Raw genomic sequence first — 57,671 nt, 5'->3', positions numbered from 1 at the left:
GGGCCCAGCAAGCGTCGCGCAAAGAAGATTCCAAGGCCCGCGCCATACTGGAGTGGCTCGCCAGGCATCTCCAGGTCGATGGCCAGTGGACGGACGAGCGGGTCATACTCTTCACGGAATACCGGACGACGCAGCAGTGGATGCAACAGATCCTCGCGGCTCACGGCTTCGGCGGCGACCGGCTGGCGTTGATCTACGGCGGGATGGATCACGACGAGCGCGAAGCCGTGAAGGCGGCGTTCCAGGCCAGCCCGAACGAATCTCCCGTCAGAATCCTCCTGGCGACCGATGCCGCCTCGGAAGGCATCGACCTTCAGAACCACTGCCACCTGATGGTCCATCTGGAGATCCCCTACAATCCCAATGTGATGGAGCAGCGGAACGGACGCATCGACCGGCACGGCCAGCGCTCCAGAGAGGTGGTCATCTGGCATCCGGTCGACGACGAGGGAAGCCATGGCGAAGATATCCTGCGTGCCCTCCGGAAGCTCGACGCCATGCGGGCCGACATGGGCAGCGTCAACCCGGTCATCGCCCCCCAGTTACCGGACCTGATCGAGGGACGTCGGCGCGATCTGGATACCCGGCTGGCCGAAGCTCGCCTGGAAAAGTCCCGCCGCTTCGTCAGAGCGGAGCGCGATCTCCGGGAACGCATCACAAAGCTGCACGAACGCCTCGCCGAGACCAAGCGAGAGCAGAATCTCGCTCCCGACCACATCGAAAGGGCGGTGAGGACGGCTCTGCGCCTTTCGGACAAACCGGACCTTGAGCCCGTTTCCCTCCCGGGAGCTCCCGATGGGACCGTCTTCAGAATGCCGGCGCTATCGGGTTCATGGACGCGATGCCTCGAAGGTCTCGAGCATCCCTATACGAAGAAGGTCCGCCCGATCACCTTCGACCACGACGTGGCGAAGGGGCGCGACGACGTCGTCCTGGTGCATCTCAATCACCGCCTCGTTCAGATGAGTCTGCGCCTGCTTCGAGCCGAAATCTGGGCGCGGGACGACGTGAAGAAGATCCATCGTGTCACCGCCCGATCGCTTCCCGACGACCGCCTGCAAGCTCCGACGGTCGCCGTCGTTTCTCGCTTGGTGATCACGGGCGGAAGCCACCATCGCCTGCACGAGGAGCTCACCGAGGCTGGCGGTTATCTGCGCGATGCCGGGTTTCGTCGCGAGGAACGGGTCACCGACGTACGTCGATGGCTACAGGACTCCAAGCCAGCCGTGCTGCCAGACACGACCTTCGCGGCGCTGCGGACCCGCTTCGAGAAACAGCGCGATTCCGTACTGGCGGCGGTAGAGGCGCGCTCCAAGGATCGCCTGCGCTTTCTGTCGAACTCGATCGACACCCGCCGGGAAAGTGAGAGCGACGACATCCGACAGGTCCTTGATGATCTCGACAGGGCGTTGCGGGCCGAACTCGCCGCCGAACGTGAGCCGCAACAGCTCTCGCTCTTCTCCGAAGACGAGCGCACCCAGCTCCGACGTGACCGAGCGGCTCTGGAGGCGCGTCTCGCCCGCATCCCGCTCGAACGGGAACAAGAGGTGCGCGCGATCGAGAACAGATATTCCAACATCCGCGATCACACGTTTCCCGTGGCCGTGATACTGCTCGTGCCCGACTCCCTAACGAGGGAGCGGAAGCGATGAGCGCCAACCACGATTGGCTCGACCTCATCGAGGTGTCGGGTCCGTTCCTCGCGGTGCCCGTGCTGAGAGAGGTGCTTCCACAGGGTCTGGAGGCCCTTACGTCGGGTCGCCCTCGACGGCTCCGCGCTGCCTACGACGAGTGGCGTGACGCCGTTGATGCGGACGATCCCGATCTGCCCGCGATCCACTCGGCGTGGATCGACGAGGTCCTGCAGAGTGCCTTGGATGTGGACGACCAGGTTCTGCGCAGGGCAGCCTCTTTGCCAGAGCGGCTGAAGGCCTCACTGCCCGAGCACGGCGTAACGATCGCGCCCGACCTGGCCATCGTCAATCCGACCCAGGGCGATGCCCCGCTGTTGCTCATCCAAATCTACGACCCCGATGCCGATCTCGATGCCACCCGAAACTATGACGGGCTGGCCACAACCTCGGGTGACTGGATGGTGTCGCTGCTTCGAGCGACCGGATGCCCGCTCGGTCTCGTGACGAATGGCGAGCGCTGGATGCTCGTTCATGCCCCGGCGGGAGCGGTCGCGAGCTTCGCCAATTGGTACGCCCGTCTCTGGGGGCAGGAGGCCGAGACACTTCGTGCGTTCGTCAGCCTGCTCGGGATCCGTCGCTTCTTCGGCCCGGAAGCCGAAAGGCTGCCGGCACTGTTCGAGCGATCGCTGAAGCACCAGGACGATGTAACCGACGCGCTCGGTGAACAGGTCCGCCGTGCGGTGGAGGTGCTGGTCCAATCCCTCGACCGCGCCGACCAGGACCGCAACCGGGATCTGTTGCACGACGTCGACCCGAAGGAACTCTACGAAGCCGGCCTCACGGTAATGATGAGGCTCGTCTTCCTCCTCGCGGCGGAAGAGCGCGGCCTGCTCCTTCTCGGCGACCCTCGGTACGACGCGTTCTACGCGCTCTCCAGCCTGCGCATGCAGTTGCGCGCCGACAACGAGGAGATACTCGAACGCCGGCGCTCGGCGTGGTCCCGGTTGCTCGCGCTGTTCCGCGGCGTCTACGGCGGCATCGATCATCCATTGCTTCGGCTTCCGGCGATGGGCGGATCGCTCTTCGACCCGGACCGCTACCCCTTCCTCGAAGGGCGCAAGAAGGGAACGAGTTGGCGGAGCGACCCGGCGGAGCCCCTGCCGATCGACGACCGCACGGTCCTCCTCCTGCTGGAAGCGATCCAGACCTTCGAAGGGCGCACGCTGTCCTATCGCGCGCTCGACGTGGAACAGATCGGCCACGTCTATGAAGGCCTTCTTGAGCGCACGGTCCAGCGCATTGATGATGTGACGCTCGAACTCGAAGGATCGGCCAAGGCAAAGAATGCGCGCGTGGCGCTCGGTGAAATCGAGTCGGCACGTCTCGACGGCACCGCGAGGGTCGTCGAGCTCCTGAAAGAACGGAGCGAGCGCTCCGAGCCCGCCATTCGTAACGCCATCGGGCAAGCGCCAGACGAACGCCTAGCGGCGCGGCTGCTCACCGTGTGCCGCGGCGACGTCGCCCTACGTGACTGCATCCTGCCCTACGCTGAACTCTTGCGGACGGACCCCTGGGGATACCCTCTGGTCCATCACTCCGGCGCTTTCGTCGTCGTCCTCGGCGCCGATCGGCGTGAGAGCGGAACGCACTACACACCCAAGAGCCTGACCGAAAAGATCGTCAAGGAAACGCTAACCCCGGTCGTCTATCGCGGCCCAGCCGAGGGCAAGGCGCCCGAGGATTGGGAACTCAAGAGCGCCGACGAACTCCTCGACCTCAAAATCTGCGACCCAGCGATGGGATCGGGCGCGTTCCTCGTGCAGGCCTGCCGCTGGCTCGCCGACCGGCTGGTGGAGGCTTGGTCCACCGAGGAGGCAGCAGGACGCCGAATAGACGACGAAGGCCGCATCCACGCTGCCGATGACGGCATGGCATTCGAGCTGCTGTCGCGCCATACCGAGGAACGGGCGATCCTGGCGCGTCGCCTGATCGCAGAGCGCTGCCTCTACGGCGTCGACAAGAATCCGCTCGCGGTAGAACTCGCCAAGCTGTCGCTCTGGCTGACCACCCTCGCCAAGGGCCGCCCCTTCGGTTTTCTCGACCACAACTTCCGGAGTGGCGACAGTCTTCTGGGCATTCACAATCTCGATCAGCTCATTGAATTGGATCTGAACCCAACGGGTAACGCTCAGCTTCGTCTGTTCGGCAGGACCATCCGATCGGCTGTCGACAAGGCGCTCGAACTTCGCAGCCAACTCCGCTCCATCCCCATTCGCGACATGGGCGATGTCGAAGCGATGGCCGCCCTCGACGCCAAATCACGCAATGAACTCGCGCTGCCGGAGCTGATCGCGGATGCCCTCGTCGGAATCGCCCTCACCGAGGACCGCGCCAGTGAGCGAACCGCGAGAATTAACACGCTGGCCGCCATCGCCGATGGAGCCGCCAGGGGCAACGCGGATGCTCGGGGTCGACTGGTGCGGGATGCGGCGTCCGATCTCACGAGCGATGCTCCCGACGGTGCTGCCCGACGGCCGCTTCATTGGCCACTTGAGTTTCCTGAAGTCTTTTTGCGAAACAATGGAGGCTTCGATGCCTTCGTCGGCAATCCTCCATTCTTGGGAGGGCAGCGGATCACCGGTGTGACTGGTACTCTCTATCGGAACTGGCTGGTCGACCAAATTGCCGAAGGTCGCCGTGGATCCGCCGACCTCGTGGCTTACTTCTTCTTGCGTGCCTATTCGTTATTGCGAAACGGCGGTGGCTTTGGACTACTAGCAGTCAACACCATCGCAGAAGGCGACACGCGGCAGGTCGGCTTAGAGGCCATGGTCGGCAAGGGTGCCGTCATCCACGCTGCCTACCCGAACGAGCCTTGGCCCGGAAAGGCGGCGGTCGTCACCAGTCGAGTGCATGTCCACAAGGGCAAGTGGCAGGGCGCCCGATCGTTGCTCGGGCGGTCGGCTTCGTTCATATCGGCTTTTTTGTCCGATCATGAGGAATGGAGTCCGAAGCGGCTCAAAGCCAACGAGGGCATTACCTATCAAGGCTCAATCGTGCTTGGCATGGGCTTCGTGCTTTCTCCTGACGAAGCGCGTCGAATGCTGGATGCCGACCCGAAGAATGCCGAGGTGATCTTTCCTTACCTTGACGGAGACGACCTGAAATCAATTCCAGAGCAACGGGCAACTCGATGGGTGATCAGTTTCTGGGACTGGTCCGACGACCGCGCACAGGAATACGAACTGCCCTGGCAGCGCATCAAAGATCGAGTCAGACCGGAACGTCAGCGTCTCAACGAGCGAGGTGAGTTCGTTCTTCGGAAGCCGTTGCCCCAGCGGTGGTGGCAGTTCGCTGAAAAGCGTCCGGGCCTCTATCATGCGATAGGGCGTGGCCACCATTTCGAACAGCACCCTGACGGCTGGAATCCGCAATCCCGTCCGCTCGAACACATCCTCGTGGCGGGGCGCGTCGGGAAATATTTCAATCCGTCGGTAGTAACAAACGACGTCATCTTCCACGAGAAGTGTGTCGTTTTCGCTGTGACAGAGGCCTACGCTTACGCGGCAATCTTCAATTCATCCCCGGTCGACGCTTGGGTTTGGAAACAGTCTTCCCGGATGAAGCTCGACCTGAATTTCTCGCCGTCCGACGCAGTCGAGACTTTTCCCTTTTTGGAATCCGCCGACATTCTTCGCTTCGACCAGCTTGGTCGTGAATACCTGCAATCGCGCCACGGGGTGATGACCGATCCCGCCAACCCGATCGGCCTCACGAAGCTCTACAACCGTTTCCATAATGCGAGTGACAGCGATCGGCGCATTGAGCGCCTTCGCGAACAGCACTGCGAGATTGATGCGGCAGTCATGTCTGCCTACGGATGGGACGACATAGACCTCGGGCATGGCTATCACGAGCTGTCGAACCTGGCTGAGAATGACCGCGTCAGGTTCACTATCTCCAATGCCGCGCGTGCGGAGGTGCTACGTCGATTTACCGAGTTGAACCGACGGCGCTACCAAGAAGAAATTGACCGAGGTCTGCACAAAGCTCCAAAGAATTCTGTGTCTGGCAGAAAGCGTGCTAAGGCCTCCGCGGCCAACCTCTTCGATGTCGGGATGTCCGAGCCGGAGAGCGTCGATGTCTGACACCTACAAGATGACGGTCGACCTCAACGTCCTCGACCACCTTGGGATCAACCTCTACAGCAACATCGCAGCGGTCCTGACCGAAGCCGTCGCCAACGCCTGGGATGCGGACGCCGAGAAGGTAGATATCCGGATCGACCCGGACGGCAAGTGGATCGAGATCACCGACGATGGCGTCGGCATGTCGGTCGCCGACATGAACGATAAGTACCTGCGCGTCGGCTATCGGCGCCGCGAAGAGGCCGACGGTCGCGTGACGCCCAAGGGCCGGCCGGTGATGGGCAGGAAGGGGCTGGGCAAGCTCTCGCTCTTCTCGATCGCCGACACCATTGAAGTGCATTCGGCGAAGGACGGCGGAGCTCACGGCCTGCGGATGACGGTCGCGGGCATCCACGAATCTGTCCGGGAGCAGAAGCCCTTCTACAGCCCCGAACCGCTCGCCCAAGAAGAGATCACCGTCTCGAAGGGGACGAAGATCATCCTTAAGGACGTCAAGCGCCAGCGTCTCGGGCCGGGAGCAGTGGCGCTCCGCAAGCGTCTGGCGAGGCGGTTCTCGGTAGTGGGGGAAGCCCATGGTTTCAGGGTCGAGATCGACGGCCAGCCGATCACGGCCGCCGACCGCGGCGATCTCGCCATGGTTCAGTTCCTTTGGACGTTCGGGAGCGAAGAACCCGATCTGACGGCCTCCTCCCAGCTCAAGGAAAAGGAAGCCCTTTCCGACCGCTTCGACGCTTGGGATGCGACATGGCGCGTGAAAGGCTGGATCGGCACGGCCAGAAAGCCGAAGGACCTGGAGAGCACCGAAGCTGGCAACATGAACGGCATCGTCGTGTTCGCTCGCGGGCGACTATTCCACGAGAACATCCTCGACAAGCTGAACGATGCCAGGATCTACACGAAATATCTCACGGGCCAGATCGAAGCTGATTTCCTCGACGTAGATGACAAGCCCGATATCGCCACAAGCGACCGTCAGCGCGTGCAGGAGGATGACGAGCGATATCAGCAGCTCATCTCGTTCCTGCGATCGCGGCTCAATCAGGTCGAGAGCCGCTGGAACGAGTGGCGGCGGAAGCATGAGATCGAAAAGGCGAAGGAGTCCTCGCCTGCCCTTGCGGAATGGCTCAATGGACTGCCGAAAGGCTTTCGCAAGAGCGCCGAAGAGTTGATCGCGAAGCTCAGCGCCCTGCCGATCGACGAGGAAGATGATCGCAGGGTTCTATACCGCCACGGCATACTCGCGTTCGAGCGCATGAAGCTCCGCGGATCGACGGAGGATTTCATCGCGAGCATCGCCAGCGTGGACAAGCTGCTCACCCTACTCGCGGATCGTGATTCCCTCGAAGCCTCTCTGTACCGCGACATCGTCCGATCACGCCTCGCCGCGATTCAAGAGTTCCAGAAGATCGTCGATGAGGACGCAAAAGAGAAGGTCCTCCAGAAATACCTCTTCGATCATCTCTGGTTGCTGGATCCCGCCTGGGAGCGTGCCTCCGGAAGTGAACTCATGGAAAAGCGCCTGGTCTCGGAAGGCGTCATCATCGAGGACTTCAGCGAGAAAGAGAGGCTAGGCCGGATCGACATCGCTTATCGCACCTACGCCGGAAAGCACATCATTGTCGAGCTCAAGAAAGCCGGCCGGCAGATGAAGCTCCTTGAGTTGCAGGAACAAGGGCAGCTCTATGTGGATACCCTGCGGCGGATATTGCAACAGCAAGGTACCCCATTACCGAACATCGAGGTCGTGTTCGTTCTCGGCAAGTCGATTGAGGAAGAGAAGACGAATCCGGATCGGCTCAAATCATCCATGACGGCGATCTCGCCCGGTAGCCGCATCGTCCACTACGATGCCCTCATCCAAGGGGCACAAGAAGCCTACGAGCAGTATCTCAGGGCCAGCAGAGAGCTGGATCGCCTCGAAAAATTGGTGAACCAGATATGATCGATTCCAGTCAGCCGGAGACTGGTGCGACAGCACAGAGCCCGGCCCAGACGGCATGGATGGCCATCGACGCGAACGTTCGCGACGCGCAGCACGATTTCGGCTTCTCGTGTGCGGGAGGACCGCATCTATTCGCGGGCATCGCGGAGGGTGACTGGCTGCTTCTCGTCGCTCCTTCGCAGTTGGTCACGCGGATCGGACGGCTCCTGCGCATCCGATCGACGGGGTCCGAGACGTCGTTCTATTTCGACAAGCTCCATGCCGTCGCCTCGCCGGTACCATTGAGCGGATTGGCTCTCACCGCCCCCGCCGGGCCGATCGGCCGTCTCTCCTGGGATGATTTCCTGCGTGCAGCGACGGCGGCCGGGATTTCCGACATCAATGCCGTGCCGCTCATCGAGAACGCCGCCTATGTGCGCGATCTGCTCGAGTTGGCCGTCCGCGACGATCTTCTCGGCCCTGCCGGCGGACCGCACGAGCTGATCAAGGACATGAGCGTTCGCGACCGTTACCTTGTCGGGAAACTCGCACCTCGGCGACCGGACGAAAGAGAGACGGCCCTCGTCGAGCCAGCGGCCGGGGTGGATGAGGTCGGCGACATCGAGGATGAGCGGGCGGCGCCCATCCACGAACCAGGCGCCGAGTTCGCGAGCGCATCCGGCCGGGTGGAGCCCGAGGACGACGCCCTCGACGAGATCGACACCACGAACAATCAATCGCTCGTCCCGTCCAGCATGGGCCTCACCTTCTGTGTCGCGTCGGGCTTGGATTCGCTCGCCCTCGACGTTCGATGGGGACGCTACGAGCGTGTCCCAAACGACGAGCACGACATCGTCAAAACCCGCAAGAACCGAGCGACCGGAAAGGAGGAAGAGACCAAGGTCAAGGTGTGGCAGCGCATCCCGTGCGGCGGGGTCGTCCCCCTGCCACTGAAGGATGGGCCGATGAAGCCCTCGACCCCCGATCGCGACCAGCCCGACGTCAGGCTGCAAGGAACCGTCCGGACCAACGACCAGGGGGAGCGCCTCGTCACCTTGTTCCTGGTGAACGGCCAACTGGAACCTGATGACAACAAAGACCGCGCTTGGCTGTTCCAGCCCGAGATCTCCGTGACCGCGCCGGAAGGCACTGCGGAGAAGTCGATCTTCAGGCGACGCCCTTCCAATGAAATCGTGGTCGACGATCCGGAACGGGATCGCCTCGCCCTGATCTACCGCAATCGACTGGAATTCGCCGTCGGCCACGGCGTGTCGGTCCACGCCGACACGATACCGGGGGACTCTTCGAAGGCTTGGCGCGTCCGAACGGAAATCATCCCTCGCTACGAAGTCGCCGTGACCGAGACTCCGGGTCTCGACCCCCGCGACCGCCCAGCCATGCGCCGGATGGTCGATCAGGGTTGGCTCGACATGGGCCGCCTCGCTGAAATGGAACTGCCGGAGTTGCGGGATGCCTTGTCGTGCTTGGTCGACGACTACGCCGTTTGGATCAAGGAGCAGCAAGCGCGGCTGGAGAGCGAAATCACGGGCTTCGACGATCCGGGACGGGACGTGATCGCCCGCTGCGAAGAAACCCTGCGCCGTCTTCGCGAGGGGATGGACACGCTCTTTTCCGATGGCGCGGCTCTGACGGCCTTTCGCTTCGCCAACAGGTCCATGGCGCTGCAACGCGTGCGGAGCCTCTATGCCCTCAAGCGTAGACGGGGTGAGGCCGCCGATGTAGCGCAGCTCGACATCTCCAGGAACAGATCCTGGCGCCCCTTCCAGTTGGCCTTCCTCTTGCTGTCGGTGCCGTCGCTCGCCGACCCAGCGCATCCCGACCGAACGAAGCCCGTGGAGGCCTTCGCCGACCTGCTGTGGTTCCCGACGGGCGGCGGTAAGACCGAGGCGTATCTCGGCGTGGCCGCCTTCGCCATGGCGATGCGTCGGCTGAAGAACGGCCTCGGCGGGCTCGATGCCTCGCGCGGCCTCGCCGTGATCATGCGATACACGCTGCGCCTGCTCACGTTACAACAGTTCCAGCGAGCGACCGCCCTGTTGTGCGCGATGGAAGTGATCCGTCGCGCGGACGAGAAGACGTGGGGCAGGGAACCCTTCTCACTGGGATTGTGGGTCGGCAACCGGGTGACTCCGGGCCGAACCGAAGACGCTCACCAGGCGATCGAAGCATTGCGCAACGGCGATCGGAACCGGGCAGGTATCGCGTCGCCAGCGCAATTGACGAGCTGTCCCTGGTGCGGCTCAGAGATCTCCGCGGGTCGCGACATCGAGGTCGACAGGATTCTCGGCCGGACCCTCATCCATTGCGGGGATAAGCTGGGCAGTTGCGAATTCTCGCGTGCCGGCTCCAGCGGCCGTGCTCATCCCGGATTGCCGGTGAAGGTGGTCGACGAGGAGATCTATCATCGCCCCCCGACTATGATGATCGCCACCGTCGACAAGTTCGCCATGATGGCTTGGCGGCCGGAAGTGCGAACCCTCTTCGGTCGGGTCGATGAGGAATGCGAACGCCACGGGCTGCTCTGGCCCGGGCACGACTGCGGCACGGGGCACCGGGTGCGCGGTGCTCATCCCGCAGCCAAAGTGAAGCCGGTGCGCACTGTGCGGCCACCCGATCTCATCATCCAGGATGAATTCCACCTCATCAGCGGACCGCTCGGCACCATGGTCGGCCTTTACGAGAGTGCCGTCGACGAGCTGAGCACCTGGTCCCTTGGTGACGCGAAGGTCCGGCCGAAAGTGGTAGCGTCCACCGCGACCGTGCGGCGCGCCGAGGACCAGGTGCGTAACGTGTTCATGCGGCGTATCTCCGTCTTTCCGCCATCCGGCCTCGACGTAGAGGACAACTTCTTTTCGGTTCAACGGTCCATCGAAGAGAAGCCGGGCCGCCGCTACATGGGCATATGCGCGCCCGGCAGCTCTCGCCCGGCCGTGCTGATCCGGACGTACACGGCCTTCCTCACCGCAGCGCAAGCGCTCTTCGATCGCTTCGGCCCGGTCGCTGACCCCTACATGACGCTGGTCGGCTATTTCAATTCGCTGCGCGAGTTGGGCGGAATGAAGCGCCTCGCCGAGGACGACGTACAGACGCGATCCTTCCGCGTGAACATGAGTCTCGTCGATCGACCGGGATTGTCGCAACGCCGCGTCGACGACGTTCGCGAACTCACCTCCCGCGTTTCCAGCCACGACATCCCACGCTATCTCGATCAGCTCGAAATCCCCTTTAACGGGACGTTCGATCCCGCGACGGGTAAATGGGCAGAGAAGCGGGCTCCGGGTGATCCGCGCCCGATCGACATCGTCCTGGCCACCAACATGCTTTCGGTCGGCGTCGACGTGAACCGCCTCGGCGTGATGGTCGTCAACGGCCAACCGAAAGGAACGGCCGAATACATCCAGGCGACCAGCCGCGTCGGCCGCACGCCGCCAGGCTTGGTCGCCACCGTGCTTACCTGGGCGCGTCCGCGCGACCTCTCACACTACGAGGCGTTCGAGCATTATCACGCGACCTTCTATCAGCACGTCGAAGCCCAGTCGGTGACGCCGTTCTCGCCGCGCGCGTTGGACCGTGGTCTGACGGGAGCGATGCTGTCGATCATGCGCAACACCTATGATCCCTTCGCGCCGAATACGGGCGCGGGTGCGATGAACAGTCCGAGCAGACCGGAGATGACATCGACGATCCGCGCCGTGGCTGAACGGGCTTGGGAGGTCACGGAGGACTCGGCCAAGAAGGCGTTGATCGAACGGGAACTGAAGCATCGAGCGGACGACTGGGCCAAGGAGGCTGGCATGGGAGGCCGCACGCTCGTCTATCAGAAATATGGGGCAGGCCCCACGGCGTATCCGCTCCTGGAAGCCCCGGGTGTGAAGCCCTGGACGGATTGGACCGTCCCGATGTCGATGCGTGAGGTCGAACCCGGCGTAAGGCTGGTGATGGAGGATTCTCGCTCGACGAACGATCCCCCTTGGCGAGCCAGAGTCACCCCGTCGAATGGGGCCGACGCATGAGCAAGACACCCGTAGGGGAAGTCCGCCCAAGCCAACTTCTGTGGACTTACGGTCCCGGCGCGCTGATCGATCTGCCCAATCTCTCGGTCGTCACCATGGGTATCGACCGATGGGAAAAGGATCGATGCCAGCCCATTCAGGAGGCGCGTCTGCTGGCGAACGTCCGAAGCGTTCTCGGACCTCAGGTGGAATCGCTGCGCATGCCGCCGATCGGCGAGCGCGACGTCGTCGATCCATTCTCCCCCGCAGCCCTGGTCGGCGTTCCGGTGAAGCCGTTCCCCAGATGGCTGCGCTGCGTGAAATGTGGGCTGCTATCGCCGTTCGATGCCGGCTTGTTCAAGCTGAAGGAAAACCGGTACCGCCCGGAGTCGACGCGCTTCGTCCATGAAGGCTGCCGCGGTTCGAACAATGATCAGCGGGCCCGTGACGCCGACGCGGTGCCCGCCCGCTTCCTGATGGCCTGCCGTGCCGGACACCTGGATGACTTCCCGTGGCACTGGTTCGTTCATGGAGGTCCCTACGACTGCCGCGGGACGTTGCGGTTCTTCGAAAGCGGCGCCTCGCTTCAAACCGAAAACCTCTGGGTCAAATGCGACGCCTGCGGGGCATCGAAGAACATGGCCCAAGCTTTCGGCCAGGCCGGCAGAGACAATTTGCCCGGGTGTCGCGGGAGGCATCCGCACGTTGACCGTTTCGATGACGATTGCCCGGAAGACCCGCGGGCAATCCTGCTCGGCGCGACCAATGGCTGGTTCCCGGTCACCCTCTCGGTCCTCGCCATCCCCCAAACGGGCACCCCTCTCGCACAGATCGTCGGTGACGGCTGGACCTTCTTCGAGGACGTCTCGTCTGCCGACGAGGTTGGCTTCGTCGTCAAGACGCTCAAGAAAACGGCGCAACTCCCCGGTATCGAGCGGTTCTCCAACGATCAGATTTGGTCGGCCATCGAAGCCCACCGGAGCGGAGGGGCGGATGTCGGCCAAAGCGACCTAAAAGAGCCGGAATGGCAGGTTCTAACGGCGGACGATCCGCCGACCGATTACCCGCATTTCATGAGCAAGAAGGTCGGAGTTCCGAAAGGCTTCGAAACGACGATCACGCGCGTCCTGCTCTTGGAGAGGCTGCGTGAAGTGAACGCATTGCTCGGCTTCACCCGCGTCGAATCCCCGGACGAGGGATCGGGTGACGATGCGGCGCCTCGGGCTCCGCTCGGGCGCTCAGCGCCCGATTGGGTACCGGCGACACAGGTCCACGGCGAGGGCATCTTCATTCGCTTCGATACCGATGCCTTGAACTCATGGGCCGAAGAGGACGCCGTCAAAGACGTCGACGCGCGCTTGCGCACGGGGCATCGCGGATGGCGCCAAAAACGGAATCTCGATCCAAGGGAAGGCTATCCTGGGGTGCGGTACGTACTGCTCCACACCTTGGCGCATATGCTGATCAGAGAGCTGGCCCTCGAATGCGGGTACAACGCCGCCAGCATTCGGGAGCGGATCTACGCAGAAGTCGACGGGGGGAAAGACCAGGCCGGGTTTCTCATCTACACGGCTGCAGCCGATTCGGACGGAACACTCGGGGGTTTGGTCGAATTGGGCAAACCCGAAAATCTCGGGCGGTTGCTTCGCCAGGCCCTGGATCGTGCGCACGTCTGCGCCTCCGATCCGCTGTGCTCGGAGCATGACCCCAGCAAGGACCAATCGCTGCATGGAGCAGCCTGTCATGCTTGCTCCTTCGTGTCCGAAACGTCTTGCGAACGAGGCAATCGGCATCTGGACCGTGCGCTGGTGGTTCCGACACTCGAAAATCCAGATGCCGCATTCTTCCGAGGCTCGTGATGGGGCCACTCCTGGATGCAGCTACGGAACTGGCGGCTTTGCTGCCGCCCTCGAAGGTCGAAGCGATTGCATCGCGGTTGCGGGGCGCTTCGCCGCCGAGGCGGGAACAAGATCTCCAGCAAGTCGTCGGAACACCGGCCGCCCGGGCGGCCCTCGAATCGCTCATCACGGCTTGGCAGAAAACCACGATGTCCGGGGACATCGTCGCCGGAATGCTGATGGGTGCGGCTCATACTCGGCAGCGAATGCAGCGAGACTGCAGCGTCGAGCTCGTCTGGACCGGACCGATGACGCCATTCGTCGCGCCCCGTCGAACTGAACAAGTCCTCTTGGACGTCATCCGGAAGGCGAAGAGGGAACTCTTCATCGTGAGCTTCGTTGCCTATGACGTTCCCTCGGTCATAGCCGCGATCAATTCGGCCACCGATCTAGGAGTCGACACTCGAATTCTCGTCGAAGCCTCCTTGACCCAAGGAGGTAGTTTGCTCGTCGATCCTGTATCGACGATGAGAAACGCCGTTCCTTCAGCTAAATTGTATGTCTGGACCCATCGTCCGCATCCGTTCACCAACGGCCGGGTTCATGCGAAGATGGTTGTCGCCGACGGCGCTATTGCATTTTTGACGAGTGCGAACCTTACCGGACACGCGATCGAAAAGAATATGGAGGCAGGAGTCCTGCTTACCGGCGGCCATATTCCTTCCAGTTTACGCGATCATCTATACGCATTGATTAAGACCAATGTCATTCGTCCAATCTGAAGCGCCGATCGAACGAGCACTCCCATTTCGCCCGCCTAGTTCCACGGCAGAAGCTTGTGCAGCTTGGTCTGGAGGGACGTCCGTCACTTGGTTTATACACCGCGGTTGGCCCGGATTGCGCGGACGCACGTCGCCGAGGCATCCTCGAACGCCACCGTCGGCTCCGCGAGCGGCTTCACCTGCATGAGCTTTGGGATGGCGCCGATGTACGGGTTGCCCTCCATGACGGCTAGCCAGCCTGCAAGGCCTTGCGCGCGGAGTGCATCTTCCGCGTGCCGCACTTCTTCCTCTGACGGGTCGGAATCGCGGCCGAGCGTGACGTAGCGGCCATCAGTGGCAAGCACGATCCAACGTCGCTCCCTCGACCGTTCCCTCGCCGCTGGCATTGCCGGCTCTTCTCCCTCGACAGTGGGCCGATTCTGCCACGGATGGCCCTTTTGCGCCAGTTCACGACCTTCCAAACGGTCCTTTCAAATTGTGAAGCGGGTGGGGCAGGGTGCGAGCCAGCCTGGTTCGAATGGAACGCAGGCTGCGGTCGATAATGAGCTTGAGGCTGCCGACGCCGCAGAGTGAGGTTGTGCTACCCGGTGATGATAGACCGTTGGACGGCGTGGGCGCCTCACAGGAACTTCTCCCCAGCGTGGTCGCGGAACGCCTGCTCCTCGCGGACGTAGCCGGCGAGGACCTGCAGCGACTTGTGCCGTGACACGTCCTGGATGCGGAAGACTGTCGCCCCCGCCCGCGCCGCGGCGGTGATGAAGCCGGCGCGCAAGGAGTGTCCGGCGAAGCCCTTCGGGTCGTAGCCCGCCGCCGCGGCGGTGCGGGCGACGAGGCGCGCCACCTCGCGGTCGCAGGGCGCGCGGTCCAGGACACGGCCGGCACGCGTGACGGTGCGGAACAGCGGGCCCTCGGTGATCCCCGCGGCCTCCAGCCAGGCATCGAGGTGGGCCACCGGACGCAGCCGCTCGCCCTCGGGCACCGCCACCAGGGCGCCCTGGCCCTCCTGGTCAGTCTTCGACCGCCAGATCCGCAGCATCACGCCCTCGGGGCGGCGCTCGACGTCCTCGACGCGGAGCGCGACGAGTTCCGACCGGCGCAGCGCCGCCGCCATGCCGATCGCCAGCATGGCGCGGTCGCGCCGGGCGCGGAGATCGTCGCCCGGGATGGCGCGCAGCAGGTCGCGCAGCACGTCGCCGTCGGCGGCCTTCGCCTTCCGCGGCGGCGCGACGCGGGAGCGGCGGATGCCGGCCATCACCTCGAGGATCGGCGCCGCCCCCTCCGAGCGCTGCGGCGCCGGGTGGCCGGCCTGGCGGTGGGCATGGCCGATCGCGGCGAGGCGGCGGTTGACCGTGGGCGGCAGGATGCCGGCCGCGGCCTCAGCGGCGAGGAAGGTGGCGACGGCGCGCGGGTCGGCCGGCAGCGGGGCGACGCCGCGGGCGGCGCACCAAGCCTGGAAGCGCCGCCAGTCGGCGGCGTAGGCGCGCCGGGTGCCGGCCGCCCGGGCGGCGTCGGCGAAGTCGCGGGCGGCCTGGACCTCGGCCTCCACGACGGCCACCGGCACGGCCATGACACCCGCGGTCGTCGTCGTGACAGGGAGTGGCGGGTCGGTCGGGGCGGGGCGGCGGCTCATTCCCGGAAGGGAACCACCCCTCCCCCGCCCCGGTCAAGGAGTCCGGGAAGCGCGATTCTCGGACAAGAATGGCCAAAGACGCCGGTCGGTTTGTGCGGGGGGCACCGGCCCACGCGGTGTGGCCGGCACACCATCGCCGCCCGGGTGCCCGCCCCGACACCACTCGACCTGTCCGCAGCGAATCCAGAAGTGGCAGCCGCAGCCCTCCTTCCGGTGCACCGACGGGGTGACGCTCGGGCGGCCGAACCAGTCTTGCGTCACGGTCCAGCGCGGCCGGCGCACCGGGTTCAGTGAGAGCTTGATCTCGGCCCCGCAGCCGCCCGGGCAGCGCATGCAGGCCCACTTGAGGTGCTCGCCGTCACGCACGACAACGAGCTCGCCGGCGGGGAGAGATGCCGGGTCGGGGTGCGTGGGCTGCTCGCGCGCAAGCATGTCGTAGCGGAGCAGGCCGAGGCCCCGGAGGAGTCGGGCGACAGTCCGGCGCATCAGGCGATCATCCCGAGAAAGGGTTCCACGTCCCCGCGACCCCATGCCTCCCCGGTATCGCACACGGGGCAGCCGGGCCGGGAGGTGGCCGCGAGGAAACGGTCGTCGCGCAGGTGGAAGCGCCGGTAGCGCGTGGCGATCATGCCATCCTCGCCGTGAAAGCCGGTCAGCATCGCTACCATCTCGTTCACCGCGACGCAGGCCATCTCCGTCGTGAAGGTGACGACGGCAGGCGCCGGATCGCCGGAGCCAAGCACGTAGGCCTCTGCCTTGCGTCGTGCGAATTCGGCGGGGTTGGCACGCTCCAGCGCCTCCTCAGCGGCGCGCCGCGGGTCGATGAAGCTGCCGCAGAGCAGGCAGGGGTGGCCGGGGACAAGGGTGGTCACCCGCCCGTTTACGTCATGGCCCCCGCTGGGGCGCCGGACCATGCGCAGGCCGACGTCAATGACGGGGATGCCGTAGTGGTAGGCGAGGCGGTTGAGCAGGGCGCGCCCAGCGTGGTCGTCCGTGCAACTGAACACGACGTCGCAGGCCCGCAGTGAGTCCCGCACCCCAGGCTCATTCACCCAGGCGCGCCGGGTGCGGACCTGGACGCCAAGGCCAGCGAGGTCAATCTCGCGCTCCAGGATGTCCACCTTCGGCAACCTGGCTTCGGCGTCGGACCGGCGCGAGCCGTGGACTCGGTTGAGGTTCGTGACCTCCACCACGTCCCGGTCCACTAGCAACAGCCGGCCGACGCCGAGGCGCGCCAGCAGCATCGCCACGGGGCTCCCGGTGCCGCCAGCACCGACGACCGCGACCCGCAGGGAGCCCACCGTCGTGTTGAAGGCCGGCCCGAACAGGCGCGCCTGACGATCGAGGTGCTCGGCGCCGCCGTCCTGCGGCTGGACCGAGCCCCAGCGCGAAAGCCGATGGCCGACGACCTGAACCCAGGCCGCGTCCCGCGTCGACCCATCCGGCATCCAGAAGCGGGCCACGACGGAGCCGTCGCCGCCAAGCACGACACTGGCGAGGCCGCGCAGCCGTTTGTTCCGGGCAGTGCGCGCAAGCTCCGCCTCGTTCGCGTCGTCCTGCTCCGAGAAGAACGCCCTTCCGTTCGGGTGGGTGTGAACGACCGCGGGGACGAGGTCGCGCGCTGCAGCGTCGGACAGCAGGCGCATGTAGCCCGACGTGCTCCAGGTGACGTGCCGCGGCGAGGCGCTCACCCGGTCCGCCTCGGGGATGTCGCGGTGCTCGTGCGACACCAGCCGCAGTCGCGGTTCCCCGCTCCAGGGGTCCACACCGATGTCGGCGTGCCCGAGCAGCAGGTAGGCGGCCGCCTCGTTCCCGCCGTGGTCTAGAAGAGCCCGGAGCCGCGCCCAGTGCGGCTCCAGGATCGAGACGTCCAGGGTGGCGGTGGTCACTTGGACACCTCGAGCGCGTGCCGGATGCGCGCGACCATGGTCCGAAGCCCGTCGATGCCGGGTCTCCATTCCTGGGAGTGGCGCGACCAGCGTTGCCAGGTGCGGCCCGCGAAGACCTCCTGCACGTCAGTGTTCAGCGGGGTGCGGCCGTCCGGGAAGCGCACCCAGGGATCGGCGAAGAACATGTCGGGACACGCATCCGGGTAGCCGGCCGGGAGTTGCACGAGGATGTCCGCGCGTTCGCGGTCGTAGCGCCCCGGCGGGAGCGGGAAGTCGCGCAGCACGACCCCCGCCTGGCCCCCGTGGGCCACCACCTCGTAGGCGATGCCGTTGTTCCGGAGGAACTCGGTATCGGCCGGGGGGAGGGCCGAGAGGCCCTCCGTCGTGTCCTTGATGACGGTCACGAAGCGCTCGATGCCCGGACCGTCCAACCGGATGACGTCGCCGTCGAGCACCTTCACGTCCTGGCCGCCCCGGACCTCCAGGTAGAGGTCGTAGCCCGGCTGGATGTCGGCGAGGCGGCGGAGGACCGTCCCGGAGATGACCGGCTTGCCCCACATGAGGTGCTTGCCGTCAATCTCGAACTTGAAGTCCCGGTCGGTCCGGAAGAGCACGAAGCGCTCGGCGCCACGCCCCCGGAGGTCAAACGTCTCGTCCAGCCGAACGTCCTCGAAGTCCCCGTCCGGCAAGATGGCAAAAAGGCTGTATTCCTCGACGGGGCGCACCCCGGCGGCGGCGAGGACCTGACGCCCGAGCGGCTTGGGGTCCTCCACGTGGAAGTCACGGAACTCCAGCTTCTCGTCCGCGACCTTGATGCGATAGCTCTCCGCGCGCTGCGCGCGCTCGTCAAATCCGTCCATCTTGCTTCTTTCCCGATCCCGCGGCCCGATGCCCTTGGGGTCTGCTCACCCAATCGCCGCCACCGGGCGCTGCCGGTAACGGCGGACCCAACTTTTTTCAGGCGTCCGGGGAAGGCAGGGGGCCGCAGTAGAAGAAGGACGGGCAGCTGGGGCATGCGGGGCTCGGCTTCCGCCCGAACTTGCCGGCACGGATTGCGGCGACGGCCTTGCTGACCGCGCCCCGTCCCTTGGCGAGGCCCTGCTCGTCGGTCGGGAGCGCCACCACGGTCGGGTCGGAGAGGTAGAGCAGCTCGACGGTGCAGCCCGGATGGGCGGCAGCTGCGGCAATACTGAACGCGGCGGCGGACAACCTCTCGGCGTCGGATGGCCGGTGGTGCCCCGTGCGAACGCGCCGGAACGCCCTGCCCCCTGCCCCCGCCTCGGACACCTCATCGGGCCGGACGACGATCTCGGCGCCCTCGACCTCGAACCTCAGCTCGGTCGCAGGCAGCCGGGTCCGGCCGCGCCGGGCGTTCATCAGATGGCCGAGCAGCCCCCTGGCGACCGCCAGGTAGTCGGCGGAGTACCCGTGGTCGTGCGGGCCGTACTCTGCCCAGGCCTGCTCCAGCTTGGCCTGCACCGCCGCCGGGTCAGGGGCCAGCAGGTGGTCGGAGGCGAGCCAGGAGACGACCTCCTGGACGGCGGCGTGCATCTGCTTGAACGCGGCCTCCGCCTGGCGGCCGCCCGCGCCGAAGACGATGGCGTACAGGAATCGCCTGGGGCACCGCCCGTAGAGGTCGAGGTCGGACGGCCGCAGGCTGGCCGGCACCACCACAGCTTCCGGCAACGCGGCATCGGGTGGCGCGGCTGGCGGCGACAGGGACGGGCGCACCTCCCTGCGGTCGACGGCGTCGCCGAGCCGGTCGAGGAAGGGCGACCTCAGCCGCCTGACGCCGTTCGACTTGGCGAGGGGAGAATAGAGCAGGAGGCGGTCCTGCGCGCGGGACAGCGCGACGAAGAAGATGCACTCCTGCTCCTCCTCGTGCCCGCCGCGCATGGCCTGCTCGCCGGTCGCGTCCGTGCCCTCGATCATCCCGTCCGGCGGCAGGCATCCCGCTGGCTTGAACCGCTTCGGGATTGTGTCCGCGCTCAGGCCCGGCACGTGCACGGCGGGGAACTCGAGTCCCTTGCTGCCGTGGATGGTCATGATGCGCACCGCATCGATGCCCGACGCCGCCGTAGGCAGACGCCGCAGCTCCCGGTCCTCGGAGAGGAGGAGGAGCCTGCGGATGCGCTCCAGGAACTGGTGGATCGGGAGGCCGCGCCCGGCTGGCTGAGAGCGGGCGAAGTGCAGCAGCTGCCAGAGGGCCACGCCGCGAACCCTGTCAACCGTATTTCCCGAGTTCGCAAGCTCCGCCGCAATCCTCGTGTGGTCGAGCAGCAGGCCCGCGAGTACGTCCCAGGGGTCGGCGTTGGGCCCGAGCCCGTCGAAGGCGGCTGCCAGCCGCCCGAGTGCCTCGCGTCCGCCGGGCGACAGGTCCAGCAGGCCGGCGGTAACACTCCGCCACGCCAGGGCCGGAGCCTCGGTCTCCGCCAAGCGGGAAATGACCGCGGCGACGTCCGCGAGCGGCATGCGGAACGGCGGCATCGTCGCGACACGCAGGAGCCCGGCGGCGCGTCGGTCCGTGACGAGGGACAGCAGGGACAACAGGTCCTTCACCTCCGGCCTCTCGAAGAGGTTCCCGAGATGAAGGACGGGGATGCCGAGGGTCTCCAGGGCGGCCCCGATCTCGGCCATCCGGTCGTTGCTCGTGCATAGAACCGCCTGCTCGCCGTAGCGCAGGCCTGCAGCGCGCATCTCCTCAATGGCCTCGGCGACTGCCAGTGCCTCACCGACCTTGTCGGGCGCCCCGCGGTACTCCACCCGAGAGCCCGAGGGACCACGAAACGCGTCGAAGGAAACCTCCCCGGCGGGCGCCGCCAACATGCCGGCGGATGCGAACCGGGAGAAGGTGTCCACGATTTCCTTGCATGAGCGATAGTTCACCCGGAGCCGCTTGCGCTCCCCGCCCGTGAAGTCGGCAGCCCCGAACCGGGCAACATTGAACGATGACGCGCCCCGGAAGCGATAGATGGACTGCCGCACGTCGCCGACGGCCCATAGGTTGGCGCCGCCGCCGGTCAGCAACCCCAGCAGCCGAACGCTCGCGCGGTTCACGTCTTGGAACTCGTCCACGAGAACGTGGCGGTAGGTGCCGCGCAGGCTGGCAAGCACGTCCGCGTCGCGCTCCAGGAGAAGGACTGGCCTTGCAACGAGGTCTCCGAAATCGAGGCAGCCCCTCTCGCGCTTCAGCTCCTCGTAGGCCCGGAACACGATGGCGACCTCACCGCACCTGCGGGCGGCCTCTCGTCGCTCCTCGGTCGCCGCCGACGCCAGCATGGCAGCCACGAGCTCGGTGTACCGTTCGGCATCCACGACCTCGTCATTCGCCCGTGAGATGGCGTCGAGGATCGTGTCGATGTGCCCTGACGGGTCGTACAGGTCCCGGTAGATTTCCAGTGCCAGACGGGGGAACTGGTCCTCCAGCAGCTCGATGGCCTCGATGCGGTCCAGCAGCCTCGGGTCGGGCGGCAGTCCCTCGCGATCGTGGAAGCGGCGCAGGAGGTCGAGGCCGAACGAGTGGAACGTGCCGACCCAGACCCTCGGTGCCGCCTCGGGGCAGCGTGCTGCAATGCGCTCTGCAAGCTCCGCCGCCGCCGCGTTCGAGAAGGTAAGGACGAGGATGCCCGCGGGGTCCGCGCCGCCCTCGATCAGGGCGGCCACCCTGGCCACCAGGGTGCGGGTCTTGCCAGTGCCGGGCCCTGCTTCCAGGAGCAGGGGCGACCCGGAGTGATTGGCCGCATCTCGCTGCTCCGGGTTCAGCGGCGGCTCAGGCCTTGTAGGGACTGGCTCACTCACCGATGGCAGAAGCAGCGCGTCCAGGAGCTGCAGGATGACCACCCGCCACGGGAGACCGAGTCGCTCTGCGATCACCCTGGCCGGCAATCCCTCCGCGAGGTGAAGCCTGCGGACGACGCCGCGTGGGAGCAGGAGCTCCCGTGCGAACAGGTCCATCATGATCTCGCGGCGCTGCCGTCGCCCGTAGTCCGACACCGCGTCGGCCCCAGACGTGAGGGGCTCCGAGGCCCGCATCGGGTCAACCTCGGATGCTACATGGGGACCGGCGCCGCCCTCGAGCACGACGTGACCGAGTTCATGGGCGACCAGGAAAGCCTCCGCGAAGGCGTTGTCGGAGCGCTGGTGGACGATCAGGCGCGCCTCGGGGTCGAACACCGCTTGGCCGCCGTGGAGCAGCGGGTTGCCGGGCCTCACCCGCCTGATGCTGACCCCCTCGGACTTGGCGGCCGCCACAGCCAAGCCATAGGGGCCGGAGCCCGCAGGCGCCGCCGTCACGGCGGCGCCGTGTCTGTCGGCGGCGGCCCGCCTCGCGAGCTCCAGCCCGTCCACGTCAGTCGGTGTCGGACAGGAGGTCGGCTCGCTCCTCGGGCGTCAGGTCGAGGTCGTCCAGGAACTCCGCGAAGGACATCTTAGGCTGGACGGCAGGCTTGCCCTTCGAGGAATGGGCGGCCTGCGCCGGGAGGGTGGCCTCGAGCGCGAGGTAGGCGAGAGCGTCGGCGACGCGCACCGACGCGGCCTCGGCGAGTCGGCGCAGGACGCGGCGGGGTACCGACTCCGGCACGAGATACCTGTCGCGGACGGCCACGAGCAGTTCCAGCGGCAGGCCGGAGACGCGCGAGAGCGTTGCCGCTCCCCTCTCCTGGAGAACCGCCGCAAATGCTTCCGCGGAAGCCCCGCGCATGGCTTCTGGCGTGCAGTCGAGCAGCTTCCCGAGAGCGCGATCGAGCACCCCGCCGCCAAGGCTCTCGTCCTCCCCTGGGCCGAACTCCTCGTCCAGGTCGACCTCGTGGAGGATGTCGAGGAACTCGTCGCGCAGGTGGGGGTACCGCGCGAGGTAGCGCGTGAGCGTTTCCCGGTCGTGCCGCTCCTCAGCGGCAAAGGCGAGGAGGACATCCTCGTCGGAGGGCGCGCTCATCCAACCGGCTCCATCCTGAGGGCACGCCGCAGGTCGCGGTAGATCCTGTCACGCCGGTTCCTGACCGTCTGCTCCCCGCACCCCAGCAGCCGGGAAACCGTGATCACGGCCGGGTCCTTCGAGTCGATCGGGATGTCCCTTGCAAGCAGCATGACCAGCCTCCTGTCTTCCTGTGGCAGGAGGTGAATCGCCGCCAGGAGCTTACGACGGTAGTCCCGGCGCTCGAATTTCTCCTCAGTGCCGGGAACGTGGCGCAGGAGCGCCTCCTCGACGTCGGGGGAGGGCTCGGTCGCCTCCGGATCCTCCGACAGTGGCCGAAGCGGGTTACCATGCCGACCCACCGAGCGTCGTGCCGTAGCGCGCAGCGTCCTGAGAGCTGCGTCGAAGGTCGCCTCGTAGATGTCCAGGCGCTCGTCGTAGCCCTGCCGGTCGAGGCACAGCATCTCGGTCAGTCGGTCGACCGCGAAGTCGCGCACGGCAAGCTCGGTCGCGGACAATCCCCTAGAGTTCGAACCAGGGAGATGGCGCTCCGGGATGGGAAAGGCCCGCGCGACCCGCTTCATAAAAAGGCTGAAAAGGCGCGTGAGGTAGGCCTGGTCGTTGTCGCGGCCGGCCAGCCGAAGCAGGTGCACGATGCATTCCGTCGGCACATAGTCATTCCGCCGCCTGTCTGTCACCGCGCAGGTCGCAATGACCTCCTCCCGGCCCGTTTCCAGCAGGCGGCCGATCGCCGCCTCGATCTCGGGGGGCCTGATGTACGGGGTACCGTCCCCCTTCACCTTGCGGAGTGGTGCCACCACGAATCGAACCTCCAACATCTCTCGATTACGTGATGGCCGGCGCGGGCGGTAGCGAATTCTGTTCAGGTGCGGGGCACTTGCCATCGCCGCGGCGGAAGCCGCCTCCATGCAACGGAGCGCGCAGCGCGGCACCCTTGGCCCAAAGTTGTGCGTGGGGTGGTCCTACGGGCGCCAGTCCTTGGTGTTCAGGGTGCCCCGGGTCCGGGAGACGGACGAGCATGGCCGGGCGAGTCGCACCGCTCGGAGACCCGTGTTGAAGCGACGGCGCGGGGCACCTGCTGCTAAGGCTGCCCATCTGAAGATATGATATCGCCAAGTCGTTTCAGCGTTGGTCTGCCAGGTGATCCTCTCCCTTCTTTCCTATCCCTGCTTCAGGAGCTTGCGGACCGGCGGCGGCGAGGGGTGTAGTAGCAGCCCCGTGTCTGTCACCTCGACCTTGGCGTCGCGGTAGACCGCCTGCGCAAGGGCAAGATTCTCCAGGAAGGCTGGCTTGAAGTGCTTGCGCAGCTTGATGCCGGCGCCGAACTGCCCGGCCAGTGCCGCCCAGGTGATCGGCTTCGACGCCGAGAGGGAGTGCAGCCGGTAGGCGAGCCAGCAGTACACGTCGAGCGCCATCGAGGAGTTGCGGATGTGCCGGATGGCGGCCTCGTCGAGCGGTACGGCGTGCTTCTTGAGCTGCTGGAAGAAGGTCTCGCTCAGCCGGGCGGTTTCGACGAACAGCGTGCCCTGGCCGGTGTCGCCCGGGTCGTCTACGAACATCGCCACGTCCACGATGTTCTGGTTCACCAGCAGGCTGCCGCCCTGCCGCTTGGCGTGGAAAGTCAGGCGGCACCGGCTGATGCGCTCGGCCTGCTCGCGCACCAGCTTGGTCGTCTTGCCGCCCACCGGCAGTTCCAGGCGGCCGAGGAAAGCCCGCAGGCTTCCCCCGAGCTCGATGTCGCGGCTGCCGGTGCGCAGCGCCTCGGACTGCAGATAGATCAGGATCAGCCGGGCGATGGCGCCGAAGGGCACGCCGACATGGGCCGGGTCGCCGCCCGGCGCCACCCGCACGCCGGGCTCGACCAGCAGCGTCATGCTGTCCGTCTCGAGCTTCCAGATCGCGGCGTTGTCGGCGGGACGCTTGTGCGGCAGGGCCGTCTGGCACCAGCCGGAGTACATGTAGCCGGTGCCGATGTCCTCGTCGCACGCCCAGTTCGCCGCGGCCTCCACGACCCGGGGGCCGCGGCGACCCTCGATCAGCTCGCGCGCGGCCTGCTTGCCCTTCGCCTCCAGCAGGTCGTGCACCGTCCCCATCGCATCCTTCCCGAGCGAACTGATCCCCAAGCTGCCCTGCATGTGGCCGGCGTGTCGATGTGGACTTTGCCGACCGAGAGCTATTTGGAGATATTTGGATTCTCTTCTATTTGCTTGGCCGGCAGGGTCCACGGGATAACCGGCCTAAGCCATTGATGAGTGGTCGGTGCCGGTCGGCAGAGTCCACGCCCCGGTCGGTAGGGTCCACGGGCACCCGTGTGGGAAAGTTTGCTCCGCGGACGCCGTCCTCAGAGCCTTCCAGCCCCCGAATCGGGGCCGTGCCGGGCCCGATCGGCGGGCCTTGGCAGGGCACCTGGTCGGCAGAGTCCACACCCCTGGCCATGCCACCCCGCTCCGGCCCATCGTCGCGGTCGCCAGAGTCCACACCCTTCCGGGCACCATTGCCCCCTGGCGAATGGCCGCTGCCATTCTCCTACCGTCACCCGAAGCAGCCTCGTGCCCCCTGCCGTGCCCTCCCTTCCAACTCGGAGCAGGGCGCGGCATCCTCGCCATGAGTGCCCGCTCGGCACGGCACAGCTTGCGCCGAGCACCACCAGGATAGTCAAGAGGGATATTTGTTTATCTCTCGTGACCCTGAAAAGTCTCACTTTGCTCACATCGCCTCATGCTCAGCACAGAACGTAACCTCACGCGCGAGTGAAGTGAGATAATCTATTATCTCACGGTGATCCGTGTTGATTTCGGTTGTCGCGAGGCGATAGCCTCCCGGCCCTGGAAGGGGAGGGAACAGTGTTGCGACAAATTGTTTTCTCTCACTTTCCATGCCGGAGTGCGGCGGCCAACGTACCGGCAGAAGCGGCAGCGGCGGGTGTGCCCCGCCCGCGCTACCATTGCGAATTCTGCACGAGGCGCGTCTGCGCGCTTGCGACTCCCTGGCAAATCGCCTCCCCTTCGCGCCGACCCGCCGCGTGGTCGGAGTCGGGGATCGGGGTGCCGCGCGCCATCCGGGCCAGCAGGGATCGCTGCCTGCCCGGCGGCCTGCCCATGCGCGCATCGTCCGTGCCCGCCGGCTTCCTGTCTACGCGGCCGGTCGTGCGCGCGGGCGGGGCGGGAACGAGTTGGGCGGCAAGGGATTGCAGGAAGCCGATCTGCGAGAGGGTCTCCGCGAAGGCGGCAAGGTCCTGGGTTGGCTCGTCGTCGCGCGAGGCGACGGCCCGGACGTCGAATACGCGATCTACATCCGCCCCAGCTGGACCCGCGGCTACCGCATCCTGCGCACCTGGCGCGACAAGGAGGACCGGACCTTCCGCAGCCTCGACAAGCTGTTCAAGCTGCCAAGCGCCTTCAACTACCACGCCCCGATCACCGTCTATCCGCAGGGTTGCCCCGAGCTGCACAAGTTCCGCGGCGTCCTGGCCCGGGACGGCGGCGTGCCCGCGTCCGACGGCCCCGACGGCACTGACGGCGAAGCCGACACGCCCGAGCACCCGCCCCAGCCGGCCGACTGACCGCCCGCGGCGCCTCCGCAAGGGGAGCGCCGCGTGATTCTCGAACTCGCCGCCGCGGCGCAGCTTGCCGCCGCCTGCGCGCCGGGGGTCGCTTTCGAGACGCTCGCCGCGGTGATGCGGGCGGAGAGCGGCTTCGACACGCTGGCGGTCAACGTGAACGGCGAGGGCGGCGGGCGCCGGCACCCCGCCACCCGCGCGGCGGCGGTGGCACTCGCCGCCGCGCTGATCGCCAAGGGCCGCTCCGTGGATCTCGGGCTGATGCAGGTGAATTCCGACAACCTGCGGGCCCTCGGCCTGTCGGTCGCGGATGCCTTCCATCCCTGCGCCAACCTGCGCGCCGGTGCCCGCCTCCTCCGCGAGGGCTACGCCGCCGCGGCGCGCGGCGAAGAGGACCCGCAGCGGGCACTCCGGGTCGCCTTCTCCCGCTACAACACCGGCGATCCCGCGCGCGGCTTCGCCAACGGCTACGTCGCCCGCGTGCAGGCCGCGGCCGAGGCGGTCGTGCCGGCGATCCGCCTGCGCGGCGAGGCGGCCGACCCGGCCCGCGCGCCCGCCCCGGCGTCGGAGGACGACCCCGATGCGCCGCCCGAGTGGGACGTGTGGGCGCGCGCGACCTACGTGCGCCGGCCGGCCCCGCCCGCTGCCGCCCCGACACCCGCGCCGGCGGAGGAAGGGGCCGCCGCCGCGGCCTCGCCCCTCCTCCCCTCCGAACCTCCTGCACTCCTGAGGTCAGAATGACGCGCCTTCCCTCGGCCAAGCACGCGACAGCCCTCGCCCTCGGTGCCGCTCTCCTCGTCCTGCTGCTGCCCGACCTCGCGCACGCGCAGGCCATTGGCGGCGGCGCCGGCTCGGGCGTCGTGACGCAGATCGTGCAGTGGTTCATGCAGAACATCGCCCGTGGCCTGGTGATGATCGGCATCATTGCGGTCGCCATCATGCTCTTCGTCATGCGCTTCTCCGCGGGCGTGATCGCCTCGGTGGTCGCCGGCGGCCTGATCCTCGCCAACGCCGATTCCATCGCGGCCTTCTTCGGGTTCTGACGGGCGCCGCCGTGGAGCCCCTGGCGGAGGATCCGCTGCACGTCGCGGCAACGCGGCCGGCCCTGCTCTGGGGCCTGCCGCTGCCGCTGGCCCTCACCCTCGGTCTCGGCGGCGCCGAGATCCAGGTTGCCGTGCACGGGCTCAAGGGGGTCGCCTGGGCAGTGGCGATCGTCGCCCCGCTCTGGGTGGCAAGCCGCATCCTGGTGGCGCGGGACTACAACGCGGTGCGGGTCGCCTTTCTCTGGCTCGACACCTCGGCGCGCGCCTTCGACGCGGCGGACTGGGGCGGCGCCTCGGTCGCGCCGCTGCCGGTGCGGGAGGCGCGGCGCACCCGCCGCGGGATGGCGCGTGGCTAGGGCCTTCCTCTCCGACCCCGGCTGGTCCGAGCGCGCGGCCGACGACTACGCGCCCTATGTCGGGCACGTCACCGACACCGCCGTGCTCAAGACGGACGGCTCCGTGCTTGGCATCCTGCGGCTCGACGGCGCGCCCTTCGAGCTGGAGGACCACGCCGCCCGCAACGGGCGGCACCGCTTCCGCAACGCGGTGCTGCGCAACATCGCTGACGACCGGCTGACCGTGGTGGAGACCATGGTGCGCCACGGTGACGTGGCCCCCTTCCCGCCCGCGCCGCACCGCAGCGCCTTCGCCGCCGAATTGGAGGCCGAGTACCGCCGCCACGTCCTCGCCGGGCGGGAGCGGGCCAACGAGTGGTTCGTCACCCTCATCGTCCACCCCCGCGCGCCGGCCGCGAGCGGCTGGAAGCTGCTCCGCGCCCGTCTGGGGCGGCAGCCGGAGGCGGCCGAGGCCGGAGAGGATCTGCTGCGTGCGCTCGAGGACACGATGCTGATCCTCGCTAAGGCCTACGCCGCCTACCGCCCGGTGCGGCTCGGCCTGCGTGAGCGCGGCGGCGTGGTGTTCTCCGAGATCGCCGAGGCGCTGCGGCTGTTCCTCACCGCGCGCTTCCTGCCGGTGCCGCTGACCGATGGGTCGCTAGGCGGCGCGATCTACACCGACCGGGTGATCTGCGGCCGGCGCGGCTTCGAGGTGCGCACGCCGGGCCGGCCCTCCTTCGGCTGCCTGATGGGCTTCAAGGAGTATCCGGACCGCACCCGGCCCGGGATGCTGAACGAGCTGCTCGCGGCCGACTGCCGGCTGGTGCTGACCAACTCCTTCCGCTTCCACAGCCGCGCCGGCGCCACCGGGCGCCTGGCGCGCCAGCAGATCCAGATGCAGAACGCGGGCGACCGCGCGCTCAGCCAGATCGAGGCGCTGCACGCGGCGATGGACGACGTCGCCTCGAACCTCGCCACCATGGGCTCGCACCACCTCTCGGTCGCCCTGCACTGCGATAGCCTGGCCGAGCTCGACCGCCGCAGCGGCGAGGTGCGGGCGGCGCTGACCAATGCCGGCGCTAACGTGGCGCTGGAGGACCGCGGCACCGAGGCGGCCTACTGGGCGCAGCTTCCGGGCAACGCGCGCTGGCGTACCCGGCCGGGCGACATCTCCTCGCGCAACTTCGTCGGCCTTTCCTCCCTCGACGGCTATCCGCGCGGCGACGCCACGGGCGGGGTCTGGGGCACGCCGCTGCTGCGGCTGCTGACCCCGGCCGGCACCCCCTACGACTTCGCGCTGCACGTGGATGACGTCGGCCACACCGCGATCTTCGGGCCGACCGGCTCGGGCAAGACGGTGTTCCTCGGCCTGCTCGTCGCCGGGCTGGAGCGGGCGATGGCGGCGGCGGGGGGCACGGTGGTGCTGTTCGACAAGGACAACGCCAACGAGATCCTCGTCCGCGCCCTCGGTGGACGTTACCTGACGCTGCGCGCCGGCGAGGACAGCGGCATGGCGCCGCTGCGGGCGCTCGCCGACACGCCGGACGCGCGGACTTGGCTGCTGCGCTTCGCGGTCGGCCTGATCCGCGGCGACGGCGGCCCGCCGCCGGACGCGGTGGAGCTGAAGCGCCTGGCCAAGGGGATCGCCTTCCAGCTGCGGATGCCGCCGCGCCTCCGCTCCCTCGCCGGGCTCTGCGCTTGGCTGGTGGGCGAGGGCGCGGGCAGCGCGGGCAAGCGGCTGGAGCGCTGGGGCCGGGGCGGCGATCTCGGCTGGGCCTTCGACGGCGAGGCGGACCTGTTCGACCCCGATGCCGGCCTGGTCGGGGTGGACACCTCGGCGCTGCTCGCCGACGAGGCGGTGCGCGGGCCGGCGGCGGCCTACCTGCTGCACCGCATCCGCTCCGTCATCGACGGGCGGCGCTTCGTGCTGGCCGCCGACGAGTTCTGGGCCTACCTGCCCGACGAGCGCTTCGCCCGAGCCTTTGAGGACTTCGCGCTGACGCTGCGCAAGGGCAACGGCGCACTGGTGATGGCGACGCAGCAGCCGGAGCACGTGCTGCGCCACCCCGTGGGCGCGACCCTCGTCTCCAACTGCCGGACCAAGCTGCTCTTCCGCAACGCCGACGCCGACCGCGCCGCCTACTGCGGTGGGGGCGCCTACGACGGCGGCCTCAATTGCACGCCGGGCGAGTTCCGCGCCGTGTCCGAGGACATGCTGGCCGGCCCGCGCTCGGTGCTCATCAAGCGCGACGGCGGCTCGGTGGTCTGCCGGGTCGAGCTGCCCGAGGCGATGGCCGAGCACGTGGCGGTGCTGTCCGGCCGCGCCGCCACCGTCCGCCTGCTGCGCGCCATCCGGGCCGAGCACGGCACGGACGACCCCGGCGTCCTGATCCCCGAGTTCCGCCGCCGCCTGCGCGAGGCGGTCGCTTGAAGGAGAACCAGCCCATGCCGCGCGCCCCTCTCCTCGGCCCCGCCGCCCTGGCCCTCGCCACCCTGCTCGGGCCCGCCCCGGCGCGGGCGCAGATTCCGGTGACGGACGCCGGCGCGAACATGCAGCTCGTGCAGCAGGTGGCCTACGCGCTCCAGACCGTGCGCCAGCTGGAGGCGCAGTACCAGCAGCTCCGCTCGACCTACGCGGCGATCGCCCACACCAACTCGGTCACGGGCCTCGCGGGGCAGCTCGGCGGGCTCGCCAACACCCTGCCCGGTGCCGGGCAGGTGCAGGGCCTCATGGGCGGCAACGCCTCGCTCGGCGGCCTCACCTCGGCGCTCATGGGGCAGAACCGCGTCTACGCCCCGCAGGGGACGGACTGGACGGCGCAGGAGATGCAGCGCCGGGCGCAGGCGACCGCCAACGTCCAGGCGATCGCCTACCAGCAGATGCAGGCGACGGAGGGGCGCATCGCGGGGCTGCGGCAGCTCGAGGCTGAGATCGACGGCCAGCCGGACCTCCAGGCGGTGAGCGCGCTGAACGGCCGCATCGCCTCCGAGCAGACCTTCCTCGCGGCCCAGCAGCAGCAGCTCCTGCAGCTCCAGATCCTCCAGCGCGCGCAGGACCAGGTGGACGCGCAGCGCGCCGAGGAGCGGCAGCGGCAGAGCGCCGAGCAGTGGCGCGACAGCCTGCCCGCGCTGGGGGACGAGTGATGCGCGGCGCGGCGCTCGCCCTCGGCCTCCTGCTCGCCGCGGCGGCCGGCGGCCCGGCCCTGGCGCAGCGGGGCGAGGTGCACGATGTGCCCTGGTACCAGGCGCGGCCGCAGATCCTCGACGAGACATTGCGGCGCTGCCACCGCGATGCGCGGCTGATGGCGACCTACGACTGCCAGAACGCGGAGGCCGCCGCGGCTTCCCGTCTTGGGCAATCGCAAACTCGCCCTCCGGCCCAGCCACCAGCTCAGAGAGACAGCAGTGGGCTGCCCGAGCCTGACTTCAATCCGCGTACCAATCCCTTTGGGTATGACGCGCTGAAGCGCGCGTGCTCAGAGCGTGGCCCCGGCTCTGCGATGTATCTGCCGTACTGCGGCCAACTGGACAGATACCGCAGCGGAGGCACGAGTGGCCGCTGACTTCTTCCAGGCAATTGCACAAAGCTTTGATGCCAACTTGATGACCGGCGTAAACAACGTCATCAGTGGTGGCTTGGCATGGGCTCGCCCGCAGGTGCGAGCCGGGGCCACGCTCTACGTGCTGATCACCGGTTACCTCGTCCTCACCGGCCGGCTCGACCGCAACGTGCTCGCCGGCCGAATCATCCGCATCGTCGCGGTCGCGGCCCTGCTCACCTCGGCCGGCACCTTCAACACGGTCGTGCGCGACCTGTTCCTGGAAACCATCCCGACGAGCATCGGCTCAGCCTTGACGGGAGCCTCTACGACCAGCGCGCCAGCGGCGCAGTTTGACGCGATCTGGAATGCGACGATGCGCGCCGCCGCCGGCGTGCTGGCGGAGGCGACGGGGTGGACGCAAATCGGCGAGCGGGTCGCCATCCGCCTCCTCATGGCCGCCACCTTCATCCCGCTCGTAGTCATCTTCCTAATCTGGATCGTCTGCCGGGTGGTGATGGGCATGGTGATCGCCCTCGGCCCGTTCCTCATCGGCCTCTGGCTGTTCGACGCGACGCGCCCCTTCGTGCAACGCTGGGTCGGCAAGCTGGTGTCGCTGACGCTCGTGCAGGTCTGTACGGCCGTGCTGCTCCGCCTTCTCGTGGAAGGCTTCACGACGTACCTCCGCAGCGTCCAGAACAACATGGGCGCCGGGCTGGACGAGAAGATCGCCTCCTTCCTCCAGGTCGCCGGCTGGTACTGGTGCGGCCTGTTGCTGATGGCCGGCCTGACCACGGTCGCCTACTCCATCGGCGGCGGCCTCGCGACCTCCTTCGCACCGGTCACCGCGGGCGCGGCTCACTACGCCACCGCCGCGGCCGGGGGCGCCGGCCGCGCCGGCAAGGCCCTCGCCGCCGGCGCCTACCGCATGGTGTGGCGCTGACATGCGCGCCCCTCCCCGCCCCCGTCCAACGCGCAACCCCGTGATGCCCCGCATGAAGTCCGCCCTGATCGCCCTCGCCGCCGCCGCGGCGCTCGCCGCCTGCTCCAGCGCCCCGCCCTCCTGCCGGGGCGAAGTCTTCCCGCTCAATCCCGGCCGGGTGACCGCCGCGGCCGATCTCCCGCTCCTGCCCGCGGAGGCCGCCCGGTGAACGCGATCCCGAAGGCCGGCGCCGCGATCGGGCCGGCGGCCGCCAGCGGCGGCCCGTCCGAGGCGGAGATGGCGGCGAGCGTCGTCATCCCCCGCGGCGAGCTGGAGCGGCTCTACCGCGAGACGCAGGAACGGCAGCGGCGCGAGGCGCGCCGGGCCCGGCGTGGCGGCATCGCCAAGAACGTCGCCATCGCGGGGCTGCTCGGCGTCGTGGGCCTCCAGGCGCTCGCGGCGGTCTACCTCTTCCCGCTGGTGCGGGTGGTGCCGGTGATCGCCGTGCCGCAGCCGGACGGCTCGATGGCCGTCGTCGCCCACGGCGACGCGCTGCCGCCGGCGGTGCAGGAGCGCGCCGTGCGCTCGACCCTGTTCCAGTATGTCCGGCTGCGCGAGGGCTGGTCCTCCGGCGAGGCGCAGTACGCCTACGATGTGGTCAGCCGCATGTCGGCGCCGCGGGTGCGCGAGGCCTTCCAGGAGTGGTTCAACCTGCCGACGCCGCCAGGGCCGCAGGTGGTCTGGGGCACGCGCGCCGTCGTCACCGTCGAGCAGCTCTCCGGCGCGCTGCTGCCGAACAACACGGCCGAGCCGGACCAGATCTACCAGCTCCGCTTCCGCCGGACGGAGCGGATGCAGGGCCGCCCGCCCGTCGTCACGACCTGGGTGGCGACGCTGCGCTTCCGCACCGGCCAGCCCATCGCCGCGGGCGACGGCACCACCTTCAACCCCCTCGGCGTGCTGGTGACGGAGTACCGTCCGCCCGAGCGCGAGGGCATCCCGGCCGGACCGGCGGGAGGCCCGCTGTGACCTGCCGCCTCGCCGCCCTCGTCCTCGCCCTGCCGTTCCTGGCGGGCGCCCCGGCGTGCGCCATGGAGACCCCGAGCGGGAGCGCGCGGGACAGCCGCATCCGCACCGTCGCCTACGACCCGAACCAGGTGGTCAAGCTCTACGCCGTGCCGGGCAGCACACTCACCATCCAGCTCGCGGCGGGCGAGACCGTGGCCGGCCTCGCGGTGTCGGACCAGTCGCTCCTCGACCCGCCGCGCGAGGAGGCGCCGGCCAGCCCCCTCGCGCTCGCCGGCGGGGGCGCCGCGCCGCGCAACGGGCCGGTCGCGGACCGCAACCTGCTGACCGCGGTGCGGGGCAATTTCGTCATGCTCAAGCCGCTGCGCGAACTCGACCCGCAGCCGCTCTTCATCATCGGTCGCAGCACTGACCCGGCGACGGGGCGGGAGACGATGCGCGCCTACACCTTCGAGCTCTCCACCCGCGCCGGGCCGCTCACCGAAGGCACGCCGGACACCTACTACCTCGTCCGCTTCGCCTACCCCGCCGAGGAGCGCGCGGCCGCCGTGGCGGCGGCCTCAGCCCGGCGTCAAGCCGCTGCGGCGCGGGCGGCAGAGGCGCGGGCCCAGCGCGAGGCTCAGGCCGCGCGCGACCGCCTCGCCACAGCGGCTGCGCCCGCGGCGGCGAACTGGCGCTACGACGGCCAGGGCGATCGCGGCCTCGCTCCGTCGGAGACCTGGGATGACGGGCAGAGCACCTTCCTCCGCTTCCCCGGCAACCGGCGCATCCCGGCGATCTTCGCGGTGCTGCCCGACGGCCGCGAGGCGGCGGTGAACTACTCCGCTTCGGCCGACGGGCTGGTGACGGTGCACGGTGTCCTCGCCGCACTGCGCCTGCGCGACGGGAACCGAGTGCTCTGCATCTTCAACCGCGCCTACGACCCGACGGGCCGCAACCCCGGCACCGGCACGACGCGCGCCGACGTGGTGCGGGAGGTCCGGCCATGAGCGATGCCGCGGCAAGGGGCGAGAGCGCCGGGGCCGCCCCGGCCGTCTCCGCCGTCTCGGGCGGGCGCCGGCTGCTCACCGCCCGCGAGAAGGTGGCGATCGGCGCCGTGGTGCTCGCCGCCTGCGGCGCGGTCGCGCTCTGGCCGTCCGACCGCCACGCCCCGGCGCGGCAAGAGGTGCAGGCGATCACGGAGGGCGGCCGCAGCGTGCCCTACCGCCCCTTGCCGGTGCCGGACCCGCCGGCCGAGGCGGTGGCGCGGGTCGCGATGCCGGTGGTGAACCCCGGGATGCCCATGCCGACCAGCGGCGGCGCGTCGCTCGTCCGGCCGAGCCCGTCGCCGATCATGGCCTACGAGGACCGGGCCGCGCCGCCCCAGCAGGGCATGGCACCACAGGCGGTGCGCGCGGCCGGGCCGGAGGGCGGCGGGCCGCGGGCCGCGCCCGACGACACGCTCTCGGCGCGGCTCCGGCCGTCACGCCTGCAGCCCGCCCGCGCCTCGGTGCTGCGCAACCCGGAGCTGACGGTGCCGATGGGCACGCGCATCCCTTGCCTGCCCGAGATGCCGATCGACAGCGCGGTGGCCGGGTTCTTCTCCTGCGTCGTGCCGGTGGACGTGCGTGGCGCGACCGGGACGGTGGTGCTGATGGAGCGGGGCACGCGCATCGTCGGCGAGGTCCGCTCGGCGCTGGCGCGCGGCTCGCGCCGGCTCTTCGTGGTGATGACCGAGGCGCTGACCCCAAACGGGGTGGAGATCGCCCTCGACAGCCCCGGCGCCGACGTGCTCGGCACTGCCGGCCTCGACGGCGAGGTGGACACCCACTTCTTCGAGCGGTTCCGCGGCGCCATGCTGCTCGCCTTCATCGACAGCGGCCTGCAGGCAGCGGCGCTGATCGCCAGCAACGCCATCGCCCGCGAGCACGGCGGCATCAGCTTCTTCCAATTCCAGGGCGCTGGGCGACAGGCGGCGAATACGGCGCTCTCGGCCGACATCAATATCCCCTCCACGCTGCGCCGGAACCAGGCCGAGCCGATGACGGTGTTCGTGGCGCGGCACCTCGACTTCAGCGACGTCTACCGCCTGGTGCCGCGGTGAACGTGGAGGCCGCCGCCCAGCTCGACTTCGCGCTGGCGCCGGTCGCCCCGGCGCTCGCCGACCCGCGCACGGAGGAGCTCTGCGTCAACCGCCCCGGCGAGTTCTTCCTCCGCCAAAGTGGGCGCTTTGCGCGGCACGCGGCGCCCGCGCTCGACTTCGAGGCGCTGGAGGCAGTGGCGATCCTCGCCGGCGCCCTTCGCGGCCAGCGGGTCGGCGCCGAGCGCCCGCTGCTCTCCACCGACCTGCCGGCCGGGCACCGGCTCCAGGCGGTGCTGCCGCCCGCCGTGCCGCCCGGCACGGTCAGCCTCACCTTCCGCCGGCCCTCGGATGCCGTGGCGCCGCTCGCCGGCGTCGCCGGCCGCTACGATACCTCGCGCTGGAACCGCTGGGAGCGGCGGCGCGAGGCGCGGCAGGCGGACAGCGCCGCGCTGCTCGCCCGCTTCGACGCGGGCGACGTGGAGGGCTTCCTGCGCGGGCTCGTGCTGGCCCAGCGCAACATCCTGTTCTGCGGGGCCACCGGCAGCGGCAAGACCTTCCTGTCCAAGACGCTGACTGCCGAGATCCCCGTTGCCGAGCGCATCCTCACCATCGAGGACGCGCTGGAGCTAGTGGTGCCGCAGCCCAACTCGGTGCGCCTGCTCTACAGCAAGGGCGGGCTGTCCGAGGGCGGCGTCACCGCCGACGCGCTGCTCCAGGCGACGCTGCGCATGCGCCCCGACCGGGTGCTGCTGCAGGAGCTGCGTGACGAAGCGGCCTGGGTCTACCTCAACGAGGTGATGACCGGGCACCCCGGCAGCCTCACCACCATCCACGGGGCCGACGCGCCGCAGGCGATGCGGCGGCTGTTCAACCTGGTCAAGGGCACGCCGCAGGGCGCCGCCTACGGCGACAAGATGCTGATGGACATGCTGGCGACCGCGGTGGACGCCATCGTGCCGCTGCGCAGCGAGGCCGGCGGCTATGCCATCCGCGAGGTCTGGTTCGCCGACGACGCGGCCCGCCGCGGCGAGACCGCGGCCGACCTGCTGCGGGCCGCCTGATGCCGCTGCTGGCCCGCGCCCCCCGCCTCCCCTCGCGCCGGACGCTCCTGCTGCTCGGCGCCGCCGCGGCGGGCATGGGCGTCGCCTGGACCTTCGCGGCCTCGGCCGTGTTCCTCTGGGGCTCTGGCCTTCTGAGGTTCTTTCCTTTCGAGGGTCATAGCTGGCCGTGGCAGTGGTGGAGCTACGCCCTGTGGGCGCCGCCCAACGCCGTCGTCTCCCGCTGGCTGAAGATCGGCGCCGCCGTGCCGACCGGCCTCCTCGCCCTCGCTGGCTGGCGCCTGGCGGGGCTGCGGCGGACCCGCATCCGCCCCGGCGGTGTGGTGCGCGGCACCTCCGACAACCACGGGCATGCCGACTGGATGACCATGGCGGTGGCCCGGAAGCTCTTCCCTGGCCCGCACCCGGACTACGGCGGGGTCGTCGTGGGCGAGGCGTACCGGGTGGACCAGGACCGGGTGGCGAAGGTGGCCTTCGACCCCGTCGACCGGCGCACCTGGGGCACCGGCGGCCGGGCGCCGCTGCTGATCGACCCCTGCCGCACCGGCCCGACGCACAGCCTGGTCTTCGCCGGCTCGGGCGGCTTCAAGACCACGACGGCGGTCTCGACCCTGCTGCACTGGACCGGCTCGGCGGTCGTGCTCGACCCCTCGCGCGAGCTTGGGCCGATGCTCCGGGCGGCGCGGGAGGACATGGACCACCGCGTCGTCACCCTCGACCCGGGCGACCCGGAGGGCGGCGGGATCAACGTGCTCGACTGGATCGACATCCGCGACCCGCTGGCCGAGACCAACGTCCAGGCCGTCGTCGGCTGGATCTTCGGCGAGGCCGAGGCGGGCGGCGGCGACGAGGACCGCTTCTTCCGCAAGTGGGGCAAGCAGCTCGTCGCCTGCCTGCTCGCCCACATGCTGTGGGACCCGGACCTGCCCGCCGCCGAGAAGACCCTGCGCACCCTGCGCGCCGGCGTCGCCACGCCCGAGGACCGGATGCGCGAGGTGCTGGCCGGCATCCACGGCTCGTCCCGCAGCCCGATGGCGCGCGACCTCGCGGGCTCGCTGATGCGCATCGTGGACGAGACCTTCTCCGGCATCTACGCCAACGCCAACGAGGGCACCTTCTGGCTCTCGGTCGGCGCCTACGCCGACCTGGTCTCGGGCGGCGTGGGCGAGATGCCGGCCTGCCGCACCGCCGACCTCGCCAAGGGCAAGCTCACCGTCTTCGTCCAGGTGCCACTGAAGGCGCTGAAGGAGACGCCCGCGGTCGCGCGCGTGCTGGTGGGGGCGCTGCTGAACGGGCTCTACGAGGCCGACAGGGCGGTGGAGGAGCGGGTGCTGTTCCTGCTCGACGAGGTGGCGCAGCTCGGCCGCATGCGCATCCTCGAGACCGCGCGCGACGCCGGGCGGAAGTACGGCATCACGCTGCAGCTTCTCTACCAGTCCGAGGGCCAGGTCGCCGAACAGTGGGGGCAGCACGGCCGCAACGCCTGGTTCGATGGCGTGGCTTGGCGGCTCTACGCCGCGGTGCAGAACACCGACACGGCGCGCGCGCTCTCCGCCGCTTGCGGCGAGCACGCGGTGATGGCGGAGAGCGAGGGCGACAACCGCGGCAGCCAGGGCAAGGTCTTCGAGGTCGGCTCGCTGTCGCGGGGCCGCAGCACCAACCGGCACGAGCTGAAGCGCGCGCTGATCAAGCCCGACGAGCTGCTGCAGGACACCCGCGCCGACGAGGCCTTCGTGCTAGCGCGCGGCGCCAAGCCGCTACGCTGCGGCCGGGCGATCTATTTTCGGCGGCCGGAGATGGCGGCGCTGGTCGGGGCCAACCGGTTCCGGGGGGAGCCACGGGAAGCGGCGGAATAGAACGGCAGGGAGGAAGCAGATGGCGGACGACGAGGCGCGGCGCCGGAACGCACGGCGGCAGGAGCAGGGACGGCGGGCAACGGCCTACTGGGTAGGCGTGGCCGAGGCTGGGAAGACTGCACGCCAGGGACTGCGGAGCGCCGACCGACAGGGAACTGACGCGGCCGAGAGGCGGGGAAGCGTGGACGGCGAGTCCACCGCCCCACCCTCCGCGAGGGATCGGGCAAGCCCGTCCGTAAGCGCTTCAAGGCCTACCCGATCGGCTTCTTTCACATAGACCTCGCCGAGGTCAGGGCAGAAGAGGACAAGCCCCACCTCTTCGTAGCCGTCGACCGCACCTCGAAGTTCGCCTTCGCCCAGCGGGCTCGCCTTTCAAGCGATCTGCAAGACCTGGTTGAGGCACCCATCCATCCTCTTGGTCGACCCGCACCGTCTCATCCGGGACCGAACAGTCGGACTGATACCGGCTGGCCTGCGGCGTTAACGGTGGCAGGCTCGATATAGCCCACCGTCGTCGCGTCGGTCGTGACGGGAACCTCAACGACATCTTCGGTAGCTGCGGCGTGCTGGGCCTGCCGCGTGCTCTCGGCGATCTCGGCAGCTGTGAACTCGACCGCAATGGCCACCTGAGCAAGATTGAGCGTCGCGAGGTTCGCGCCAGGGACCGGCGCACCAAGGAAATGCTTTGGCTGCCACGCCGTATCCACCCCATCCGGCACGCCTGCATGATCGAGCAGCACGTCGATCAGGATCGGTCCATCGGACGCGACATGGACCGCGATGACCCGGCTCACGCGCACGACGTCCCCGGTTGTGAGCAGGAAGCCGTAGGATCCGCGGACTCCCATCATATGCGCCGCGAACCAGACAGGCAGCAAGGTTGCCGCCACGTCAGGGTCGGTCACGCGCGTCCAGGTCGTCATCGCCTATTCTCCAGGGTTGTGCCGCCGCGGACCGGGCGCGGCTGGGTAAGGGAAGCTGCCGTGATCTCTTGGGGAATTCACGCGCTTGATGGAGGCGGGAGCCACACCGGAACAAAAGCCCTTTGCAACCAGTGGGCAAAAGGACGGACGGGAGACGGCGCCACTCTACCGTCTCCCATCGGATCGTTGTCACCGCCAGGATATCCGGCGATACCTGTAGACGAACTGCCAGCCGGCCTCCGGTCGGTTAGCCGCGGCAGGCGGCTGTGGCCACATCGGAGGTACAGCGATCCCTTGGAGTTGCCTCTCGGACGTGGCATTCGCCTGCCGCCTGAGTTGGAAGGCCAGCGCAAGCAACGCAGCGCCGAAAAGCAGCGCGTAGGCCCCGAGCCAGGCTGTCATGACGAGAGCGCCTGTCGCCGGAGCGCAGGCTAGCAGCACGCCCCAGAGGAGCGAAACAAGACCAGCAAGCCCCAGAACCCACTTGCCGTGGCTCCGATGAAGGCTGCCCGAGGCGGCCAGCATGGCCGCCCCGGACAGAATGGCCCAGGCGGCACTCAGGTACACGAAGGCCATGACCGTGGCATCCGGGGCCCAGAAGGCGATCACCCCGGCGCCAATACCCAGGAGGCCCTCGATCACGAGCGGCCACCAGTGTTCATGCTCCCGCGCGGCCCGGATCGCGGCGACAATCGCCAGGATGCCGTCCGCCAGGGTGTACGCGCCGAAGGCCAGGACCAGAGCGCGCATCGTGACGCCTGGCAGAGCCAGAGCGGTTATTCCGAGCAGCAGCGCGAGAGCACCACGGAGGGCAATGGCCCACCAGTTCCGCGCAAGCAGCGCACTCATCTGCTCACTGCGGGCGTTGGAGGTGAAGAACCAATCACGCATGGTCCGAAGCCTCCCTCATCATCTCAAGCGGCCCTTGGCGTGACCTCCTCCACATGGATCGGCGGGATGATGGCCAACCCATGGTCGGTGGCACTCACATGGACCCTGTCACCGTCGCGGATGTCTCCAGTCAGGATCATCTCCGCCAGCGTATTCTGCAGCTCACGTTGGATGACGCGCTTCAGAGGACGGGCACCGTAGGTCGGGTCGTAGCCCGCTTCGGCCAGCCACTCGAGCGCGCCGCGATCGACGTCGAGGGTAATTTTGCGGTCACCGAGCAGCTTGCGCAGCCGTCCGAGCTGAATATCGACGATGTTCGCCATATCGGTGCGCTGCAGGCGACGGAACAGGACGATCTCATCCAGCCGGTTCAGGAATTCCGGCCGGAAGTGCCGCCGCACCACCGCCATCACCTGGCCCTGCACCAGGACGGTGTCCTCACCGTCCGGCTGAGCCGCGAGAACATCGCTACCGAGATTGCTGGTCAGTACGATGATGGTGTTCTTGAAATCGACGGTCCTGCCCTGCCCGTCTGTCAGGCGGCCGTCATCGAGAACCTGGAGCAGGACGTTGAAAACGTCCTCATGGGCCTTCTCGACCTCATCGAACAGGATAACCTGATAGGGACGGCGCCGCACGGCCTCAGTGAGCACGCCGCCCTCATCATAGCCGACATAGCCCGGCGGCGCGCCGATCAGGCGGGAGACGCTGTGCTTCTCCATGAATTCGCTCATGTCGACGCGCACCATCGCCCGCTCGTCGTCGAACAGGAACTCCGCCAGCGCCTTGCAGGTCTCGGTCTTGCCGACACCCGTGGGGCCGAGGAACAGGAAGCTGCCGATCGGGCGGTTCGGGTCCTGCAGCCCGGCGCGCGCGCGCCGCACCGCATTGGCCACCGCGCGCAGGGCTTCTTCCTGGCCAACCACGCGGCGGCGCAGTTCGTCCTCCATGCGCAGCAGCTTGGCCCGCTCGCCCTCCAGCATCCGGTCCACCGGCACGCCGGTCCAACGGGAGACCACCGCGGCGATCTGCTCCTCGGTCACCGCTTCGTTGACGAGCTGGCCCTCACCCTGGCTACCGGCGATCTTCTGCTCCAGATCCGGGATGACGCCGTAGAGCAGTTGCGAAGCTCGGGCGAGGTCGCCCTGGCGCTGCGCGATCTCGACCTCGCTGCGAGCCTGATCGAGCTGCTCCTTCAGCTTCTGGGTCTCGGTCAGCTTCGTCTTCTCGGCCTGCCAGGCAACGGTCAGTGTGTTGGACCGCTCCTCAAGCTCGGCCAGCTCCTTTTCCAGCTTCTCGAGCCGGTCCCGGGAGGCTGGATCGTTCTCCTTGCGCAGTGCCTCGCGCTCGATCTTGAGCTGCATGAGACGGCGGTCGAGCTCGTCGAGCTCCTCCGGCTTGCTGTCCACCTGCATGCGCAGGCGGGAGGCAGCCTCGTCCACCAGGTCGATCGCCTTGTCCGGCAGGAAACGGTCGGTGATGTAGCGCTGGGATAGCGTCGCCGCTGCGACCAGGGCGGAATCGCTGATGCGCACGCCGTGATGGGCTTCGTACTTATCCTTGATGCCGCGCAGGATGGAGATGGTGTCCTCCACACTCGGCTCACCGACGAACACCGGCTGGAAGCGCCGCGCCAGCGCCGCGTCCTTCTCCACGTGCTTGCGGTACTCGTCGAGCGTGGTCGCGCCGATGCAGTGCAGCGCGCCACGGGCCAGCTCAGGCTTGAGAAGGTTGGAGGCGTCCATCGCGCCGTCCGACTTGCCCGCGCCGACCAGCGTGTGCATTTCGTCGATGAACAGGATCACCTCCCCCGCGGCCTGCTCGATCTCCTGCAGCACGCCCTTCAGGCGCTCCTCGAACTCGCCACGATACTTGGCACCCGCCACCATCGCGCCGAGGTCGAGCGCCAGCAGGCGCTTGTTCTTCAGCGCCTCCGGTACGTCCCCGTTGACGATGCGCAGCGCGAGGCCCTCGACGATGGCCGTCTTGCCGACGCCGGGCTCACCGATCAGCACGGGGTTGTTCTTGGTGCGGCGGGCCAGAACCTGGACCGTGCGGCGGATTTCCTCCTCCCGGCCGATCACCGGGTCGAGCTTACCCTCCCGGGCCAGCGCGGTGACGTCGCGGGCATACTTCTTCAGCGCGTCGAAGCTGGCCTCGGCGTTCTGGCTGGTGACCTTGCGGCCCTTGCGGATGTCGGTCAGGGCCTTGTCCAGGGCCTGCGGGGTGGCGCCGGCCTCGCGGAGGGCGCGAGCCGCGGGGCCGTCGGAGGCGGCAAGCGCCACCAGCAGGCGATCCTGCGCCACATACTCGTCACCGGCCTTCTGCGCGGCCTGCTCCGCCGCGTCCAGCACCCGGACCAGATCCGGCGTCGCCTGCGGCTGGCCGGCGCCGGAGCCCTGCACCTTGGGCAGCTTGGAGACCTCGAGGTCGATCGCCTGCCTGGCAGCCTGGGGATCGCCCCCGGCCGCCCGGATCAGGCCCGCTGCTGCCCCTTCCTCATCGTCCAGGAGTGCCTTCAGCAGATGCTCCGGCGTGATCCGCTGATAGAATTCCCGGATGGCGATGGTCTGCGCCGCCTGCAGGAAGCCCTGGGCCCGCTCGGTGAACTTTTGAATGTCCACGGTCAGCCTCCCTTCACCTCATCAGCCCTGGCCGCGCTTGCGGGTGTCGACCTCCTCGAACTCGGCGTCGACCACGTTGTCGGTGCCGCCCGCGCCGTTCCCAGCCGAGCTGCCCTGACCGGCGGACATGTCCTGGCCCGCGGCGCCGCGATGGACGGCTTCGCCGAACCGCGACAGCGCCTGGGACAGGGCCTCGGTCTGACGCTCGATCCGGTCGGCGTCGTCACCGCTGAGCACGTCCCGCAGCTGCCGGATCGCATCCTCCAGGCCCTGCCGCTCGGCAGCGTCGACCTTTCCGCCGTTCTCCTGCAGTTGCTTCTCGGCGGTATAGAGCAGCGCGTCGCCCTGGTTCCGCGCTTCGATGGCCGCCCGGCGCCGCTTGTCCTCACCGGCGTGCTGCTCGGCTTCGCGGACAAGACGTTCAATCTCCTGCTCGGACAGGCCGCCGCTGGCTTGGATCTTGATCTGCTGCTCCTTACCGGTCGCCTTGTCCTTGGCGCTGACGGAGACGATGCCGTTCGCGTCGATGTCGAAGGTCACCTCGATCTGCGGCATGCCACGCGGGGCGGGCGGGATGCCGACCAGGTTGAATTCACCCAGCAGCTTATTATCAGCCGCCATCTCGCGCTCGCCCTGGAATACGCGCACCGTGACGGCAGTCTGGTTGTCCTCGGCGGTGGAGAAGGTCTGGGACTTCTTCGTCGGGATGGTGGTGTTGCGGTCGATCAGCCGGGTGAATACCCCGCCCAGCGTCTCGATGCCCAGGGACAGCGGGGTCACGTCGAGCAACAGAACGTCCTTGACGTCACCGGTCAGGACACCCGCCTGTACGGCCGCGCCGACCGCGACCACCTCGTCCGGATTGACGTTGCGGGCCGGCTCCTTGCCGAAGAACTCCTTGACCGCCTCGATGACCTTGGGCATCCGGGTCATGCCGCCAACGAGGATCACCTCATCGATGTCCTTGGCGGTTACACCGGCGTCCTTCAGCGCGGCACGGCAGGGCTCGATCGTGCGCCGGATAAGATCATCAACCAAGCCTTCCAGCTTCGCACGGGTCAGCTTGACGAGGAGGTGCTTCGGTCCGGAGGCGTCTGCCGTGATGAAGGGCAGGTTGATCTCCGTTTCCTTCGCGGAGGAGAGCTCGATCTTTGCTTTCTCGGCGGCCTCTTTCAGGCGTTGCAGTGCGAGGCGGTCACGGCGCAGGTCGATGCCCTGCTCGCGCTGGAACTCGCCCGCGATGTAGTCGACGATGCGGGCATCAAAGTCCTCGCCGCCCAGGAAGGTGTCGCCGTTGGTGGACTTCACCTCGAAGACACCTTCGCCGAGCTCCAGAATGGAGATGTCGAAGGTGCCGCCGCCGAGGTCATAGACCGCCACCCGCCCGGTGCCCTTCTTCTCCATGCCATAGGCGAGCGCCGCCGCAGTCGGCTCATTGATGATGCGCAGGACCTCGAGGCCGGCGATGCGGCCCGCGTCCTTGGTGGCCTGGCGCTGGGCGTCGTTGAAGTAGGCCGGGACGGTGATGACCGCCTGGGTCACCTTGTCGCCGAGATAGGCCTCGGCGGTCTCCTTCATCTTGGTCAGCACATAGGCGCTGATCTGGCTTGGGCTGTAGCGCTTGCCTTGTACCTCGATCCAGGCGTCGCCGTTGTCGCCACGCACGATCTTATACGGCACCAGCCCCTTGTCCTTGGTGACGGTCGGATCGTCGAAGCGGCGCCCGATCAGGCGCTTGGCCGCGAAGATCGTGTTCTCGGGGTTGGTGACCGCCTGGCGTTTCGCGGCCATGCCAACGAGCACCTCACTGCCCTTGGTGAAAGCCACCATCGAGGGCGTGGTCCGCGCGCCCTCGGCGTTCTCGATGACCTTGGGGGTGCCACCCTCCATGACCGCTACGCAGGAGTTGGTGGTGCCCAGATCGATGCCGATGACCTTGGCTGCCATGTTACATCTCCGTCGCTCTGTTCCTTTCGTTGGTTCGATGTGTTGTCGCCGTCAGGCCTGGCCGGAAATCGACCGGGCCTGCGCGGCCGGCGACCCGGGGGCTTCCATCCAGCCGGCTCCGGACGGCAAGGTGATGTCACCCGGCATGGCCAGGGGCGAGAGCCGGCTCTGATGAGCCGGCCGGCGCGCCGAAAGGCGCGTTCCAGCCAGGTGCTCATAGATCGAGAGATACTCGCGGGCCATGCACTCGGCGGTGAAGCGCTGCTCGAAGGCCTGACGGACTGATTGCCGCTCAAGCCTCCCGACCATCTGGACCGCGTCGACCGCCTGGTCGATGGAGCTGACGATGAACCCCGAGACACCGTTCTCGATGACCTCCGGCACGGAGCCGCACCGGAAGGCGATGACCGGCGTGCCGCAGGACATCGCTTCGATCATCACCAGTCCGAACGGCTCGGGCCAGTCGATCGGGAACAGCAGGGCGAGCGCGTTGCCGAGGAACTCCGCCTTCTGATGCTCATTGATCTCGCCGATGAACTCGACGCGGGGGTTCCGCTCGATCATCGGCTTGATCACGTCGGACCAGTAATCGGCATCCGCCTTGTCGACCTTGGCCGCGATCTTGAGCGGGAGTCCTGTTCGTGCTGCGATCTCGATGGCCCGGTCCGGCCGCTTCTCTGGCGAGATCCGACCGAGGAAGGCGAGGTAGCCGCCCTCGCCGGTGGGACGGAATGGCAGGAGGTCACCCGGGAGGCCGTGCGGCACCGTCCCGACCCAGTTGACCGGCGGCATCGGCCAGCGCTGGGCATGGGAGATCGAGACCAGTGGGAACTCAGGGAACTCGGTGTAGAGGGGCTTCAGATCCGGAAGATCGAGGCGCCCGTGCAGCGTCGTCAACGTCCGCTTCGCCAGGCCACGGAACAGCGGAAAATGGAGCGCATCGGTATGGAAATGAAGGACGTCGAACTCGCTGGCTCGCTGGCGAACCTTCTCCAGCTGCACAACATGATAGGGTAGAGAGTCCTTCACCTTTGGATTGAGGCGCAGAGCCGTGTCGCAGCAAGGGACCAATTTCGCCTTGGTGATCGAATCACCGCTTGCGAAGAGCGTCACCTCATGGCCCTGGCGGACCAGCTCCTCGGTCAGATAGGAGACGACACGTTCGGTGCCGCCATAGAGCTTGGGTGGCACCCGCTCGTAGAGCGGTGCGATCTGAGCAATCCTCATCGACAACACCTCCTGCAAGAGCAAAGTGTCGGCAATGGAAGCGAACCGCGCGGCCCGTCATGTGGCACCGCGTCTTCCGTCCAGCTAAACAGTTAGTCCGTCGGCCGCCAAAGAAAAGACCCAGACGCGGTTTGGTTGCGCCAAAGATGGCAACCCGAGCCGCCGTCCGCGTCCTTCAGCGGGGGACGAAAGGCACTGCCTCCGCAGGTCAGTGCAGCAACCCGCTTTGTCTCAACCCGTCAAAGAGGAACTGCATGGCCAGGGCGGCCAGCAGGATCCCCGATACCCGCGCGATGACATTGATCCCGGTCCGCCCCATGAGCCGGAAGAGACGTTCGGCCGCCAGCATCGCGCCGCAGGTCAGGGCCATGATGGCCAGCAGGGCGAGAAGGACGACCACCATCTGGCCTGCGTTGTCCGCCTGGCCGGTGAGCAGGACGATGGCTGTCATGCTCCCGGGCCCGGCAATCAGCGGAATGGCGAGCGGGAAAACGGCGATATCGGGCTGCCCGGCGGCCTCCTCTTCCTCGCCAGGAGTAATGGAGGATAGCCCTGACGGCTTGGCGAAGAGGAGATCCCTCGCCAGGCCCAGCAGGAGGATACCGCCGGCAGCCCGAAACGCGGGCAAGCCGATCTGCAAGGCGCCCAGCAGGCGGTTTCCGCCGAGTGCAAAGGCCAGCAGGACCAGGAAGCCGATCACGCAGGCCCGCAGGGCCAACTGGCGCCGCTGCTCCGGCGAGGCGTTGACCGCCAGCACGAAGAACATCGAGGCGACCTCGAAGGGAGCCACCGTCACGAACAGCATGACGAGGGCCGAGATGGCTGTGTCGGTCAACATCAGGCAGCCAAGGGTTCAACCTTCCCGGTCAAGACGGCCAGTTCCTCAGCGCTCAGAGTTTCCTTGACCAGGAGCTCCTTCGCAGTCCGGTGCAGGATGTCGATCCGCTCCTGCAGGATGTCGGAGGCCCGGCTGAACGCCTTCTGAACGAGATCCTGGACCAGCCGGTCAATGGTCTGGGCCGTCGCCTCGCTGTAGGCCCGTTGCGGCTGCTCGAAGGCAGGCGGGGCCGCGCCGAGGAAACTGCGCTGCTCGCGCTCGAAGGTGACCGGGCCGAGCTCCTCCGCCATGCCGAAGCGGGTCACCATGGCCCGGGCGATATCGGTGACCCGCTGCAGGTCGTCGGCTGCACCGGTCGAGACCCGGTTGAAGACCAGCACCTCCGCGGCCCGGCCGCCGAGGAGAACGGCCATCTTGTTCTCCAGCTCCTCCCGGCTCATCAGGAACCGGTCCTCGGTTGGCCGCTGGATCGTGTATCCCAGCGCGCCCACGCCCCGCGGAATGATCGAGACCTTGTGGACGGGGTCCGTGTCAGGCAGCGACAGCGCGACCAGGGCATGTCCCATCTCATGGTAGGCGACCGTCTCACGCTCCCGCGGGTTGAGCACACGGGTCTTGCGGGCAAGACCGGCCACCACCCGTTCCACCGCCTCGTTGATATCGGACATGTCGACCTGATCCGCCCCACGCCGGGTGGCGAGCAACGCCGCCTCGTTCACGACATTGGCCAGATCCGCCCCGGTTAGCCCGGGCGTCAGCTCAGCCAGCCGGTCGGCGGTGACCTCGGGCGCTGCCTTGATGCGCTTGAGGTGGAGTTGGAGGATGGCAGCGCGAGCGGGCTTGTCCGGGCGGTCCACCAGGACCTGGCGGTCGAACCGGCCGGCCCGCATCAGCGCGGGATCCAGCACCTCGGGCCGGTTGGTGGCGGCCAGCAGGACCACGCCGGTCCGTGGATCGAAGCCGTCCAGCTCCACCAGGAGCTGGTTCAGGGTCTGCTCCTTCTCGTCATGGCCGCCAAAGCCATAGGCGCCGCGGGCGCGGCCGAGCGCATCCAGCTCATCGATGAAGATAATGGCCGGCGCCTTGTCACGCGCTTGCAGGAACAGGTCCCTGACGCGTGCCGCGCCGACCCCTACGAACATCTCCACGAACTCGGAGCCAGAGATGGAGAAGAAAGGCACGCCTGCCTCGCCCGCCACGGCCCGGGCGAGCAGCGTCTTGCCCGTGCCCGGTGGGCCGACCAGCAGCACGCCTTTCGGCACGCGCGCACCCAGCCGCCCATATCCCTCCGGATCCTTCAGGAAGGCGACGATCTCCTTCAGCTCGTCCTTGGCCTCGTCGGCCCCGGCCACGTCAGCGAAGGTCGTCCTGGTGTCGCTCTCGACATAGATCTTGGCGCGCGACCGGCCGATGGACATCAGCCCGCCATCCATCCCGAGATTGGACACGGCGCGCCGCCAGACCAGTGCCCACACGAGATAGAAGACGACGATCGGCAGCAGCCAGGACAGCAGGTTGGACCAGAAGGTGTTCGGCACGGCGCCTGTGAAGGTGATGCCGGCAGCCTCCAGCTCCTTTGCGATGTCCTCGGGCACCGCTGTTGTCTCGAATAACCGGCGGCCGTCCGCGTTGGGCGATTTTAATGTGCCAAAAAGGCGGGAGCCGGAGATCTGGACGGAGGCAACCTTCTGCTCGCGAACCAGCTGGCGGAACTCGCTGTAGGGAATCGGCTGCACGGCCTGGCTGGCCGCCCACCAGCTCTGCAGCAAGGTGATAACGATGAAGGCTGCGATCCAGTATCCGGCATGCGCCCCCAACTGCTGCTTGTTTGGCTTACGCCCGTCCGGATTCAACCGAAACACCTGCCGGAACCAGTCACGTACCCGGCTCAGCCAAGCGGTGCCCGACTGCACCGGCGGCTTCGCCTTCGTGACCTGGGGAGCATCGCTTGGCATGTCCGTCCTCCTTTAGATGTCAGGACCGCTGTCCGTCGCCGCTGGTCGTTTCGAACTCTGGCAGGACGACGCCGGTCCGCGGGTCGACCAGCACGGTCCGCCGGCGGCCGTCGAAGTCCTCCGCCGTCGCGCGCACGAAGTCGCCCTCGCGGCGCAGATCAGAGACATGACGCCAGCCGTCGGCGGCCAGTGCGTTCAAGGCCTCGGCGTAGGCGAAGTCCGTCCCCTCGCCCAGGTTGGCGTTACGCGCGTCGGGCATGCCCGCATGAGCCGTAGCCGTCGCAAGACAGGCCAGGCTGAACAGCAGGATGGCAAGGCGGCTCATGGCGACCTCCTATGCCATCCTGCTCCCGTGCATGTGGGGCCAGATCACGTCGAGCGCCGCGGCAAGCAGCACGGCAGCACCAACCATCACATGGCTCCACATCGCGGGTTGGTTGGTGGAGAAGTGCCCCACCCACGGTGCGCAGATCGCCCAGATACCGATGGTGGCCTCGCCACCCACGGTCCAGGCGTTCCGGCCACTGGAGCTGCGCCATGAAGCCACCGCGTACACGGCCAGCATGCCGGCCGCCAGCCATGCGCTCCAGGCCGCGGGCCAGTCACTGGTGAAGCCGAAGCCCCAGGGCGCCAGGAACAGACAGGCGGCGGCCACCAGATTGACGATCTCAATAGGCTTGTCTTTGCTCCTCATCGATATGTTCATCGCACTCCTCCATTGGAGACACGGTGAAGTACGCAGGGACTACCTGAGGCCGACTGGCCCGCACCCTGGCGGGTCCTGCCTCCGGCATGCTCAAGGCCTCCGTGCGTTCGGGACAGATCATGCGACACGCCGCCCCTCATTGACCTGCACCGGAGCGGAAGCATTGGCCGCAGGTCTCGCCGAGCCGCGGTGCAGGAAGGTCACTCGCGAGCTCGCGCCGTCCGGCTCCCCCCGCCTCCGCTCTGCTACCGGCAGATGCGTCGGCTCCTGGACCTCATAGGAAAGTCCCTCGCGCTCCGCATAGGCGACGGCCGCCTCCCGGCTCGGGAAGTGGAGCCGCACATGACGGAGCGGGTCAGTACCGCCGATCCAGCCCATCAGCGGCTCTTTGAACGAAGGCGAGCGTGGCGTGAACTCCAAGATCCACTGCCGCGCCCGGGCCCGGCCCGACGACAGGACGGACGGGCCTGGACACCGGATAATCGCATGAGCATCGGACGGGAAAGCCCGCGATGCGAGCGCCGGGAACCGATCATTCGCCGGCGATCCCTGAGGAACGGCATGCCCGAAGGCTTCCGCCGCAACCGTGGTGGTACTGTTCTGCGACATCTGCATCACCTTCAGCCATCGGCTGCCTCGAGCGGCGGGCACGCAGCGGTGTTTGCACTGTGGCCCTACCGCCACGTGCCGCTGACGAGCGCTCGAGGATGCAGCCGGTTATCCGCCGTGGCCCGTGTCGATCTGTGCCGGCCGGGCTTGGCCGCCGGCAATCTCGATCCGCCTTGGCTTCATGGCGTCCGGAATTTCACGGGCGAGATCGATGACCAGCATGCCATCCTTCAGCTCGGCGCCCCTGACCTGGACGTAGTCAGCCAGATGGAACACTCGCCGGAATGGCCGCTGAATCATGCCCTGGTAGAGAAAGCCCTTGCCACGCGCCTCGCTGTCCGCCTTCTTGCCGCTGACGGCCAACAGATTGGGCTGCAAGATGATGTCGAGATCGTCCGGACCGAAGCCAGCAACCGCCAGGGTGATTCGGTAGGCGTCCTGGCCCGTCTTCTCGATGTTGTAGGGCGGGTAGTCGTCCGCCGGCTCTGGAAGCCTGCTGCCTTCCAGGAGCTTGAGCAGGCGGTCAAAGCCGATCGAAGACCGCGCAAGAGGAGCAAGATCCGTGAGCTCCATAGCCATATCCTCCACTGAGCAACATGGGTATGAGCAGAAGGCGCCTTCGCGGCGCCAGCCAGACCCGCAACGTGGCGTCTGGCGCCCAGCGAGCTAGGTAGCTGCCGACTTCGTTTCAAGAGGGTTGGAACCCCGGGACCTTCGAAGCGGTCAGACAGACCCGGTCGGATGCGTTGCCTCGACGGGCGAGGTCTGCCACCGCGCAATGGAAGCCCCCGGACGCTGTATCGTGGGACAGCGGCGCAGAAGCCAGGCAGCCGCTCCCGCGGTCAGGTCACGACATGCATGGTGAGACTGGAGGTAGGTGCGGCCAGTATTCCTCCGGGATCATTCCACTTTCGATCGCTCGTCGCGTTGAGCCGTGGAGGCAGGGCCTGAGGAGACCACCAAGTCAGGAAGCACGCCGGCCGCTATGGCCGTTCCCACCGCGGAGGAGGCACTCGCCGTCGATCATGAGGCGTCGAGACAGGACGGCTGCGTATCTCATCGCGCTATGTCGATGCGCCCGACACGGCGACCGACCCTACGGTCAGGGCGCCTGCCTTGGGACCATTCCTTTCCGGCAAGCCACTTGGCCAGAACGACGGGCTGCGCCCGCCTCAACCCTCAGGCTCCGTCGGGCCGCAAGCTCGTGGATAGCGGTCCAATGATGTTGTCCCACAACGGCGGACGGGCACCGTCGCGGCTCGCTGAGGGCCGGCAGGGTCTCTGCCGGCTGCCAGGTTGGCTGTCCAAGACAGCCCTCAGCGGATAGGCCCGGAAAGACCGGGGCTGACGCCAGAGCGACTCCGATCTGATCCGGGTTGCTGCACTGCGACAAAGAGGCTCTGGCCGTCGCGCAGCAGCCGGAGCGCCACGGCGCCGCCATTCGCCCGCGCAGCCTGGCGGATGGCGCTCACCACCGCGTCCGGACTATCTACCCGCTTGCTCCCGACGGCCGTGATGATGTCGCCCGGACGCAGTCCCGCCTCGGCTGCCGGGCTGCCTGGCCGCACGCCGGCGACCACCGCGCCTTCCGTGCCGGGCGGGATCTCGGCCCCAGCCCGGCGTGCCTCCTCCACTGTCGCCAGCGCGATGCCCAGCCGTCCACGGCTCCCGCCCACCTCCTCCTCGCCCCCTACCTCGTCCGCCCCGCGGTCCTGTAGAGCGGCGACCCGGACGGAGAGCTGCCGGTCCTCGCCGTTCCGGCGCGCGGTCAGTGTTGCCTCTGTGCCGGGCCGCAGGTCGGCGACGGCGCGAGCGAGATCGCGGGGGGAGCGCACGGGCTGGTCGTTCACCGCCGTCACCACATCACCAGGCTGCAACCCCGCGCGTGCGGCGGGGCTGTTCTCTTCCACCTGAGCAACGAGCGCGCCCTCGGGCTTCGCCAGGTGCAGCGCGCGGGCCATGGTCAGGTCCACCGGCTGCGTCATGGCGCCAATGTAGCCGCGCTCCACGTGCCCGTTCTGCCGCAGTTGGGCCACCACGCTCTTCACGAGATTGGAGGGAATGGCAAAGCCGATGCCGATGGAGCCGCCGGAGGGGCTGAAGATCGCGGTGTTCACGCCAATCACCGTGCCGTCCAGCGCGAAGAGCGGACCGCCGGAATTGCCGCGGTTGATGGGCGCATCGATCTGCAGGAAGTCGTCATAGGGACCGCTGTGGATGTCGCGCCCGCGGGCGGAGAGGATGCCGGCCGTCACTGTGCCACCCAGCCCAAAGGGATTGCCGACGGCGATCACCCAGTCACCCGGCCGCGCCCTATCGGAGTCGCCAAGATTCAGGAAGGGGAGCGGCACGCCGGCATCGACCTTCAGTAGCGCCAGATCGGTGCGCGGGTCACGGCCGACGATGCGGGCCGGCAGCTCGCGCCCGTCATCCAGCGTCACCTCCACCTCGGTCGCGTCCTTCACCACGTGGTTGTTGGTGACGATGTAGCCGTCAGCATCCACGATGAAGCCAGAGCCAAGTCCCCGCACCTGCCGCGCCGGGGCATCATCCCCGCCGCCGAAATAGCGGCGGAACATGCGGTCCTGCGGCGAGCCCGGCGGGAAGGGCGACATGCCCATCTCAGCCCCGCTGCGTGCGGTCGTGGTGATGGTGACAACGGCCGGGCGGACCTTGGCGACGAGGTCACCGAAGCCGGGCAGCACGACCTGAGGGGCAGCTACGGCGGGGGCGCCCGGCTGCGTCTGGGTTGGCGCCGCGCTCTGCGCGTAGGCACGAACGGGGAGCCAGCCGGCGGCATCGAAGACCGCCGTTCCGGCCAGCAACACCGCCGCAAGCGCCGCGCCGCGGCGGCGGCAGGACAATGGGCTCATTCCGCGTGATCCTCCGTGTTTGGGGGCGAGTGATGCCCTGCCGCGACGGGACGCGCGCTCCGGAGCCCCTCAAGGGCCGATAGGACCTTCAGCTTTGTCTCCTCGGGCAGAGCCTGGTTCAGCGCGACGCAGAGCAGTGAATAGCGGCGCCGTGTCTCGTAAAGCTGATCGAGCAGCGAGAGCACCATTGGCAGGACCTCGTCGCCGACCGCCAACTCGGTCCGCAACTCGTGGATCAGCCGAACCCGGGCGACATCGATCTCGCGGAACAGATACCGCCCTGGGGTGCCTTCGGCCTGAATCCAGGCGTTCTCGATCCACCGCTCGACCGCGCTCCGGTCCAGCCCCACGACCGAGCGGCACAGGGTCTCGATGGTGATCATGCTTCCCCCGTCATCGCACGGCGCGGGTTCGCCGCGTGGCACGGCGCCCAGTCCCGCAGAAAGCGCTCGAGATCCTGGTCGACCTCACCCAGCACGACCTTCAGGGTGACGTACTGGTCACCGGCCGGGCGGCCGGCATGGGCCGGCACGCCCTTGCCGCGCAGCCTCAGCTGCGCACCGGTGTCGGACCGCTTGGGCACGGTCACACTGACGTTCCCGGTTGGGGTCGGGACCGTGATCTTGCCGCCCAGGACGGCCTCCGCCACGGTCACCGGGACCTCGACATGGATGTCGTCGCCCTCGCGCCGGAAGAACGGATGCGGAGCGATCTGGATCTCGATCAGGGCGTCGCCGGCAGGCCCGCCATTCAGGCCCGGGCTCCCCTGCCCTTTCAGGCGCATGACCTGGCCATCCTCGATGCCAACCGGAATGCGGACGTCCAAACTCCGCCCATCGGGCAGGGTGAGCGCCCGGGTCGCTCCGCGGATCGCATCGAGCAGATCGACCGTCATCCGGTAATGCTGATCCCGACCTCGCATCCGGACATTCGGCCCAGATCTGCCCTGCGCGGTCCTGCCGAACAGATCCGCGAAGACATCGCCGAAATCGTCCTCCCCAAAATCGGTCGCGAAGCCGCCCTGCGGTCTGTCCCCCGGGCGGTAGCGCGCCCCCTCACGGCCCTCGGCGAAGCCGCGATAGAAGTTCCGCTCGGGCCGCTCCTGGCCGGAGGCGTCGATCTCGCCGCGGTCAAATCGCGCCCGCTTCTCCGGGTCGGAGAGCAGGTCATTGGCGGCGGACACCTCCTTGAAGCGCTCCTCGGCCTGCTTGTCCCCGGGATTGAGGTCGGGGTGGTGTTTCCGGGCAAGCTTGCGGTACGCGGAGCGGATCTCCGCCTCGCTGGCGTCCCGCTTGAGCCCAAGAGTTTGGTACGGGTCCTTTTCGGCCATCGTTCGCTCGGCCTATACGCGGCCTCCCACCTCTTCGATGCGAGCAAGCAGATCTGTCGTGTCCCGCAGACGCCGACAGCCGCGATTCACCTGGACCTTTACATTGGTCGGCGGCGTCATTGTCGGCGGCGCGGGCAAGCCCAGTCGATCACCGGGCGTTTGGGCGCGGCGGTCTCTCACGGTAGGCCTCCTGCGAGACGCTGCTCCAGGAGAAGGAACAGCACGAGCAGACCGAAGGCCCACGATGCCCACAGCTCCGGGTGCGCCGGCCAGCCACCGAACTGGACAGGTGACCAAGACGACGAGCGGCTGGGGCGCAGCCAGTACCGCAGGCGCCGCCACGTCGTGCCCAGATGCCCGCGAAGCTGCGCTCCAGCCGAAGCGAGCGCGTGCTGACGCAATCCGTCTTTCCGACTCCTCATAGCCATATCCTCCCGTCGAGCAACATGGATACGAGTTGAGAGCCCCGCCCACCGAGCGGCGCGGGGTGAAGTTGGAGCTAGAATTCTCGCATCGGATTTCAACGGCCGGGGCCTCGTTCAGCCACGGTCCGCGTCCGCCCTCCTCCCCTGCCATGGCACGTGATGCCGGTGCTGCGGGACGCGTCGATGCTGTTCGGATTGGACGCAACATTGGACGTTTCCTAAAGCTGCGCCCGAATGGCGACCCCATTCTGGCCGGTTCCGTCGGCGAAGGCCACGACCCGCTCCCCCATGCGCTCGAAGGTCAGGTCCACCTGTTCCTGGCCAACGATGAGACGGCGCAGCGAGAGGCGGTTCACGCTGCTTGGCAAGCGCGGACGATCGATGCGGATCTCCCCGCGCCAGCCATCGACGCTCAGGCCGAGGCACGCCTGCAGCAGCATGAACAGGGATCCTGCCGCCCAGGCCTGCGGCAGGCAGGCCACCGGATACGGGATCGGCGGCTCACCGGAGGAGCGGGGAAAGCCACAGAAGAGTTCCGGCAGGCGCATGTCGAACTGCACGGCGGCCTCGAACATCTGGTCCAGGAGCCGGACCGCCTGGTCGCGGGCACCGTAGCGGGCCATTCCCGCAGCACAGATCGCGGAGTCATGCGGCCAGACCGAGCCGTTGTGATACGACATCGGGTTGAACCGGGCCTGACCGCTGGCCAGCGTGCGAATGCCCCAGCCCGAATTGAACCGGCCGGACATGAGACGTGCTGTCACTTTCGCGGCGCGCTCAGGTGTGGCCAGACCCGTGAAGAGCAGGTGTCCTGCATTCGAGGCCAGCACCCGGCACAGTTCGCCCCGACCATCCAGCGCCAGCCCGTAGAAGCCCTCCGGCTCCATCCAGAACCGCTGCTCGACGGCCGCCCTTAGCCTCTCGGCCTTCTGGCGCCAGTGCCGGGATGCCTCCGTCTTGCCCAGGCGTTGCGCAAGATCGGCCATGGCGAGCAGGGCAGCAAAGACATACCCTTGCACTTCCACCAGCGCGATCGGACCTTCCGGGAATCGGCCATCGGCATGGAAGACGGAATCCCCGCTGTCCTTCCAGCCCTGGTTGGCGAGCCCCGTGCTGGCGGCACGGGCGTAGTCGAGGAAGCCGTCCTTGTCGGAATCCCCGGCGCCCTCCACCCATTCGATGGCCGAGACCAATGCCGGCCAGAGGTTCTCGACGAAGGCAATGTCGCCCGTTCGGTCGGCATAGGCGCCGGCCAGGACGACAAAGAGCGGCGTGGTGTCGACCCCGCCGTAGTATTCTCCGAATGGCACCTCCCGCAGCGCCGTCATCTCACCCTTGCGGGTTTCGTGCATGATCTTGCCGGGTGCGGAGTCGCGGAATGGCGACGTTTCATGCGCCTGGCTTTGCGCGAGGAAGGCCAGGACACCACGGGCGAGCGCAGGATTGAGCCAGAGGGTCTGCAGCGCCGTGACCACGGCGTCCCTTCCGAAGGGTGTGGAGAACCAGGGTATCCCCGCATACGGGTAGGGGCCTGTCGGCAGTTCGGTCGTGAGAAGGGCAAGGTCGGCCTGGGAGCGATCGATCCAGGCGTTGAACAGCCGGCTTTGCGTGATCACGCGTGCGCCGCGCAGGCGAACGCGGCGTGCGAGTGACCGGGCCGCGGCCGCCGCGGCGCGAAAGCGCGCACGGCCGGGCCGCTCCTCCTCGCCGCAGCCGATCTCCAGGTAGAGCTCCGTCGAGCCTGCCTCCGGAATCTCGATCACGAACTCGGCGCTGTCGGGCATGAGACGAAGCGGCGCCTCGGAGAAGGCGACTGATGTCGCACGATGCACGCCATCCAGGCCTGTGTACTGGAGGAGCACATGCGCTTCACCGACCTTCGGCGGCAGCAGGCGGCCACGTGCCGCGCGGGGCTGGCCCCGCACCTCGAACATGTCCCGGTAATCGGCCCCGAACGCGATAGAGATCGGTAGGGCCACCATCGCGCTGCCGAAGTTGGTGAACCGGAGCCGCTCGTGGATCCGGTCGTTCCAGAGCAGACGCTTACGCTCGATATGGATGACGCCCTCCGGCGTCGGCGGTCCACCGAGCGGTGGCAGGGGCGAGTTCGTCAGATGCGCCGTGAAGAAGACGTTGTCATGGCTGACGGCTGTGCCGAGGTGCCATGGCGTCTTGCCGCCGATCTCCAATGTCAGGCGGGACAGGATGCGGGTGTCGTTATGGAACAGCCCGTCATCGCCGGTGCCGATGTCGCCCAGAGCATCCGCGACCAGGAAGGTGTCGCCCTGCTTGAGAACGAACTTCCGGGCGGACGAGCGTGGTTTGTCAGCAGCGTCTTTGCCCTGCTGCTCGACGGGAAACGACAGAAGAGTGGTCATCTCGCACGGTCTCGTTCGGACGACCCAGGAACACCCAAGGCTGTGCCAATCGCCTTGGCACGGACTCCTGTGGCAAGACGGAAGGCGCCGCCGGTCACGCCTGGACCGGCCGCCCCAAGATCTGCGTGCATGGATGGCTGTCCCGCTAGGCTGCGATCCTCTGCTCCTCGGGCGCTGTGACGGCGAGAGGCCGTGCAAGCCGGAAGGCCGGTTCCCTCGCCAGCGGGTCCGCGCCGCCCTGCCGGATCATTCCAGCCTTGAGCAGAGGCGCCAGGGCTGCCGCGAGACGGAGCCTGTTGCCTTCGAAACCAGCGTGCAGCATGAGGCTGGAGGCTGGGATGGCCCGGCCGTCCGGCCCGAACTGACGGAATACCTTGAGGAGCCGCTCCGCGTCATTGGCGCGGGCCGCCGAGGCCACTCCATTCATGGCGGGCCTCCTCAGCGAACGCTGAGGTGGGAGATGAGGCCCCGGCACCACCGCTCGTAGAAGCCGCGTCCGCGCTGCTTCCAGCGGTGAATCAGAGATCCGAACTTCGACATCCACATCCTCCATTGAGCAACATGGACCTGCGAATTGACGCCGGCAGAGCCGGGCCAGACCCGGTATGGCATCTGGCGGCAGGCCAGATAGTTCATGCCAAAGTACTTTCAAGGTTCCTTGCTGCTGGAACGAGGTCCTGCCGGGCAGGATCGTGAATTGGCTTCGTAACCTATTGGCCCGCGAGTGACGCGACATATCTCCACAAGCATCCGGTGG

General features: G+C 67.9%; 44 protein-coding genes and 1 pseudogene (1 of these 45 running past the window's edge). 21 read left to right on the top strand and 24 right to left on the bottom strand.

Annotated features, from left to right (window positions below; all coding sequences use genetic code 11):
- The 6 genes in view from drmD to drmC are tightly spaced (each overlapping or abutting the next) and all read left to right on the top strand, a layout consistent with a single transcriptional unit that may run on beyond the window.
- Nucleotides 1–1,652, top strand: the 3' portion of a protein-coding gene (gene drmD / locus M0638_RS19610; RefSeq protein WP_248668700.1) for a DISARM system SNF2-like helicase DrmD. Its footprint begins 1,471 nt before the window's first position; only the last 1,652 of its 3,123 coding nucleotides appear in the window; its start codon lies beyond the left edge, outside the window; its stop codon occupies nt 1,650–1,652.
- On the top strand, nt 1,649–5,782 hold the full coding sequence (locus M0638_RS19605) for an Eco57I restriction-modification methylase domain-containing protein (RefSeq protein ID WP_248668699.1): 4,134 nt from the start codon (nt 1,649–1,651) through the stop codon (nt 5,780–5,782). Before drmD ends, M0638_RS19605 begins: the two co-directional genes overlap by 4 nt.
- The gene (locus M0638_RS19600) at nt 5,775–7,724 is read left to right on the top strand and encodes a BbrUII/HgiDII family restriction enzyme (RefSeq protein ID WP_248668698.1); all 1,950 of its coding nucleotides are present in this window, start codon (nt 5,775–5,777) and stop codon (nt 7,722–7,724) included. Before M0638_RS19605 ends, M0638_RS19600 begins: the two co-directional genes overlap by 8 nt.
- Entirely contained in the window at nt 7,721–11,737 is a 4,017-nt protein-coding gene (drmA, locus tag M0638_RS19595; protein ID WP_248668697.1) for a DISARM system helicase DrmA, read from the top strand. Before M0638_RS19600 ends, drmA begins: the two co-directional genes overlap by 4 nt.
- Nucleotides 11,734–13,575 carry a DUF1998 domain-containing protein gene (gene drmB / locus M0638_RS19590; protein WP_248668696.1) on the top strand — a complete coding sequence of 614 codons (1,842 nt, stop codon included), beginning with the start codon at nt 11,734–11,736 and terminating at the stop codon, nt 13,573–13,575. Before drmA ends, drmB begins: the two co-directional genes overlap by 4 nt.
- The gene (gene drmC, locus M0638_RS19585) at nt 13,575–14,336 is read left to right on the top strand and encodes a DISARM system phospholipase D-like protein DrmC (protein WP_248668695.1); all 762 of its coding nucleotides are present in this window, start codon (nt 13,575–13,577) and stop codon (nt 14,334–14,336) included. Before drmB ends, drmC begins: the two co-directional genes overlap by 1 nt.
- A 92-nt stretch (nt 14,337–14,428) precedes the next feature.
- On the opposite strand, the gene M0638_RS19580 is transcribed toward drmC, so the two are convergent.
- The 9 genes from M0638_RS19580 to M0638_RS19545 form a co-directional block, all read right to left on the bottom strand.
- A complete protein-coding gene (locus M0638_RS19580) occupies nt 14,429–14,680 on the bottom strand; it encodes a hypothetical protein (RefSeq protein WP_248668694.1) in 252 nt (83 codons plus the stop codon).
- 275 nt (nt 14,681–14,955) lie between these two features.
- Complete coding sequence (locus tag M0638_RS19575) at nt 14,956–15,903, bottom strand: site-specific integrase (RefSeq protein WP_248668693.1); 948 nt, start codon at nt 15,901–15,903, stop codon at nt 14,956–14,958.
- A 96-nt stretch (nt 15,904–15,999) separates the two neighbouring features.
- Nucleotides 16,000–16,299 (bottom strand): DUF6527 family protein, encoded by a 300-nt coding sequence (locus tag M0638_RS29255; RefSeq protein WP_408903647.1) that lies wholly within the window; start codon nt 16,297–16,299, stop codon nt 16,000–16,002.
- A gap of 152 nt (nt 16,300–16,451) precedes the next feature.
- Entirely contained in the window at nt 16,452–17,855 is a 1,404-nt protein-coding gene (locus tag M0638_RS19570) for a ThiF family adenylyltransferase (protein ID WP_248668692.1), read from the bottom strand.
- Nucleotides 17,852–18,715, bottom strand: a complete 864-nt coding sequence (locus M0638_RS19565) for a multiubiquitin domain-containing protein (protein ID WP_248668691.1) — start codon at nt 18,713–18,715, stop codon at nt 17,852–17,854. Before M0638_RS19565 ends, M0638_RS19570 begins: the two co-directional genes overlap by 4 nt.
- Nucleotides 18,716–18,812: 97 nt before the next feature.
- Entirely contained in the window at nt 18,813–22,202 is a 3,390-nt protein-coding gene (locus tag M0638_RS19560) for a UvrD-helicase domain-containing protein (protein ID WP_248668690.1), read from the bottom strand.
- 1 nt (nt 22,203) lies between these two features.
- Nucleotides 22,204–22,788 (bottom strand): hypothetical protein, encoded by a 585-nt coding sequence (locus tag M0638_RS19555; RefSeq protein ID WP_248668689.1) that lies wholly within the window; start codon nt 22,786–22,788, stop codon nt 22,204–22,206.
- Nucleotides 22,785–23,588, bottom strand: coding sequence for an RNA polymerase sigma factor (locus tag M0638_RS19550; protein WP_248668688.1), 804 nt, complete (start codon nt 23,586–23,588; stop codon nt 22,785–22,787). The genes M0638_RS19555 and M0638_RS19550 overlap by 4 nt, the downstream gene beginning before the upstream one ends.
- A 360-nt stretch (nt 23,589–23,948) precedes the next feature.
- The gene (locus M0638_RS19545) at nt 23,949–24,881 is read right to left on the bottom strand and encodes a replication protein RepA (protein ID WP_248668687.1); all 933 of its coding nucleotides are present in this window, start codon (nt 24,879–24,881) and stop codon (nt 23,949–23,951) included.
- A gap of 1,079 nt (nt 24,882–25,960) precedes the next feature.
- On the opposite strand from M0638_RS19545, the gene M0638_RS19540 reads away from it, so the two are divergent.
- The 15 genes and pseudogenes from M0638_RS19540 to M0638_RS19465 form a co-directional block, all read left to right on the top strand.
- Complete coding sequence (locus M0638_RS19540; RefSeq protein WP_248668686.1) at nt 25,961–26,350, top strand: hypothetical protein; 390 nt, start codon at nt 25,961–25,963, stop codon at nt 26,348–26,350.
- A gap of 33 nt (nt 26,351–26,383) precedes the next feature.
- Nucleotides 26,384–27,088, top strand: coding sequence for a lytic transglycosylase domain-containing protein (locus M0638_RS19535; protein WP_248668685.1), 705 nt, complete (start codon nt 26,384–26,386; stop codon nt 27,086–27,088).
- On the top strand, nt 27,085–27,390 hold the full coding sequence (locus M0638_RS19530) for a TrbC/VirB2 family protein (RefSeq protein WP_248668684.1): 306 nt from the start codon (nt 27,085–27,087) through the stop codon (nt 27,388–27,390). Before M0638_RS19535 ends, M0638_RS19530 begins: the two co-directional genes overlap by 4 nt.
- 11 nt (nt 27,391–27,401) lie before the next feature.
- Entirely contained in the window at nt 27,402–27,746 is a 345-nt protein-coding gene (locus M0638_RS19525) for a type IV secretion system protein VirB3 (protein ID WP_248668683.1), read from the top strand.
- Complete coding sequence (locus M0638_RS19520; RefSeq protein WP_248668682.1) at nt 27,739–30,156, top strand: VirB4 family type IV secretion/conjugal transfer ATPase; 2,418 nt, start codon at nt 27,739–27,741, stop codon at nt 30,154–30,156. Before M0638_RS19525 ends, M0638_RS19520 begins: the two co-directional genes overlap by 8 nt.
- A 14-nt stretch (nt 30,157–30,170) precedes the next feature.
- Nucleotides 30,171–30,869, top strand: a complete 699-nt coding sequence (locus M0638_RS19515; protein ID WP_248668681.1) for a type IV secretion system protein — start codon at nt 30,171–30,173, stop codon at nt 30,867–30,869.
- Complete coding sequence (locus tag M0638_RS19510; RefSeq protein ID WP_248668680.1) at nt 30,869–31,288, top strand: hypothetical protein; 420 nt, start codon at nt 30,869–30,871, stop codon at nt 31,286–31,288. Before M0638_RS19515 ends, M0638_RS19510 begins: the two co-directional genes overlap by 1 nt.
- Nucleotides 31,278–32,207, top strand: coding sequence for a type IV secretion system protein (locus M0638_RS19505; RefSeq protein WP_345893051.1), 930 nt, complete (start codon nt 31,278–31,280; stop codon nt 32,205–32,207). Before M0638_RS19510 ends, M0638_RS19505 begins: the two co-directional genes overlap by 11 nt.
- Before the next feature lie 52 nt (nt 32,208–32,259).
- On the top strand, nt 32,260–32,415 hold the full coding sequence (locus tag M0638_RS19495; RefSeq protein ID WP_248668679.1) for a hypothetical protein: 156 nt from the start codon (nt 32,260–32,262) through the stop codon (nt 32,413–32,415).
- Entirely contained in the window at nt 32,412–33,215 is an 804-nt protein-coding gene (locus M0638_RS19490; protein ID WP_248668678.1) for a VirB8/TrbF family protein, read from the top strand. The genes M0638_RS19495 and M0638_RS19490 overlap by 4 nt, the downstream gene beginning before the upstream one ends.
- Nucleotides 33,212–34,201: a TrbG/VirB9 family P-type conjugative transfer protein gene (locus tag M0638_RS19485; RefSeq protein WP_248668677.1), complete on the top strand. Its 990-nt coding sequence runs from the start codon at nt 33,212–33,214 to the stop codon at nt 34,199–34,201. Before M0638_RS19490 ends, M0638_RS19485 begins: the two co-directional genes overlap by 4 nt.
- Nucleotides 34,198–35,295 carry a TrbI/VirB10 family protein gene (locus tag M0638_RS19480; protein WP_248668676.1) on the top strand — a complete coding sequence of 366 codons (1,098 nt, stop codon included), beginning with the start codon at nt 34,198–34,200 and terminating at the stop codon, nt 35,293–35,295. The genes M0638_RS19485 and M0638_RS19480 overlap by 4 nt, the downstream gene beginning before the upstream one ends.
- Nucleotides 35,292–36,335, top strand: coding sequence for a P-type DNA transfer ATPase VirB11 (virB11, locus tag M0638_RS19475; protein WP_248668675.1), 1,044 nt, complete (start codon nt 35,292–35,294; stop codon nt 36,333–36,335). Before M0638_RS19480 ends, virB11 begins: the two co-directional genes overlap by 4 nt.
- Nucleotides 36,335–38,188, top strand: coding sequence for a type IV secretory system conjugative DNA transfer family protein (locus M0638_RS19470; protein WP_248668674.1), 1,854 nt, complete (start codon nt 36,335–36,337; stop codon nt 38,186–38,188). Before virB11 ends, M0638_RS19470 begins: the two co-directional genes overlap by 1 nt.
- A 225-nt stretch (nt 38,189–38,413) precedes the next feature.
- Nucleotides 38,414–38,548, top strand: a pseudogene (locus M0638_RS19465) (IS481 family transposase); the annotation flags it as partial.
- Nucleotides 38,549–38,622: 74 nt separating this feature from the next.
- Here the strand turns inward: M0638_RS19465 and M0638_RS19460 are convergent.
- The 15 genes from M0638_RS19460 to M0638_RS19390 all read right to left on the bottom strand — a co-directional run bounded on the left by M0638_RS19460 (nt 38,623) and on the right by M0638_RS19390 (nt 56,914).
- Nucleotides 38,623–39,111, bottom strand: a complete 489-nt coding sequence (locus M0638_RS19460; RefSeq protein ID WP_248668673.1) for a hypothetical protein — start codon at nt 39,109–39,111, stop codon at nt 38,623–38,625.
- A gap of 189 nt (nt 39,112–39,300) precedes the next feature.
- Nucleotides 39,301–40,002 carry an HdeD family acid-resistance protein gene (locus M0638_RS19455; protein WP_248668672.1) on the bottom strand — a complete coding sequence of 234 codons (702 nt, stop codon included), beginning with the start codon at nt 40,000–40,002 and terminating at the stop codon, nt 39,301–39,303.
- Between the two features lie 23 nt (nt 40,003–40,025).
- On the bottom strand, nt 40,026–42,626 hold the full coding sequence (clpB, locus tag M0638_RS19450; RefSeq protein WP_248668671.1) for an ATP-dependent chaperone ClpB: 2,601 nt from the start codon (nt 42,624–42,626) through the stop codon (nt 40,026–40,028).
- A 21-nt stretch (nt 42,627–42,647) separates the two neighbouring features.
- A complete protein-coding gene (gene dnaK / locus M0638_RS19445; RefSeq protein ID WP_248668670.1) occupies nt 42,648–44,573 on the bottom strand; it encodes a molecular chaperone DnaK in 1,926 nt (641 codons plus the stop codon).
- A 51-nt stretch (nt 44,574–44,624) separates the two neighbouring features.
- Nucleotides 44,625–45,800 carry a glycosyltransferase family 4 protein gene (locus M0638_RS19440; protein WP_248668669.1) on the bottom strand — a complete coding sequence of 392 codons (1,176 nt, stop codon included), beginning with the start codon at nt 45,798–45,800 and terminating at the stop codon, nt 44,625–44,627.
- A gap of 208 nt (nt 45,801–46,008) precedes the next feature.
- Entirely contained in the window at nt 46,009–46,638 is a 630-nt protein-coding gene (locus M0638_RS19435) for a MarC family protein (protein WP_248668668.1), read from the bottom strand.
- The gene (gene ftsH / locus M0638_RS19430) at nt 46,638–48,593 is read right to left on the bottom strand and encodes an ATP-dependent zinc metalloprotease FtsH (RefSeq protein ID WP_248668667.1); all 1,956 of its coding nucleotides are present in this window, start codon (nt 48,591–48,593) and stop codon (nt 46,638–46,640) included. The genes M0638_RS19435 and ftsH overlap by 1 nt, the downstream gene beginning before the upstream one ends.
- A 19-nt stretch (nt 48,594–48,612) precedes the next feature.
- On the bottom strand, nt 48,613–48,918 hold the full coding sequence (locus M0638_RS19425) for a hypothetical protein (RefSeq protein WP_248668666.1): 306 nt from the start codon (nt 48,916–48,918) through the stop codon (nt 48,613–48,615).
- Between the two features lie 9 nt (nt 48,919–48,927).
- Nucleotides 48,928–49,299, bottom strand: coding sequence for an SPW repeat protein (locus M0638_RS19420; protein ID WP_248668665.1), 372 nt, complete (start codon nt 49,297–49,299; stop codon nt 48,928–48,930).
- 117 nt (nt 49,300–49,416) lie between these two features.
- Complete coding sequence (locus M0638_RS19415) at nt 49,417–49,908, bottom strand: NADH dehydrogenase ubiquinone Fe-S protein 4 (protein WP_248668664.1); 492 nt, start codon at nt 49,906–49,908, stop codon at nt 49,417–49,419.
- A 108-nt stretch (nt 49,909–50,016) separates the two neighbouring features.
- Nucleotides 50,017–50,481 (bottom strand): Hsp20 family protein, encoded by a 465-nt coding sequence (locus M0638_RS19410; protein WP_248668663.1) that lies wholly within the window; start codon nt 50,479–50,481, stop codon nt 50,017–50,019.
- A gap of 743 nt (nt 50,482–51,224) precedes the next feature.
- A complete protein-coding gene (locus M0638_RS19405; RefSeq protein ID WP_248668662.1) occupies nt 51,225–52,781 on the bottom strand; it encodes a DegQ family serine endoprotease in 1,557 nt (518 codons plus the stop codon).
- Nucleotides 52,778–53,164 carry a chaperone modulator CbpM gene (locus M0638_RS19400; protein WP_248668661.1) on the bottom strand — a complete coding sequence of 129 codons (387 nt, stop codon included), beginning with the start codon at nt 53,162–53,164 and terminating at the stop codon, nt 52,778–52,780. The genes M0638_RS19405 and M0638_RS19400 overlap by 4 nt, the downstream gene beginning before the upstream one ends.
- On the bottom strand, nt 53,161–54,111 hold the full coding sequence (locus M0638_RS19395; RefSeq protein ID WP_248668660.1) for a DnaJ C-terminal domain-containing protein: 951 nt from the start codon (nt 54,109–54,111) through the stop codon (nt 53,161–53,163). Before M0638_RS19395 ends, M0638_RS19400 begins: the two co-directional genes overlap by 4 nt.
- A 643-nt stretch (nt 54,112–54,754) precedes the next feature.
- Nucleotides 54,755–56,914 (bottom strand): amylo-alpha-1,6-glucosidase, encoded by a 2,160-nt coding sequence (locus M0638_RS19390; RefSeq protein WP_248668659.1) that lies wholly within the window; start codon nt 56,912–56,914, stop codon nt 54,755–54,757.
- Nucleotides 56,915–57,671: the final 757 nt, after the last annotated feature.

The sequence above is a fragment of the Roseomonas acroporae genome, from assembly GCF_023223525.1.
GTDB lineage: Bacteria > Pseudomonadota > Alphaproteobacteria > Acetobacterales > Acetobacteraceae > Roseomonas_E > Roseomonas_E acroporae.
This window is presented reverse-complemented; position numbering and strand designations above follow the sequence as displayed.

Coding starts and splice junctions, on each gene's coding strand:
- M0638_RS19605 (WP_248668699.1), top strand. CDS start 1,649: ATGAGCGCCAACCACGATTGGCTCGACCTCATCGAGGTGTCGGGTCCG.
- M0638_RS19600 (WP_248668698.1), top strand. CDS start 5,775: ATGTCTGACACCTACAAGATGACGGTCGACCTCAACGTCCTCGACCAC.
- drmA (WP_248668697.1), top strand. CDS start 7,721: ATGATCGATTCCAGTCAGCCGGAGACTGGTGCGACAGCACAGAGCCCG.
- drmB (WP_248668696.1), top strand. CDS start 11,734: ATGAGCAAGACACCCGTAGGGGAAGTCCGCCCAAGCCAACTTCTGTGG.
- drmC (WP_248668695.1), top strand. CDS start 13,575: ATGGGGCCACTCCTGGATGCAGCTACGGAACTGGCGGCTTTGCTGCCG.
- M0638_RS19575 (WP_248668693.1), bottom strand. CDS start 15,903: ATGGCCGTGCCGGTGGCCGTCGTGGAGGCCGAGGTCCAGGCCGCCCGC.
- M0638_RS29255 (WP_408903647.1), bottom strand. CDS start 16,299: ATGCGCTGCCCGGGCGGCTGCGGGGCCGAGATCAAGCTCTCACTGAAC.
- M0638_RS19565 (WP_248668691.1), bottom strand. CDS start 18,715: ATGGACGGATTTGACGAGCGCGCGCAGCGCGCGGAGAGCTATCGCATC.
- M0638_RS19555 (WP_248668689.1), bottom strand. CDS start 22,788: ATGAGCGCGCCCTCCGACGAGGATGTCCTCCTCGCCTTTGCCGCTGAG.
- M0638_RS19545 (WP_248668687.1), bottom strand. CDS start 24,881: ATGGGGACGGTGCACGACCTGCTGGAGGCGAAGGGCAAGCAGGCCGCG.
- M0638_RS19530 (WP_248668684.1), top strand. CDS start 27,085: ATGACGCGCCTTCCCTCGGCCAAGCACGCGACAGCCCTCGCCCTCGGT.
- M0638_RS19515 (WP_248668681.1), top strand. CDS start 30,171: ATGCCGCGCGCCCCTCTCCTCGGCCCCGCCGCCCTGGCCCTCGCCACC.
- M0638_RS19510 (WP_248668680.1), top strand. CDS start 30,869: ATGCGCGGCGCGGCGCTCGCCCTCGGCCTCCTGCTCGCCGCGGCGGCC.
- M0638_RS19495 (WP_248668679.1), top strand. CDS start 32,260: ATGAAGTCCGCCCTGATCGCCCTCGCCGCCGCCGCGGCGCTCGCCGCC.
- M0638_RS19480 (WP_248668676.1), top strand. CDS start 34,198: ATGAGCGATGCCGCGGCAAGGGGCGAGAGCGCCGGGGCCGCCCCGGCC.
- M0638_RS19470 (WP_248668674.1), top strand. CDS start 36,335: ATGCCGCTGCTGGCCCGCGCCCCCCGCCTCCCCTCGCGCCGGACGCTC.
- M0638_RS19460 (WP_248668673.1), bottom strand. CDS start 39,111: ATGACGACCTGGACGCGCGTGACCGACCCTGACGTGGCGGCAACCTTG.
- M0638_RS19455 (WP_248668672.1), bottom strand. CDS start 40,002: ATGCGTGATTGGTTCTTCACCTCCAACGCCCGCAGTGAGCAGATGAGT.
- dnaK (WP_248668670.1), bottom strand. CDS start 44,573: ATGGCAGCCAAGGTCATCGGCATCGATCTGGGCACCACCAACTCCTGC.
- M0638_RS19440 (WP_248668669.1), bottom strand. CDS start 45,800: ATGAGGATTGCTCAGATCGCACCGCTCTACGAGCGGGTGCCACCCAAG.
- M0638_RS19435 (WP_248668668.1), bottom strand. CDS start 46,638: ATGTTGACCGACACAGCCATCTCGGCCCTCGTCATGCTGTTCGTGACG.
- ftsH (WP_248668667.1), bottom strand. CDS start 48,593: ATGCCAAGCGATGCTCCCCAGGTCACGAAGGCGAAGCCGCCGGTGCAG.
- M0638_RS19425 (WP_248668666.1), bottom strand. CDS start 48,918: ATGAGCCGCCTTGCCATCCTGCTGTTCAGCCTGGCCTGTCTTGCGACG.
- M0638_RS19420 (WP_248668665.1), bottom strand. CDS start 49,299: ATGAACATATCGATGAGGAGCAAAGACAAGCCTATTGAGATCGTCAAT.
- M0638_RS19415 (WP_248668664.1), bottom strand. CDS start 49,908: ATGTCGCAGAACAGTACCACCACGGTTGCGGCGGAAGCCTTCGGGCAT.
- M0638_RS19410 (WP_248668663.1), bottom strand. CDS start 50,481: ATGGAGCTCACGGATCTTGCTCCTCTTGCGCGGTCTTCGATCGGCTTT.
- M0638_RS19405 (WP_248668662.1), bottom strand. CDS start 52,781: ATGAGCCCATTGTCCTGCCGCCGCCGCGGCGCGGCGCTTGCGGCGGTG.
- M0638_RS19400 (WP_248668661.1), bottom strand. CDS start 53,164: ATGATCACCATCGAGACCCTGTGCCGCTCGGTCGTGGGGCTGGACCGG.
- M0638_RS19395 (WP_248668660.1), bottom strand. CDS start 54,111: ATGGCCGAAAAGGACCCGTACCAAACTCTTGGGCTCAAGCGGGACGCC.
- M0638_RS19390 (WP_248668659.1), bottom strand. CDS start 56,914: ATGACCACTCTTCTGTCGTTTCCCGTCGAGCAGCAGGGCAAAGACGCT.